Consider the following 56758-nt stretch of genomic DNA (forward strand, 5'->3'; position numbering starts at 1 on the left):
TATTATAATCTGTAATTGGTAAACTCAAAATACAGCTCTAAGGTTAAGTGTTTTATATCTATCGAAGTGACTGTGGTTATATCTAACTGTTTGGACAACAAGTTGTATACCAATAGACATGAAAGAATTAAGAAAAACAGGGGATAGATCAGGAAACAAACAATATTTTTTAGAACGGAAGCCTATGCTTGTGGAAAGAATTTTAAAATCAAACTTCTAATCTGTTGCAAAATGAGGCTGTTATTACGTTTGTGATACTTTTAGATGGCTTCCCCTAAGAGGCGCTATCAGAACGTAAAAAATATTAGAAACACTCCGTAAAGTATGCCCTTTGTAGAGGCATATTGCAAAATCTTATTTCCGAATCTTTATTTACGCATCCCGTACCTTGGAAGAATACGATAATTCGATAATTTATTTATACTATAAAGTTGAATGGTGGGCGTGACAGGGATTGAACCTGTGACCCCTACGATGTCAACGTAGTGCTCTCCCGCTGAGCTACACGCCCATTCATTGATGTTGCATACACCATATAGAATGCCAAACGTCAATGCCTAATTTCATTTTCTCTTTCAACAGATGCAAATAACTTTAAAAAATACTTTTTAAGCAGCAATAAGGATTTTTTCAACCTCATTGACGAGTTCACGTAAGTGAAATGGCTTAGAGAGAACCTTTGCATCAGGAGGGGTATCACTATTTGAATTGAGTGCTACTGCTGCAAAACCCGTAATGAACATTACTCGTAAATCAGGGTCAATCTCAGTAGCACGTCGTGCGAGTTCGATTCCGTCCATCTCTGGCATCACAATATCAGTCAGGAGAAGGGAAAATGGCTCTTCTTGTAAACGTTCATATGCGCTAATACCATTATCGAAATCGGCGACTTCGTAGCCTGCACGTTCTAGGGCTTTTACGAGAAAGCGACGCATATCGTTATCATCTTCTGCGAGCAGGATTCGTTTCATGATTATGTTCCAATGGCTCCATTTGTCAGAGTTTTGCCGCATCAATTATACAATATAGAGTATTTAGAAAAAAGATGGTAAAATGCTCATAATTGAAATGAATGGCAAAATGGTTAATTCTTACATTCTTATTCAGAATACAGCATATTCGTTGTGAGTTGGTTAAATTCGAAATATATGTGATTTTGAAAAAAGAAGGGGGGCTCTAAAACTTCTAAGATGATTCATTGCTATCTTTTCTTTTAAATTTGCTGATTATTATCAGAATTCCATTAAAAAACTTATGAAAACCATTATTGTAGGGACTTCCTATATCGAGAAATTAAAAGAATATTATGTTAATTTATTGTTTTTAAAAAGTTCTCCTAAGAAATAGAAATTTTATAGTTATTTGTTTTTATAGAGATTTGTAATAAATATTATAAATGCGCTTTATTTCCAGTTTTTTTCCTTAAATAGATGAAAAATATTGTTTTCCTAGATATAATATTAAATTATCACTTAATAACAGATCAAAAATAGTATTTTGATGCTTTATTTATAAATATGTATCATGTTATATTAAGATAGATTTATTATTTTTATTTATATAAATAGTTTTTTATTAAGTTATTTTTTATGATGTAAAATAATATTGTTTAATGTAATGATATACTTTGTATATTAGTTTTTTTATTAGAATGCATGGTGAATATTTAGGTCATGGCTTGTCTGTAGAGGCTAGAAAACGAATCATATGAGTGGTTGGAAAGAAAAATCTATTATATTTAAAAGTTTTTGTAGATCCAATGCTCGTAGAAAAATTCTTTTTTGATGGGGCGGAGCGGAAATTAAGGTTTAGTGCTATTTTACAGATACATTATCGGGAATAAATGCATCGAATGCAGCCCAAAATTGCTTTTTATAATCTTCGTTAACCATAATTGTATCCAGTTTAGCGCCTGTAATAGTAATACTTTCTGTTAGACGTGTGTGTTGGCATAATTGCCGCACTTCAATGTTGTTTGCAATATTGTTTTGATTGGCAAGAATAAAGAGTGTTGGGATTCGTAAATCTCCATGAAGTACATTTCTCTTCATAGAATCAATCGCATTAAATACTGAAGCCATCCATTGGGATGTTGGGGGCTTAATGGAAGGGAGCGGCACTTTATCTATGTATCCCAATTGTATATTTTTTTGTTTTGTCTTGTTTAATTTTTTCCCATCTTTCACTGGTATAAAGCCAAGACCTATATCAGAAAGAAATTGTGTTAATTTATGTTGAAAACTATTCGTTTTATTGCCGAATGGAGCAAAAAGGGGAGAAACACAGAGCAATCTATTAAACTGATGATTAATGAGATCTAATCCGCTAAGTGCTATCAATCCACCTATGCCATAGGCGAGCATAGAATAAGGCGGCGGACAATTAGGATAAACAATACTTTTAAGAAATTTATATAAGTCATTAATATCATTATTTATATCAAAACAATGATGTCGGCTTTGTTTTCTTATCTTGAAGGATGTTTTTTCTTGATCAAAGCAGTCAAATATTGCTGTATGAAAACCGCGTTTAGAAATTTCATTTATTAATAAAAAATATTTTTCTAAAGTATTTGCGTAGCTTTTGAGAATAACAATTGTTCCCTTAGATTTTTCCACCTCAGGATATGTTATAGCAAAACGAATTTCGTGATCTATTGCTATTTTAAGAGTATCATGATGGATATTAAGAAAAGTGGAACCCCAGTCTATGGGATAAAGAGGTGTTTCCAATTGAAATCCTTTACAGTGTATTTGCCGCTTAGTGCTTTGACATTTATGTAATGAAGAAAGAGGATTAAAAAAGGGGTATATTGCTTTTTAGATAGTTTTTATCAATTTAGGTCCCAAAGAGTTGAAATAAAGAAAAACGATTACTAGATAATATAATGCGGTTGCCATGATGGGGCCGCAGGTTCACAAGTAAGTTTGCCATATGGGAACTTTGTGAATTAATTATAAATTATAGTCGCTCTAGAGGAGGGCAATATTATGCGTCAAGTAGATTTTTCACCATTTTATCGTTCCACAGTAGGTTTTGATCATCTTTTTAACTGGTTTGATTCTAGAACACAACCAGACGAAGTTTCTTCTTATCCCCCTTATAATATCGAGCGTTTAACTGAAGATTCTTATAGAATTTCTATGGCGGTTGCTGGTTTTTCTCAAGATGAAATTGATATTGAAACGCATTGTAACCAGCTGATCGTTAAGGGAGACAGAAAGTCTAAAAATGATGATGAAGAGCGAGAATTCCTTTATCGAGGCATTGCTTCGCGTGCTTTTGAACGGCGTTTTCATTTGGCTGATCATGTTAAGGTTATTGGGGCAGAACTTGGAGATGGGCTTCTTCATATTCAGCTTAAAAGGGAAATGCCAGCTGAATTAAAACCCAAAAAGATAACCGTACAGATGTCACCATCCATTACAAAAAATGATAACAGCGACGTTATCGTGTAAAGAAAATTTAGAAAATATGAGATCGGATAATTATAAATTTTTCTGAAAAATAAAAAACGCGAGGCAAAAGGTCTCGCGTTTCGTATGTGTTTTCCTAAGAACGAAGCGCATTTTAATAAAAAAGCTTATCTCGAATTTATGATAAAATATCATTGCACATTATTCTACGTTGAAGAAAAAGTTCATGTGTGTGCAATTGAAATGCATAATGATTCACTTTTTAAGTAAGCTTATTTATAGCATTTTAAAAATGGTCGGAGCGGCGGGATTTGAACCCACGACCCCTTGACCCCCAGTCAAGTGCGCTACCAAGCTGCGCTACGCTCCGAGTTCGTGTAAAACGATTAAATGACTGTTTCTTTAAAGGCAAGAGAAAAAATAAACAGAATAAAATCTAAAATGCTCTTGCACTTAGAGCTTTTGAAAGTAAAAATTTTGGACATCAATATTTTGTTGTTAATTCAAGATAAATAACGAATTTGTAAAATTCTTTGTGATCATTAAATTTTTAGCTCTATAGTTAATAGATGTATGCATTTAATTACTTTTGAGATTGTGAGGAGGGGGTAAGATTGGTGTAGAGGTATGAATTGGAGCAAATGAGTGCTGAAGGTATATTTTTTTCTTACCTAATCGTTACTTTTCTAAAAAGATAAAGATTTTCAAAAGAAGAGGAGTGAATGTATGGTTTTGAAAAGTTTTCGTTTTTTAGAGTTTTATAGACGAGGTATTTTCATTTTATATGGATAAAAAATTGTAAGTTCTGGATTGTATAATCACAAATCTCATTTTACGGGTATGTATTTTTATCCAAATAAACAAGATCAGAATGCTTTAATTTATGTTTTGTTGTTTTTTTTCTAAAATATCAGATAAAATATTATAGAGGAAAAACTTTCAAAGTGTCTATTGAACTAAGAAAAGAGTAAAGGATGAGCCGTTTTTCGGTAATAAACTTGACGCAAGCAGCAGTGGATCGTGTTAAAGCGATTATGGATGCAAAAGATGCACAGGGTATTCTTGTTGGTATCAAAAAAGGTGGTTGTGCAGGGATGGAGTATACAATTACTCTTGTCAAAGAAAAGGGGATAGATGCGGATGTTGTTGAAGTGAATGGTGCCCGTGTTTTTGTAGCACATGATGCGGTATTATTTTTATTAGGGACGCAGATGGATTATGAAGTGACAACGCTTCAGTCTGGTTTTGTCTTTAAAAACCCTAATCAAGTTTCAGCATGCGGGTGTGGCGAATCGGTGGAACTTCGTCCTGCTACGCAGGATCAATATAAAACAAATTGAGCTGAGCTAAATTATAATTTAGTAATTTTAGAGGGGCTTGTTCTTTTAGGTAGAAGAAATCTACTATTTTTTATCGTTCATTTTTAGCTTGCTTCCAAAGTGCTTCCATTTCATTCAAGGATGCGTCAGTGAGTGTTTTAGATTGAGTGGATAGCTTTTCTTCAATATAGGCGAAACGATTTCGAAATTTTATATTCGTTTTTTTTAATGCTTTTTGTGAATCAATCGCTAAGTGGCGCGCGAGATTAAGAAGTATAAAGTAGAGATCTCCAAACTCTGCTTCTATCTCTGAGTTTTGTTTATTTTTGATGGCTTCTTTGAGCTCTTCCAGTTCTTCTTCTATTTTTTCAAAAACTTTATCACTTTTTTGCCAATCAAAACCTACTTTAGCTGCTGTTTCTTGTAAAGCAAGTGCCTCTTGGTTTGCTGGCTGGATTTGTTTTACTGTTGCGAGTATGCTTATGGAGGAATTGTTGTTTTTTTCTTCGCACATTCTTTTTTGTTCAACCTGTTCTCTTTTTTTTATATATTCCCACTCCTCTTTTATAAATCCTCGTTTTTTTTGCTCGGCATTTCCAAAAACATGAGGATGGCGTCGAATCATTTTTTCCGTGATTGCATAAACAACATCTTCAAAAGTAAAGCTGCCTTCTTCTTGTGCTATGGTAGCATGATAGACAACTTGTAAAAGAAGATCCCCAAGTTCTTCACAGAGATCCTTTCGATTCTTTCGTTCAATGGCATCGATGACTTCGTAAACTTCTTCGAGCATATAGGGTATGAGGGATTCAAAAGTTTGTTTTTTATGCCAGATACAACCATTATCAGAGTTTCGTAATGCAGTGATAATTGCAGTGAGATCTTTGATATCTTTTGAGGCTAACATTTTGCACTTCCTTTGTAAGCAATAGAGCTTATGTTAGATGTCCCAACGTCTATGTAACCACATCCATTGTCCAGGATATTCACGGACCCAAGATTCAACAATATCATTTAATTTTTGCGTAGAAGCAGCTATATCGATATCATTTTTTTCATCACGTGGAAGTTCTACATGTTCATATAACTCTAAACGATGACGTCCACTAGGCAAACGAATACAACGTGCTGGATAAATATCACAGTCATATTGTCGAGCAAGTTTTATAATTAAGGGGTTTGTTTTAAGAGGTCTGTTAAAAAATGTTCCCATGATACCGCGGCGAAATTTTTGATCAACGAGCATACCAACATTTTCACCTTCTTCTAATTTGGCTGCTAATGCCCATGCTGCTCCGGCCTTGGAGGGAACAAGGTGTCCCATAGAAGTTAGTCGTGCTTTAAGGATTCGTTTGGCAACATAGGGATTATTGGGTGGTCTAAATAATACCGTAACATTAAGATTAAAACTTTGTGCACAAATAGGCAGAAGTTCAAAATTGCCAGTATGTGCGGTGAAAAAAATATGTGGTTTTTTTTCATTTTTTAATCGCTCAAATATTTCAATGCCTTTAACCTCAATGAAACCTGGCTCGTCTGCATGAGGATCAAAATCAAAAATTTTATCAAGAAAAATATATTCAGCTAGGAAACGTCCTATATTTTCCCACATTTCTATTGCAATCGCACGGAGTTCTTGCTCTGTTTTTTCTGGATATGCACTCCTAAGGTTTGCAAGTGTGATTTGATGACGATGTACAAGGGGACCAATTTTTTTTGCTAACCAAGCAAAAAAAGAAATTCCCATTTTGGCTGGAAAACATTTTAGAATAAATAAAGAACCAAAGAGTAGATATGCCCATAACAAGTAGGATATTTTTTTAGCTATAATTTTAATACGATATATGAGATTTTTAAGAGAAAGCTTCATCATGATTTAATCGATTTTAAGGATAATTTTACCAAAAACATCACGACTCTCCATTCGTTTTAAAGCTGTATCAATTTCATCCAGCCCAACAATTGTATCAATGACAGGGTGTACGGCTTTTTGTGCCATTTTTTGCATGGCATTTTTCATATTTTCCATACGGCAGCCAAATGAACCGAATATCTTGAGCTGTTGCTGGAATAATTGCATGAGATTTATTGGTGCTGAAACACCAGAGGTAGAACCGCAAGTCACTAAGCGTGCTCCTTTTTTCATACATAACAGAGAACCGTTCCATGTATCGACACCAACATGCTCAAAAACAACATCAACACCTTTTTTTTGGGTTAATTTACGCACTACACCTTCAAAACGATCTTTACGATAATTAATCACATGATCTGCCCCAAGAGAGTGCGCTTTTGCAATTTTTTCATCTGAACCTACAGTTGTGATAACTGTACAGCCCATGTGTTTTGCAAGTTGAATGGCTGCAGAACCAATACCTGAGCCACCAGCCTGTACCAGGATTGTTTCTCCTGCTTGTAGTTTTGCGTTATCGAAAAGCATATGTTCTACGGTACCAAAAGTAATTGGAGCAACTGCTGCTTGCAATTCATCACATTGGGGAGGTGATGGAACTAATAAACGTGCTGGCAAATTGACAAGCTCACACGCAAATCCATCAAGGTGAAAACCATAGACTCCCTTTACATTACTGCAAAGATTATCCCGTCCTTCATGACAAGCTTGGCATACTCCGCAGGTTTGTGCACCATAAATTGAGACAATCTGTCCAAGTTGGAGATGTTCAACGCCATCTCCTATTTGTATAACCTCACCAGAGGCTTCTGCACCAATGATGAGTGGCATTTTTCTTTTCGCAAAAGCCATGCCACGCCATCCCCATACATCAATATGATTAAGAGCAACGGCTTTTATCCGCACAGTTACTTCACCTATACTAGGTGAAGATGGCGGGGAAATATTGGTGATTTCAAGCCGACGATCATCGAAGAGTTTCAGTGCACGCATTATCATCCCCCTTAAATATATTATTGGTTAGCGTTATAAAATTTTATTATTAAAGGATTATCCTTTATATGCAGTGATAACAAGACTCATATTTTGACCACCAAATCCAAATGAGTTTGACAAAACCGCATTGACACAGGACTTACGGCTATGATGAGGAACAACATCTAAAGGGATAGTAGGGTCAGGATTATCATAATTTATTGTCGGTGGAAGTATTCCCGATTGAATGGTTAAAAGCGAAAAAACCGCTTCTATTGCACCAGCAGCAGTTAATGTATGCCCAATCATTGATTTATTAGAAGAGACAGGAATATGCTCTAAAAGATCACCGAATACTGTTGATAATGCAAGATATTCCATTTTCTCATTTTCAGGTGTTGAAGTTCCGTGGGCATTAATATAGTCAATTTCATTGATGGTTATTTTTGCATCGTCTAAAGCTTTGCGAACGGATTCAATTGCTGGTGATGCATCGGGTTTTGAACGTGTACGGTGAAAGTCATCGGCGGTTTCTCCACAGCCAGCTAAAATTCCTAAAACTGTAGCATTACGGTTTAATGCGCTTTGAAGAGATTCAAGAACAAGAGCGCCTGAGCCTTCTGCCATAACAAAACCATCTCGATCACGGCTAAAGGGTTTTGCTGCTTTTTCTGGAGGCTCATTCTGAGTTGAAAGAGCAGATAGTAGCGAAAAACGAATAAGAGATTCTGCTGAAACTGATCCATCTGTCGCAATTATGAGAGCTCTATTTGTCTCTCTCCGTCTAATAGACTCAACACCTAATTGAATTGCTGTTGCACCAGATGCACAGGCAGTGGAAAGTGTAACAGGAAGTCCTTTTGTGCCAAATGTTTTTTGAAGTTTTTCTGCAATTGCACCAAATTGTGTGGATTCAAAAAGCGTCTCATGGAGTTTATCCTTACAGACTTTAAGAAGATGTGCATAAGAAGGCTCATTATTGAATTCTTCCTCTTGATCAAGACTAAAACGTGCTTTCCATTCAAGTTCAACAGGAGGAGCAGCTAGAAAGAGTGGTCCATTAAATTTTTTTTTATCAATAGTAGCTTGTTCTAAAGCTTCTTCAGCAGAAAGATGTGCAAGCTTCTCAGAGAGAGCTGAAGCACCAAGTGTACTTTCTTTAAGAAAATCAATTGTTCCAGCAATATATGTATTTAATCCCTCAACGGGAAAACGTGTTATTTTGTGGATACCACTTACACCGCTAGTTAATTTTTGCCAATTTTCATGTTTCCCTTGTCCCAGTGATGTGACAATGCCTGCACCAGTTATTGCTACAAGTGGACGCCCAAAATGATCATGATATTTCACTATAGAAATTCCCCTTCAAACAGCAGTAAGACGCACAATACCTTCAGCTCTTTTTATACCAATCGTTGTAACAAATATTTCACGTACTTCTTTAGAAAAAGGTTTTTCATGAGGACTTAACACTGGAAAACCGCGTTTTTTTTCAATTGAAAGTGCTGCAAGAGCTAGAGCTAGAGGAAATTGTGCTTCCCGCATATAACCAAATAATGTTGTAATGCCACGGTAAAATAGATCAGCATTATCAAGAGCATTTTGTTCTGCTTTTGTTGCTTCGTGAGCTCCTGAGGCTGCTGAAATGGCTAAGGCAGATTTAGCGCCCGCAGTTTTTAACATTGTTGCAATTGAATCTCTAAGTGGAATTTTGGTTCTATCTGTTTGGTCTGTAATAATTTGGCTAATTTCAGCATAAGCACGTGCGTTGCGTTTTTTGGCATGTTCTCCACTTTCAATAACTAGGAAGATCCCACCAGAACCTGCTATGACACCGCCGCCTGGATAGATTCCACGATCCCACACTGGGCTCCATCCATTATGGGTTAAAAGACCACCAAGCTCATGCGCCAACAACATATCATAACTTTGTGCATTATAGGAACTTCCTACAAGAGCATGGGTACTTTGACCTGATTTAATACGAGCTACAGCAATTTGAAGTGCAGAAAGACCACTGCCTTCTTCTCCCATAAATGTACGAGATGATCCAGTGACTTTATGAACAATTGAAATGTTTCCTGCCAAAAGGTTTGAAAGTTGTGCCAAAAATAATGTTGGACGAAGTTCAGTTGAAAGAGCAACATTTAACATAGAAGCATGATCGGCAACTGCGCGCGCTTTAGAAAGAATCTGTGTATCAACAGTAATATCACGTTCTCCCCCACTTGCCGCTACGATCATATCCATTGTTGAAGTGAGTTGTTCATTATTTTTCATGCCAGCATCATCAAGAGCAAGACCAGCCGCATAGGTACCAAGACGCTGCCATGTTCCCATTTGCCGTTGATCACTTTTTTTAGGAATTTGTAAACTCCAATCAATTTCGGGCAATTTATGAACCGTGTAAGGTGAAAAAGTTGTATAATCTAGGTTTGGTGTACGGATTGGATCATTTAAGAGATTCCAATGTTGATCAGTTCCTTCCCCCAGAGAGCTTATGAGACCTATACCAGTGATGAATACAGATTGATCATGCATGGCGAAAAAACTACTCCGCCTGTTTTAAGGCAACGAGATCATCAATTTTTGCACAAAGGTTTTTAAGAACAAAGTATTCTTCTGTTGCAACGGTACCTTCGTTGACTTCTTGTGTCCATTGTTCTAGAGGGACTTTTATTCCAAAAGCTTTATCAATAGCGAAAACAATATCAAGAAAATCAAGACTGTCGATTCCTAAATCGTCAATTGTATGACTCTCAGGTGTAATTGTATTGCGATCAATTTCACTGATTTCTGCAATGATATCAGCAACTTTATCAAACGTGGAAGGCAATGTACGGATTCCTTATTATAGAGTTAGTAAATTCAAAATACATTTAATATTGTTCTTCTAGCCTTTTTTCTCTTTAAAAAAAAGACTTAATCCAGAATATAGCTGTCTTTATCTATAGAGAAAAGAGGTTTACAGTACATGAAATACTATATCTCAATATTTAAAAAACTTTGAAATTTTATTACGCATTTATTTTACGAGACTATTTTTTCTATTGGCAGCAAGGACAGCAAGGGCTGTTATATTAACAACTCCCCGGGAAGTTACTGAAGGTGTTAAGATATGGGCGGGACGTGCTGCCCCGATTAGAATAGGACCAACATGGAGTGCATTTGTGAGGCTTTTAACAGTGTTGAGCGTGATATTGGCTGAATCAAGTGTTGGAAAGACAAGCAAATTAGCTTCACTTTTAAGACGAGAATTAGGAAAAACACGATCACGAAAAACTTTGGAAAGGGCAGCATCAGCATGCATTTCACCATCTGCTTCTAAATCAGGGTGTAATTTGGCAAGAATTTCTGTTGCACGTCGCATTTTACGCGCACTTTCTGTGTTTTTAGAACCAAAGTTTGAGTGTGATAATAAGGCTGCTTTTGGTGTTATTCCAAATGCTTCAACTTCTTGAGCTGCCAACACAGTCATTTCAGCGATTTCTTCTGCAGAAGGATTTTCATTGACGTAAGTATCTGTAAGGAAAAGAGTACGTTGTTGAGAGATAAGCAAACTCATAGCAGAAAAACGGTGAACATGAGGATCAAGACCGATAATTTGTTCAATCAATTCAAGTTGACGTTCAAAGCGTCCTTCTAAGCCGCAAATCATTGCATCTGCTTCTTCACGCATAACGGCAAGGGCAGCAATAGCCGTTGTTGATGTTCTCACTACTGTTTTTGCCATTTCAGGCGTAACACCACGCCTTCCTGTATAATGAAAAAATAAATTAACATAATCACGAAAACGTGGATCATCTTCAGGGTTTGTTAATTCAAAATCTATACCGGGACGAATTCTTAAACCAAAGCGTTTTAATCTTGCTTCTACGACATGTGGACGGCCGATAAGGAGGGGCGTTGCTGTTTGTTCTTCAATGACAACTTGTGCCGCACGAAGGACGCGTTCATCTTCACCATTGGCATAGATGACGCGTTTACGTTTTGCTGTTTTTGCTGCAGCAAAAACAGGTTTCATTGTTAAACCAGAAAGAAAGACAAATCGATTGAGGATATCATAGTAGGCCTCCATATCTTCAATGGGACGAATGGCAACACCAGTTGTCATTGCTGCTTTAGCAACAGCGGGGGCAATACGCAGTATTAAACGCGGATCAAAAGGAGAGGGGATTAGATAGTCTGGTCCAAAATTGGGTGGTTCTTTTGAGTATGCACGTGCTACAACATCTGAAGTTTCTTCACGTGCAAGGGCAGCAATCGCATGAACAGCGGCCATTTTCATTTCTTCATTAATTGCACTAGCACCTACGTCTAATGCACCACGGAAGATATAGGGAAAACAAAGGACATTATTAACTTGATTGGGATAATCAGAGCGTCCTGTGCAGATCATTGCATCTGGTCGTATAGAGCGTGCTTCTTCAGGCATAATTTCTGGTACTGGATTAGCCAGTGCTAAAATGAGTGGATTTTGAGCCATTCTTTTAAGATATTCAGGCTTTAAAACACCACCTGCAGATAGGCCTAGAAAAATATCCGCATCATCAATAATATCAGATAAAGTTCGTGCGTCCGTTTTTTGTGCGTAATTGATTTTCCAACGATCCATAAGGGTCTTGCGACCTTCATAAACAACTCCCTCTAAGTCACTAAGCCAAATATTTTCAACTTTTGCCCCAAGACGAACCAAAAGATTAAGGCAAGCGAGGGCAGCAGCACCTGCACCTGAGGTAACTATTTTTGCATTTTCAATTTTTTTTCCTGAAAGATTTAAGGCATTTAATACAGCCGCAGAAACAATAATGGCAGTTCCATGTTGGTCATCATGAAAAACTGGAATTTTCATTTTAGCACGAAGCTTTTCTTCGATGTCAAAACATTCAGGAGCCTTAATGTCTTCAAGATTAATGCCACCAAATGTAGGTTCTAAAGTCGATACCGTTTGTACCATTTGTTCTATATCGGATGCATCAATTTCAATATCAAAGACATCAATATTCGCAAATTTTTTGAATAAAACGGCTTTACCTTCCATAACTGGCTTTGAAGCAAGAGGGCCAATATTTCCTAAACCAAGAACAGCAGTTCCATTGGATATAACAGCGACTAAATTAGAACGGGAGGTATATTGAGCAGCAAGATTAGGATCTTCATGAATTGCAAGACATGGTGCAGCAACACCTGGAGAATAAGCAAGAGCTAAATCACGTTGGTTATCAAGAGGTTTTGTTGCTTGTATTTCCAATTTTCCAGGTTTAGGGTACTGGTGATAAAAAAGTGCGGCACTGTCAAGTTCAGCTTTTGGTGAACTGAAATCACTATTTCGTTCTCTAGACATTTTTATGATATCCAAGTTAGCGTATGTGTATATGAGATGTTCCATCTACGATAAGGTTTTGTCCACTAATAGATCCTCATTTCTCTGAATATCAAAATGCATGAGTATGAGAAAACTCTTCTGGATCGTAAAACCAGTTTGATGATTCTTTTTGTTTGTGTGCATGAATAATTTCATTGATAGAAGCACGATTAGTTTTTTCTTTCCTTAATAAAACGCGTAAAAATTGATTAGTCTACAAACGAATAAAATATTACTAATAATTACATTACCAAGCCATTATTTTTTTTGCAATGCTTACAACTTAAGGAAAGAAAAGAAGAGTGTTTTCTATTAACTTCATCTTCTTTATTTAAATTTCTATAGGGAGGTAGAAGAAATTTTAAATAACAATTTGCAATTTATAAATTATTTTTGCAGCTATTTAAAAGGAAATTGGAACTTTAAAAATGGGAGTTGTTTTGTTTATTATTCAATTGAACTCTTAATAATGCAAACTTTATAATTTATAATGAATCATCTCGTATGTTGAATGAGAAATTTGAATACAATAAGATTCTTTTAGCTCAAACTCATCTAATATAATAAAAAATATTTACTTACATAATTCAAACGAGAGTAATATGTGGATAAAAAACATTAAAAAAAATAAATAGAAGTGTTTCTATGAGCTATTTTAATACAAAAGCATGAATTTTTTTCACAATTAATAAAAATAATTATTACCGATTTTGTACCTTTATGAAACTATGAAAAATAAAGGAGTTAAGAAAAAGATAAGGAAATAGAAAACATGCTTTATCATTCTTAGAATGATACGTTGTTTGATAAGCCATTACGCTTCTTTAGGGTTATTGCTTAGGATATCAAAGAAAACCGCATGCCAATTATCCCAACCTTTGAAGTACAAAGCTACAGTTGAAAAAAAAGCATTCTATGATGAGCCATTAAAACAACTGGAGAGAGAAAGTGGAAAAAATATCTTTTTCCACTTTCTTATTTGTTATTGGATTCGACCACTTGCATGAGCAAGCATAGTATAAACTTTTCCGGTATCTGATATCAAGTACTTGCGAACTGAGTTGGAAGAGCCAGAACTGCGCGATATATCACGTAAGAGCTTTTCGAAATCTGTAACATATTGATTCACTGAACGTTTAAACCCAAAATCGCTCATATATTTTTTCTTAATCATTTCAAATATTTTTTGTCCATTTAAGGTATAAAGGCGTTCTGTTACGATGTTTTTTTGTCCACGTTGATAATGATCCCATAGCTCAACAATGGCATTGTGATTAATAGCTTGCACTATACCAGAAGCTAATGAATTAAGAGAGCAGTTTGCAGGAGATGGTTTTGTTTGCACTGATGTTAAAACATCATCACTAGGGGGAGCATCATAAAATGTTTCTTCACGTGAAGCTCTTTCTAAGAGATTTGATACCCATTTATTTGGTCTTTTTTTGCTTTGATCTTGTTGCAAAATAGGCTTAGGTGGCACAATCTTTTTAACAGACTCAGTGGAACTGTCACTTTTTTGATTAAACATTGATGATGTAGGAAATGCTGACATTAGCTGTTTTTGTGCGCTCTTTTGATCATTTTGTATAACACTGACTAAATCTTGTAACGCTGTAATCTGTTCATTCAAAGCTGTGCGAATTGTTTGCGTTGTTTCTTTTGTTTTTTCTGGAAGTTTTTTTACATTTTCATTGATATCATTATTAATCTTTGAAAGCTCTAAACGAACTTCATCAGCGGAGCGACGTATATCTTCTGCTGCTTCTGAAAAACGCGTTGATGCTTCACTAACAAGCTTATTAAGTGATTGTTGGAATGAATTTGTGGAGTTACGCGCATTCTTATCAGAGCGTTCAAGTGCTAAGTTGAAGATTTTTTCATAATGCCCAATCATTTGATTAATTTCATGAGACTTTGAAACAAGAGCATCGCTTAATACAGAAAGCGTATTATGTTTTTCTTCAAGTGTTGCACTAAGTGAATTTTCAGACTGTTCAAGAACATGAATAGTTTGGGAAAGTGTCTTTGCATGTTCACCAAAACTGCTCGTTATATGATTAATTTGTTCAAAGGTACTCTTTGAAAGTCCTTGCAGAATTTCAACATTAGTATTGAGCGCTTGATTTGAAGCTGACAAACGCTCTGCTACTTGGTCCGTGTTGCGGAAAAAATTATTCGTACTCTCATTAAACTGCCCATCAATATTTTGAACAGCCGATAATAAAACATTACTATTTTCGTGAAAATTGTAAATTGATTGATTCAACTGTGTTAAGATGGATGAGACATTATTAACAAGCTCTTCCTTCATAATCGTTATTGTTTGAAGTGTTTCAGAGTTAGCTTTGGTTAAGCTATTCACTAAAGATTCATTATGTGCATAAATTCTTTGTTCAGCATCTTGTGTGGAAAGAGAGAGTTGTTCACCGATATGCTGTGTTAAAGAATCAATTGATTCTGTCGTATTTTGCGCTGCTTGATTTAAGTGATTTGTAAGCTCTGTTATTTTTCCAACATGTTGTGAAATTTGTGTTGTTGTTTGATTTCCAGCATCTTCCAGACGGCTCGTTACATCAGAGAGCTGATATCCTAAATTATTTTTAAGATTTTGCATAGAGTGATGAAGAACATCACAGCGTTCATTAAGAACTTGTTCTATTGCTGTTGTTGATGTGTGAATAGTTTCATTCAATAATGCTTGTGCATTATGGCTGGCTGTTGCGAAAGCTTCGACAGTATGCGCTGTTTGTTCAGACAGAACTGACAGAACTTTTTCACTGGTATCATAAACAGTTTTTTTGACATTTGATACAATGCGATTGCCTGATTCTGAGAGAATATTTTCTGCTTGTGCAGTAACATTTGTAACAGATGAAAGAATTTGTTCACTCGTAGAAGAAAGAATATCAGAAGCTTTTATAATCTTATTATGCAGGTTATCTGTCACTGTATTAACAGAGTCTTCTAAGGTTACACGCATATTGTCAACACTGCTTTCCAGCGCTTGTTGAATTATCTGACTTTGCTCATTACTAATCATGAGAGACGTTTTTAATGTGTCAGAACGTTCCTCAATAACAGATGTTTGCATATCAATGGCTTCACAGATTTGGCTAAATTTTTCAGATAATGTTTCCTCTAGCGTTGTTGTCCGTTCAAAAATTTTGTGTGCACGATCTTCTAGATCTGTATCGAATGATTCCATACGTGTTTCAAGGGTTTCAAAGAAAACACCACTCGATTGAGAGAGAGTATTCTTTAAAATTTCGGCATGGCTTTCAAGGTTTTTGATATGATCTTGAACCGTTTCAGTAATGTTTTTATTATTGGCGACAATTGCACTCTCAACTAAATCTATTTGTTGTTTCAATGCAACATCGACACGTATATCACTTTTTGCAATGAGATTATGGATTGTTTCCATGCGTTGTTCAAGTGTGCGTGCTTGATCGGCAAGAACTTCATTGAGAGAAAAACTATTAATCGCTAAAGAATCGCGCAGAGCATCGGCACGGATATCAATATTTCTCGCTTGTGCTTCTAAAGCATCTTGGGTTGTATTACAACTTTGTACAATGACATCTTGTAACTTTTCAGTGCATTGAATGATGTTTGTAATATGATTTTCAGCTTGTTTATCAACGACTTGAACATTATCAGCCAAAACTTTTTCAATATGAGAAGTATTTTGGGACAAAACATCAATTTGATTTCTTAATGTATCCGCAATTTTATTTTTCTCGTTATCGAGCATGTCTGCCATAAGAGCTCGTTGATCAGAAAGTTGTACTTTAAAATCTTGTGAACGTTCTTGTATGATATCAACAATGGCATTGTCGACATATTGAATTTCTTCTCTCAGACTTTCCTTACTTTTATCAATTGCAGAAAGAATAGCTTCACGTCCATTTGTAAATGCATGGGTAATGTCTGCTGTTTTTTCTTGGAGGTTCTCATTTATTTTCAAGACATGAGCTTCCAAGAAGTTACCAAGTTTTTCAGCATTATCCTCTAAAGCCTGACTGCGTTCTATAAAGGAATCAATGATGGAATCACTATGTTCTTTAAGAGAAAGATCAACAGTTGCTAAACGTTGTTCAAAGGCTCCAATTGCTTGCGAGGTTACGTTATCAAATTTAGAAGAGAGTTTATGTGCTTGGTCGTCGAGCTTTAAGATCTTCTCATCAAAATTCTGTAGAGATTGATTATTACGATCAATAAGAGCTTTATCCAAGGCTTTAAACTTTTCATCAACAGCGTGCAAAGTTTGATCTGTTACTGCTTGTATATGTGTTGCAATTTTAGCAACATGTACTTCTGCTTTTTCAGCTGTTTCATTAAAAGTTTTTTCTATTTGTTTTTCATTATAATCAAATCGTTTTGCAAAACCATCAAAGTTTTTTCCTAATTCATGAAAAAATTCCGTGTTTTTCTGCTGAATTTGTGTTGTTGTTTTGTTAAATTTTTCAACAAGTTGATTTGTTACGCCATCACCGGCATAGGAAAGTTTTTCAACAAGGTCTTCACCTTGTTTTTGTAAAGTTTGAGAAAGGGTTTGTGCAAGCTTTTCAACATTGGTCACAATGTTAGAGGTAACCAAACCAAATTCATCACTCAGTTGTTCTTGGGTTCCTTTAATTGTTGATTGTACGCGATCTGCGTGATTCAAAATGGCTATGCGTTCATTACTCAATTCTTTGATTAATGTGTGAATGCGTGATTCATTCTCAGCATAGGCTTGTTCTAGATTGTGAACTTCACCTTGTATGATTGCTTCAAGTTCAACAGCACGTCCGAGGGTACGTTCAATACCTTCGTTCATTGCCGCTACTTCTTCACGAATGGTTTGCCCTATAGCAATAGCTTGTTTTTCAGATAGATGTTGTGGTTCACTAAGGCGCTGTGCAGCATTGGTCATAAGAAGCGCAATATTATGCAAGTCGTTTGAACGTTTTGTTAATTGAGCAACGCCCCAAGATATAAGGATAGGAATTGCTGTTCCGGCTGCTACAGCAAGTCCTGTTGGGGATGTAACAAAAGTGCTGATATTGGATAAGGAGCTGAGTCCGGTAGGTGCGAGTTTATGCGCAATAAAAGCTCCTCCCGTTGCCCATAAAGCACTAAGCGCTGTTGTATACCAGTAGACTCGAGAGGAAGAACGCTGCTTGAATGGTCCAAAATTTACAGGGGTTGTTATATCATCATTTGCAGGAAGAAGTTTTGTAGGCAATAATGTATTATGAACAGTTCCACCTGAAATATCAGGTGAAGGTTTTGGAGCAAAAAGCTGTTCAACAACGGATTTATCAACAACAGCTTCATCATGAATATTAGAAACAAAAGTTGACGTACCGTTTTCAGCAAAAAATTCTTCTTCTGCCATTGCAATTTTTTGAATCAGATCATCGACATTAACAACATTTTCAGAATTATTGGATGATATCGTTTCAAATCCTGTGTCATCGAAATCAAAGTTCATAGCTTTTGTGAGGGCTTCTTCAACTTCAACTTCAAATGTTTGCAATTTTGTTCTGCGTGCCATACTCGCCTCGTACTCTTACAGCCGGAAAAGGGATACGTTCTCTTCCACATAATTTCTACATACTAGCTGTTAATTATTTAGAAAGGAATATGCTTAGGGAAAAATTTTAAAAACTTATCAAGATAAAGTTAACGCGGTTTCTTGTACCCTGTTTAAAAATGTTATAAAATATAGTAAAAACAATTTATTATTTAAATCTAACTAAAACAAAAATACTGTTTACAACTTGTGTTTATAGAAAGCTTTATAAGCCGGCAGTCTTTGAAATAAGGACAATTTAATAGCGGTTATATATACAGTAAGGTGCGAATGTCTCTCTTTAATATCGACAATCGTTAATAAATGTTGTTGTCCGCTTACTTTTATTGATTCTAAACGAAGCAGATTTATCATCACATATAGTCTGTAATAGCTTAGGATGTATAAAAGTATGCCTTTGAATTGTAAGCTCATAAAAAAGTAAACGTGGAAAAATTTTTAATTTAATATAGCTTTTCGTAAGTTGTACTTTATTATTGTCTTAAAGAGCTGTTTTTTCTCTAATTTCAGTTGTTTGTTGCTGAATTTTTAAGCTTCTACGTTGACAATTGGATATTTTTCAGTCGATATGCATGCACGAATATTTTATGCAATCTAGATAAAGGTGTAAGAATAATGGCAGAGCGATCACAACACCTGCAAGATGTGTTTTTAAATACGGTGCGTAAGCAAAAAATTTCCCTTACAATTTTTCTTGTCAATGGCGTTAAACTCACGGGTATTGTAACTTCATTTGATAATTTTTGTGTTCTTTTGCGCCGAGATGGACACGCGCAATTGGTTTATAAGCATGCTATTTCTACGATTATGCCTGGACAGCCTGTACAGATGTTTGAGGGTGAAAGTCCTGAGTAAACATATCATTTTAAGATAGACCTCTTATCCCATTTAAAAGTACTTAGATTGCTATGATAAATGAAAATGAGAGATTAGGAGGGGTATTTTCGCAGAATACAGGACAGGTGCGCGCACTTGTTTTGATACCGATTTTTCAAGAAAATAGAAGTGAAAGCTCTTTGAGAGAGTGTTCTATATCTTCTCGTGTTAAAGAATCATTGGGGTTAGCACGTGCTATAAGGTTAGAAGTTGTTAATTATGAAACGATTAATATTGCAACGCCTCGCTCTGCGACTCTCTTTGGAAAAGGTAAAGTAGATGCGTTAACCTGTTATATAGATGAATATTCTATTGAGCTTGCGATTGTAGATCACTTTTTAACGCCAGTACAGCAGCGTAATTTAGAAAAATTGTGGAATTGCAAAGTTATCGATAGAACGGCTTTGATTCTTGAAATTTTTGGGGACCGTGCACGAACAAAAGAAGGAGTTTTGCAAGTAGAGTTAGCGCACTTGTCCTATCAAAAAGGGAGGCTTGTGCGGAGTTGGACGCACTTGGAAAGGCAACGGGGGGGGCGTGGCTTCCTAGGTGGACCTGGTGAGACGCAAATTGAAGCAGATAGGCGTCTTTTACAAGAAAAAATTATTCGTATTCGCCGCGAATTGCAAACGGTTATTAAAACACGTGCACTTCATAGAGCAAAAAGGAAAAAAACATCTTATCCTGTTGTGGCACTGGTAGGATATACGAATACAGGAAAGTCAACTCTCTTTAACCGTTTAAGCGGTGCAGATGTTTTAGCAAAGAATATGTTATTTGCAACGCTTGACCCGACTTTGCGCAAAGTTGTGCTTCCCCATGGAAAAACTGTTCTTTTGTCTGATACTGTAGGGTTTATTTCTAACTTGCCAACGAATTTGATTGCAGCTTTTAGAGCAACCCTTGAAGAAGTGGTTGAAGCGGATCTCATTCTTCATATAAGAGATATGTCAGATCTTGATCATCGAGCACATGCCCAAGATGTTTTAGAAGTGCTTTCAAGTCTTGATATCGATATTGATGATATGGAGCATATCATAGAAGTTTGGAATAAGATTGATATGTTAGATGAGCAAGCATTGAATGTTTTACAAACAAGCGCAAAGACGCGATTAAATCCTGCTCTCATGGTATCAGCACTTAAGGGGGATGGACTCGATCAATTATTAAGAGCCATTGAAAAGCGAATTTTTGGAGAGGTGCAAAGCATTGAATATCTTTTACAACCTCATGAAATGTCGCTTATTGATTGGTTTTATGAAAACTCTGCGGAAATAGTGCAAGAAGGGCATGATGATGGGTCTATTACCATTAGAGCGGTTGTTACTTCTGAAGCAAAAAAACAACTAGAGAGCCTCAAAAAAAATATGAATTAAGTTCTTTAAAGCTATTTTTGAACATTTGTTCTTAAATTTTATATTTTTATTATCTCAAAATAATATGACAGCAAGTTAAGAGGATAGTTACTACTTTCTCTTAATAAAACAATATGAAGAAGTATTTTGCTGGTTAAAATAAAGATGAGTCTTACATGTAATAAAAGACTATTCGTACGTACCGTATGGCGAAGCATTTTGATTGTTTTGCTATTACAAATGCTATGTGTATCTTTGATTTGGTTGTATTATTTTGTCCAGCCTCGTGGTTACCAAGCAACTTTAACATTTTCATTATCTGATTCTGTAGGAAAGCCATTACCAATTAAAAAGAAAGACAATGTTATCGCCTTTTTGTTTTCACAGCCTATGTTCTTCAATGATTCGAATTTTTCTTTAAGTGCTTCTTATAAGAAAAAAAATCATGAAAATATCCGTTTATCGCGTCATGGTGATTTTATCGATCTTACTTTTGAAGCCGAGACACTTGAAGCAGCTCAACGTGGGTTGGAAACTTGGTTTTCCGCATTTTCACAAGCAATCATAAAACAGAAACAATTCTTGTTAAATGATAAATTAGAAGACAAACAATATGATAATATTGCAATCCTTAATATCGTGCAGGAATTTCGTAAATCTATTGATTCTTTTATTCAGCGTGGTGTAAAACAAACAGAGCTTCATGATCTTTCGATGCAATTAACGCAAGCAACTTTAAAGCGTATTCATTTAACAAGTTTGAATTCAACGATTAACATGATGCGTGAAAATGGGCAGTCTTTACTGTCTTTATCGTTTATTGCAGGCAATTCAGCAATTGCTGCTCTGGAATCTAAACGTGATCTCTTGGAAACACAAAGAGCACATATGGCTGTGCAATTAGGGTGGACACATCCTCAAATTAAAGCGATGACTGCAGAATTAGAGACAGTTTCTCATCAATTAAAAAATAAAATTTTACAAATCGTTTATCAAGTTCATTCAGATGAGGTTATTGCAACGGAATTAGAAAAACAGCTCAAAAAAAGAATGAACTTTTTTGTAAAAGATCAATCCCAATCTTTGAATGAAATATTTAACGAGTTTGAAAATAAAATAAAAGTAGCAGTCGATGCCCAAAATGAAGCGATGAGCAAGTCTGCTCAACGAAGAGAAAAAATTATTGATTCATATCGGAGATTGAGTGATGATCCTCTTCTCTTACAAAATACAAATATCCACGTGGTCACGCCAACAACGTTAGCACCAATTTCTTTTATGGCTCTTTATGGAAAAAATATTCTTGTGAGTGCATTGGTCAGTTTCCTTACTCTTTTGCTAGGAATATTGTTATTCTATCCGTGCTTTAAAAGGAAAAAAGACCAAATCTCAGAAGAGGATTTGAGATCAAAAGAAAATGATCTTAAGAAAAATGAGAGTATTTTAGTCTCTCAAGAAATGAAAAATTTTGAAGCTTTTATTACGATAGAGGGATTATCTGATGTTTTGAAATGGCGTGCTTCAACCATTATTTCAATCATTGGACCAGAAGCTGCACGGACAGCGGCAAAGCTTTCACTTCATCTCACAAAAGAGAACAAAACAATTTTGTTGGTCGATATTTCTGGTCAACAAATAGAGAAAGTCATAGGCCCACATCGCGGACTGAGTGATATTTTAACGGGCAATGCCAAGTTGCATGATGTTATTTACCGTGATTATGATACGGGGGTTGATATTCTTCCTCAGGGGTTAACAAGTGCTATTTCAGCACAAGATTTTTCAAATGATATTTTTCATATATTACAAGAATTTAAAAAAGAATATGATTTTATCATCCTAGAGATGGCAAGCGAACCCAAATATGGGTTTGAGCAATTTGCAGAGCTAACAGACTATTATATTTGTAATACTGTTCTTAATAAACAAGAATGGATGATGCGTATGGTAGACAGCTTTCCAAAGACTGTTTATCGCGTTGTAGCATCATAAGCTTCGTAAAAAAGAAATATGTATCGCATGTTATAGTGGTACGCTTGTTTTTTGCTAAAGTTGTAGTACATACTAAAATAGACAAAGAGTTAATGTTTAAATTTTAAAATGCATTTTAGTTGGAGAGAAGCGTGGGGCAATCAGAGATGGCAGTAAAGAGATTAAACAATAGCATTTTAACGCCTGTGCAAAAGGAAAATAGAAAACATATACAGGTGTGGCTTTACTCTATTTTATTGCTTTGTTTGGCAATTGTCTTAGTAGGTGGCGCTACTCGTTTGACGGGATCAGGATTATCTATAACGGAATGGAAGCCAATACACGGCGTTATTCCACCGATTGGTGAGGATCAATGGCAAGAGGAATTTTTAAAATATCAACAAATAGCACAATATAAGCTGCTTAATCCTGATATGACCTTAAGTGCTTTTAAGGTCATTTTTTGGTGGGAATGGGCGCATCGTGTTCTTGGGCGTCTTGTTGGTCTTGTCGCTTTATTGGGGCTCATTTGGTTTTGGGCGACTAAGCGTGTTGAAAAAAATATCTTACTCCCGCTTATTGTTGTACCTATTCTTATCGCCTTTCAAGGCTTTATTGGTTGGTGGATGGTTGCTTCAGGGATTGGGCAAAGTAATTTAACAAGTGTGAGCCAATATCGTTTGGCATTTCATCTTATAACAGCATGTTTTGTTATTGTTTTTGTTACTTATTTATCTCGAGGGCTTGCAGAATATTCAGAAAAACCAGCAAATAAAAAGGTGCAATATTTTGCGGCATGGCTTGTTATTCTCGTCTTGATAGAGATTTATTTCGGAGCTTTGGTTGCAGGGCTTCATGCTGGAAAAGTCTATAATACATGGCCCCTTATGGATGGGCAGATTATTCCTGATGGATTGTTGCAGCATCGTCCTGTTTGGCTCAATTTATTCGAAAATTCCTTAATGGTTCAATTTATTCATCGGTTTTTTGCTTATTTTTTATTGATTGCCTCGGCTATTCATGCTTTCTATGTACAAAAAAATGCTCCACATTCAACTCATTCTCGTCGTGCATTTCTTATCTGTGTTATGATTATTATCCAAGCAGTCTTGGGTATCTTAACACTGTTACATGAGGTTCCGATAAGTTTGGGGCTCATTCATCAAAGTATGGCATTAGTCGTGTTGTGTTTTGTTGTTGCACATTGGCGAGCAACAAAAGGGGCTTATCGCGTTGTTGAATAAAAGTTTGTGGGTAGGGAGGTTTAGTCGCTTGAAAGCATTAAATCGAGGTTTTGGATAGCTGCAGCTGATGCGCCTTTTCCTAAATTATCGAATATGGCGCTGAGATTAAAAATACCTTCACGATCATTTCCAAATACGAACAGTTTCATACCATCTTTATTGGCTAAACACTCTGGATTAAGTCTTTGAAGTGAAGCAGTTTCTTCTTGTGATGCAACTAAAATGGTATTTTGTCCATCGTAATGGTTTGCGAGAATTTCGCGCAAATCAGAACAGTTTGCTGATTTTGTGAATAAATGGCGATGCAGAGGAAGATTCACAATCATTCCTTGGGGAAAACGACCCACACTTGGTATAAAAACTGGGGGTTGATTGATTTGTCCATAGATTTTAATTTCTGGCACATGTTTGTGTTCAAGATTAAGACCATAGATAAAATAATTGTCCTGAATATTTTGTTGAGATTGATTTTCCATTTGTAAAATCAACTGTTTTCCACCACCGGTATAGCCGGAGATTGCATTAATCGAGATGGGATAATCGGCGTCTAGCAGTCCTGCTTCACGGAGTGGGCGAATCAAACTAATGGCACCGGTAGGATAGCATCCGGGATTGGTTATATAATGTGCTGCTTGGATGCGCTTTCTTTGTCCTGCTGTCATTTCAGGAAAACCGTAAACCCAGTCTGGTGCAACACGGTGGGCTGTCGAGCTATCAATAATCCTAATGTTTTTATTTTTTTGAAGCCAATGAACCGTTTCGCGTGCAGCATCATCTGGAAGACACAAAATAGCAATATCGGCTTGATTAAGATAGTCTTGTCGCAGATGAACATTATGGCGATCTTTATGAGCAAGAGAGAGTAGTTTTAAATCTGTACGCCTTTCTAAGCGTTTTTGTATTTGTAGTCCGGTTGTGCCATGTTCACCATCAATAAAAACTTTGGTTAGCATTTTTATTTGCCTTCGTATTAACTTTGCCTATTATATTCAGCTTTTCACATTATAAATTATTTTTAATCATTAAATTATTGAATTTCTTTAGATTATAGATATTTTTTGTAAAAGGTGTAAACAAATAAGAGTGTAAAAAAAGAAATGTAATCTCATTTTTTACTATTCTCGAGAGGAAAGTTTTTCGCTGTTTTTATAACAAAGAATAAGATAAATATTTGCCTCATTATTTTTGAGTGTAAGTAGTTTAAAATGTTTGGTTTGCATGGTTTGCTGTGTTATCGTTCCTTGACTTTATTTTTTTATGTTAGGAATGTGTTTTATGACTCAGCAAGAAAATGACGCACAAAAGCGCTTTTTTAATGATAATTTACAAACTGTTGATGGTGCAATTTTTGACGCAATTAGAGGGGAGTTTGAGCGTCAACAACATGAAATTGAGCTTATTGCTTCAGAGAATATTGTTTCAAGAGCGGTCCTTGAAGCGCAGGGGTCTGTTTTAACCAATAAGTATGCAGAAGGTTATCCAAGAAAGCGCTACTATGGTGGGTGTCAATTTGTTGATGTCGTTGAAGATTTAGCTATTGAAAGGGCAAAACTGCTTTTCGGTGCTGCGTTTGCGAATGTACAGCCTAATTCTGGTAGCCAAATGAATCAAGCTGTCTTTTTAGCTTTACTTCAGCCTGGTGACACATTTATGGGGTTGGATTTAAATGCTGGAGGTCACCTTACGCATGGTTCACCTGTTAATATGTCAGGAAAATGGTTTGATGTTGTTTCCTATGGTGTGCGTCAAGAAGATCAGATTATTGATATGGATGAGGTTGAGCAGCTTGCAAAAGAACGTAAGCCAAAACTTATTATAGCAGGGGGCTCATCTTATCCACGGCTATGGGATTGGGAAAGATTCCGTGAAATTGCAGATGAAATCGGTGCTCATTTACTCGTTGATATGTCTCATATTGCTGGTCTTGTTGCTGGTGGCGTGCATCCTTCACCTGTTCCACATGCGCATATTGTAACAACAACAACACATAAATCGCTTCGAGGTCCTCGGGGTGGTTTAATATTGACAAATGATGAGGCTTTATCCAGAAAAATTAATTCTGCAATTTTTCCTGGTCTTCAAGGTGGTCCTTTAATGCATGTGATTGCCGCAAAGGCTGTTGCGTTTGAGGAGGCTTTGCGTCCCTCTTTCAAGAGTTACAGTGCCAATGTTGTCGCTAATGCGAAAACTTTAGCAAAAACATTACAGGGTAATGGTTTTAATATTGTTTCTGGTGGTACAGATAATCATTTGTTGTTGGTTGATTTACGTTCCAAAAATCTAACAGGTAAATGTGCTGAATTGGCTTTGGGACGCGCTCATATTACCTGCAATAAAAATGGCATTCCTTTTGATTCTGAAACGCCATCTATAACATCGGGAATTCGTTTGGGATCACCTGCTGCCACGACGCGTGGTTTTTTAGAAAAAGAGTTTATTCAAGTTGGTCATCTGATTTCAGAAGTTCTTGATGGTCTTCGGAGTGCAAAAAGTGATGAAGATAATCATGCCGTTGAAATGGCTGTTGAGAAAAAGGTAAAAGATATAACGAATCAATTTCCTCTTTACTCTTATCTTACCACTCGTTAAGGATACAAAGGATGCGCTGTCCTTACTGCCAATATGAGGATACACAGGTCAAAGACTCTCGTCCAGCAGAAGAGGGGGCAGTGATTCGCCGCCGCCGTGTGTGTTCCGTTTGTGGTGGTCGTTTTACAACTTTTGAACGTGTTCAGTTGCGTGAGCTCTTGGTTGCTAAAAAAAGTGGACGATGTGAACCCTTCGATCGTGATAAGTTAATGCGATCAGTTGATGTGGCTGTACGTAAGCGCAATATTGATCCCGATCATATTGAACGAGCAATTTCTGGCATTGTACGCCAGCTTGAAAGTTTGGGAGAACCAGAGATTTCTTCAGAAAAAATTGGGCATCTTGTGATGGAAGCATTGAAAAGAATTGATGATATTGCTTATATTCGTTTTGCTTCTGTGTATCGAGATTTTCGTAATGCAAGCGATTTTCACGATGTTATAGATGAATTGTCAAAGGGTATCGCGGATACAGAATCTCGTTTTGATGAATAAAAAAGTGCAAGATGAACGGTTTATGGCTGCAGCTATTCGTTTAGCAGAACGTCATGTCGGTCTTACAGGTGAGAATCCTTCCGTTGGTACGTTAATTGTGCGAAACGATAATGGTGCTGTGGGGGCTTTTATTGTTGGCTATGGCGTAACAGCTATTCATGGGAGTCCTCATGCGGAAGTGCAAGCTTTACACATGGCAGGTTCTTTGGCTCAAGGAGCGACTGCTTATGTTACTTTAGAACCTTGTGCGCATTATGGAAAAACTTCGCCGTGTGTGAATGCGCTTATTGATTCAGGTGTTTCTCGAGTTGTTATTGCGCTGACTGATTGTGACAAGCGTGTTGATGGTCATGGTATTGCTCTTTTGCGAGCGGCGGGTATTGAAGTGGTTGAGGGCATTTTAGCTGAAGAGGCTTTTGAATCCTTATGGACGCATTGGTGCATAAGGAAGATACAACGCTGTGCGGTCACTTTTAAAATGGCAATTTCTGCCGATAATGGTGTTGGAAAAAGAGAGAAGGGCAGCGTAAAAATTAGTGGAACACTTTCTCATGCCCATACGCATATTCTACGTGCTCAAAATAATGCTATCCTCGTTGGTATTGGTACTATATTAGCAGATGATCCACAACTCAATTGCCGCTTGCCAGGGATGGAGATGCGCTCACCAATTCGTATTATTTTGGATGCAGATTTATCTATCCCCCTTGATGCAAAAGTTGTCCAAACAGCCATAAAAATTCCTACATGGGTTATTTGTGATGTGGATATTTCAAAGAAAAGCAAAAAAAATGCATTGGAGCAATATGGTGTGTCTGTTTATTCGGTCGAGATGAACAATGGTTGTGTAGAACCCTTTGCTCTTTTACAGATGCTTTATAAACATGGGATTAATAGTGTTTTATTGGAAGGGGGTGTCAAGACAGGGGAAAAATTTTTGAATGCTGGTTGTGTTGATCATTTGATATGTTTTCATACCCCCATTGTTTTAGGCAAAAATCGTATTGAAGCCCCTCATTTTGGAAATTATCTCTCGCAGTTTCATGAGATTGAGACAAGAATGTTTGGAAATGACCGTTTTTATAAGTGGAGACGTAAGACATTATGTTCACAGGAATTATAACGGATATTGGTTGTGTTGAAGATGTTCAACCTTTAAAGCAGGGGATGCGTTTAAAGATTTCTACCCGCTATGCTATAGAAAGCTTAGCAATTGGGGCGTCAATTGCTTGTTCAGGAATTTGTCTGACAATTGTAGAGCGAGGATTAAAGCAAGAAGATTCCAATTGGTTTGTTGTCGAGGCGTGGGAAGAAACATTACGTTTAACGAATCTTGCACAATGGATAAAAGGAACTTTTGTTAATTTGGAACGTTCGCTTCGATTGGGTGATGAAATGGGAGGACATTTAGTTTCTGGTCATATTGATGGTTTGGCTGAAATCATTGATCAAAAAAATGAAGGGGATGCAATTCGCTTTTATTTAAAAGTTTCAAGACAATTTATGCCTTTCATTGTTAATAAGGGATCTATTGCACTTAATGGGACATCTTTGACTGTTAATGGTGTTGAGGATTGTGTTTTTGATGTTCTTATTATTCGCCATACACTTGAAATGACAACGTGGGGACAAGCTAAAATTGGAGATCGGGTCAATTTGGAAATTGATCAACTTGCTCGTTATGCTGCAAAACTTTTTGCTTTAAAAAGAGAAGATGAATAAACCAACACTCTATTGATCGTTTTCAGAATTTTATACTTTATAACTTTGATTTTTTTGATTCGTTTTTTGTGGAATTCCATTATGATGAAAGAGATAGGTAAAAAGCCTCACGTATTGATTGTTGAGGCACGTTTTTATGAGGGGATTTCTGATGCACTTTTGAGAGGTGCAGTGAATACTTTGCAAAAAGCTGAAGCAAGTTATGATGTTGTAACGGTTCCTGGAGCATTAGAAATACCAAGTGCAATAGCTTTTGCTGAACAAAACAAGATATCGTATGATGGTTATGTTGCTCTTGGTTGTGTTATTCGGGGTGAAACATATCACTTTGAAATTGTTGCTAATGATTCTTGTCGTGCATTGATGGATTTAACTGTTCATCAGCACTTGGCTATTGGAAATGGTATTTTGACTGTTGAAAACGAAGAACAAGCATGGGTGCGTGCAAAACTAGATGATAAAAATAAAGGTGGTTTTGCGGCTGAAGCTGCTTTATGTATGATCGCTCTAAAAAAGAGATTTGGAGATAATCGTTAAATATGGCTGATATAAAAAGCAGACATTTTCCGCGTTCAGCCAATAAACGTGGAGCAGCAAGACTCGCTGCAGTTCAAGCACTCTATCAAATGGATATCGTGGGTTCGGGGGTGATGGAAACGGCAGCTGAGTATGAGGCTTATCGTTTGGGAAAAGATATTGATGGAGATCAATATCTTGAAGCTGATTTTCAATGGTTTTTGGCTATTATAACGGGTGTTGTAAAAGATCAAAAGCAGCTTGATCCGCTGCTTCATCAACAGCTTTCTGCAGAGTGGTCTCTTTCACGTCTTGATTCTATATTGCGAGCAATTTTACGAGCAGGTTTATGGGAGTTGATCAACCGTAAAGATGTTCCCGTTGCGGTTGTCATGAATGAGTATGTTGACATAGCAAAGGCGTTTTTTGAAGGTGATGAGCCAAAACTTGTTAATGCAGTTCTTGACAGTATGGCAAAAAAAGTTCGCCTCTAAGAGTTACAAATCCCCCTATTATAGATCTGATATTATCAGACCTATAATATTGAAACGGTATGCAGACTATATAATTTAGTTATGGGGTGGCAAATTCGCAGGGCCTTTTATAATTTGAATTAAGAAAGGATGTTCTTTCGTTACAGTTGGCGTTGTTTGTGTAATAAAATCAAATACTTGACCGTCTTGTAATCCGTAATTTGCAACTTTTGCAACCTGATTATTTTTATTGAAGTAAATGGCTAAAACTTTGCGATCAATAATCTTTGTTTTCATAAACTGCATCCCACGATAACGTGTCTGTGAGATGTAATAAAAAACTTCATTATCATATTTTGTTTTTAATGAAGGGGTCCCTAAAGTTAAAAGAACTTGCTCTTGACTTGAGCCAATAGAGATAGAACTTAGAGCATTTTTATCAAGAACATAGCCCTCTCTATAAATTTGGCTCGAACCTGAAGAATCAAGAAGGCTACACCCAGCAAGCATTCCTATGCTTGCTATTGATAGACCAATCAATAATTTACGTTTGATTAAGGCTATTATGTGAGGCATTTGAAACAATGGTATCTCCTTTTTATACTGAGATGTAGGACAAGAAGGCAACCTCAAGTTTTTTCTAATTTTAACTTAATCTACCGTAGCTTACACTGAGTTTCCCTGTTATAAAGCAAATTATGCCATATAGAATTTCTTTAGAAAAGAAAAAAATGCATAAATACTTGAGATAAATAAAAACATAGTGCTTTACGCGTTTTTATGTTTGGGAGTTGTCAATGAATGTTCAAAATGTTCCTCAAATGACATTTGCTTTGGCTTATCCAATATCTGTACGTTCTCTACCTGCTAAAGGTATAAGGGTTCATTTTTGTGCAAACAAAAAAGAATGTACACATTTAGCCCAGAACCATGATTTAATTGAAGTAAAATCTTGTGAGGGAAAATTCCATATTTTCCCGTGGAAAAAACGCGGAGTGCGTATAAAAGGTCTGTTGCAAGCGCGTATACTACAGTTATGTGTTGTTACATTGGAACCATTAGAAAATATCCTTTGTGAAAATATTGAGGTTGTTTTTGTTCCTGAAGATTCAAATTTGATGAAGCCCCAAATATCAGAGGATACAGGGGAATTGTTTTTAGATGTGGGGGGGCTTGATACTCCTGAAGTGTTTTATGATGATAAAATTGATATTGGCGCAATCATGGAAGAGTTTTTTGAGTTGTCTATTAATCATTATCCACGTAAAGAAGGGATAAAGATGAATATGGGTGAAAATTTAGAAGAAGCAGAGCGAAAATTCTCTCCATTTTCTGTTTTGAAAAATTGGAAGTGATTGTAGAAACATACAAAAAATATCTATTGTATGCTAAACGGTATTTTCTGCGGAGCGATTTTCGCAAGATGTGCTGTGTGAGTATTCAGGAGCCAAAAATCATAATATGTATTTAAAGATGTAAATGAAAAGATGTGGGATATGCAAGCGTGATTAGAATTTCTGTGGATGTCATGGGCGGTGATTACGGTCCAGAAGCAGCTATTGCAGGAGCAGCAATTGTACAAAAATATTTATCAAATATTTATTTTCTATTTTATGGAGTAGAGGAGGCTGTTCGTCCGGTTTTAAAAAAATATCCCTGTTTGGATTCTGTATCGCGCTTTTGCCCTACAGAAAGTTATACACGCATGGATGAAAAGCCAAGCCAAGCACTTCGTAATGGACGTGGTAAATCATCAATGTGGTACGCCATTGAAGCGGTAAAAAATGGTGAAGCTGATGCTTGCATTTCTGCTGGTAATACGGGTGCACTCATGGCCATGTCTTATTTTTGTTTGAAAATGCTTGCAGAGGCTGAACGTCCTGGTATTGCGGGTATCTGGCCAACACTGCGCAGTGAGAGTATTGTTTTAGATATTGGAGCAACAATTGGTGCCTCTGCTAGTCAGTTGGTTGATTTGGCGGTTATGGGAGCAGGTATGTTTCGCGCTTTATATCACACTGAAAGACCAAGTGTTGGGCTTTTAAATGTGGGGGTGGAAGAGGTTAAAGGACTTTATGAAATAAAAAAAGCAGGAATGATATTGCGTGAAGTGCAATTAGAAGGATTGGAATATAAAGGATTTGTTGAGGGCAATGACATTGGAAAAGGAACAGTCGATGTTGTTGTGACAGAGGGGTTTTCTGGTAATATTGCTTTAAAAACCGCAGAAGGAACCGCGCGACAGATAGGAGAGATTTTAAACTCTGCAATGCGCAGTTCTTTTTTAACATCTCTTGGTTATTTTTTATCACGGGGTGCTTTTCGTATACTGAAACATAAAATGGATCCTGATAGGGTGAATGGAGGAGTTCTTTTAGGTTTGAATGGTGTTGTTATAAAAAGTCATGGCAGTGCTAATGCTAATGGCTTTGCTTCTGCTATCCGCGTTGGTTATAAAATGGTTAATAATGGACTTTTACAAAAAATAACGGCTGATTTACGGCGATTTCATGAAAATAAAGCAACACTTTTTGACCAAGAAGATGAAGCGGTGATGAATGGAGAGTCCTTATGATAAGCTCTTATAATAGAAATAAAAAATTTGAAGAAAAGGTAAGAGCTGAATGATTCGGTCAATTATACGTGGTGTAGGAAGTGCTTTGCCGAAAAGAAGTTTATCAAATGATGAGATTGCAAAGTTTGTTGAAACGTCAGATTCATGGATTGTTCAGCGTACAGGAATACGCCAACGTTATATTGCCAGTGAAAATGAAACAACTGTTTCTTTAGGAGTTGAGGCTGCGCAAGCAGCACTTACAAATGCTGGTTTAACAATAAAAGACATCGATTGTATTATTTTAGCAACGTCCACCCCGAATCGTACTTTTCCTGCTTCTGCTGTTGAAATTCAGCATGCTTTGGGAATGAGCCATGGATTTGCTTTTGATATTCAAGCTGTTTGCTCTGGTTTTATTTTTGCTTTAACAACAGGAGATTCTTATTTACGGTGTGGAGGGGCTAAAAGAATTTTAGTTATTGGATCCGATACATTTTCTCGAATTTTAGATTGGGAAGATCGTACGACATGTGTTTTGTTTGGTGATGGTGCTGGTGCTGTTATTTTGGAAGCACTAGAAACTGAGGGTGATATTGCTTTTGAGCGTGGTATATTGTCTGCGAAATTGCGCTCTAATGGTGCTTATATAGATAAGCTATATGTTGATGGTGGACCTTCAACAACACAAACGACAGGCTATTTGCGTATGGAAGGACGAGAAGTTTTTAAATATGCTGTTGGTATGATAACGGATGTGGTTGATGATTGTTTTGCAGCTGCAGGTATGGATTCTTCACAACTAGATTGGTTTGTACCTCATCAGGCTAATAAGCGCATTATTGAAGCATCTGCTAAAAAGCTGGGAATTTCACTAGATAAAGTTGTGATTACCGTTGATCAACATGGTAATACGTCTGCTGCATCAGTTCCGTTGGCTTTAACAACAGCTGTTTGCGATGGAAAAATAAAAGAAGGAGATCTTATCATGTTAGAAGCCATGGGAGGTGGATTTACATGGGGAGCAATTCTTATTCGTTGGTAAATTATGGCTACTTGACCATATTTCAAGAAAACGTATAAGTCATTTTGTAATTTTTAATATTTTAATAGGTGGTTATAATGACAAGTAAGACAGTAACGCGTGCAGATTTAGCGAGCGTAGTTTGTAAAAGAGTGGGCTTGTCACATACTGAATCAGCAGCTTTAGTCGAATTGGTTTTGGATGAGATTTGCAACTCACTTGTAAGAGGTGAAGCGGTTAAATTATCTTCTTTTGCAACTTTTCAGGTTCGCAGTAAAAATGAACGTGTTGGACGCAATCCAAAAACAGGTGTTGAAGCACCGATTCCGCCGCGACGTGTTGTGACGTTTAAGGCTGCCAATGTCCTTAAACAGAGAATTTTAGATTCGCATCGTGCAAAACAGAAAAAATGATATCTCATAAATAAATGCCATGGTATGTTTGGTATTTGTTAAAGAAATGTATAAAATAAGGGTCTTTATTTTTTAGAAAAAGACTGGTGAGTAAGGTATCAATGATGGTCTTATTTTTGACTAATCTTGTTGAGAAATTGAGACAGAATGAGTCATTGTGAAGTAATTTATTTTGTTTTAAATAAGGTGTTACAAAATGGATAAAAGCTCTGATGCTTTTCGCACAATTAGCGAAGTAGCGGAGTTATTGGAGCTTCCGCAGCATGTCTTAAGATTTTGGGAAACACGTTTTAGGCAGATTAAACCAATGAAACGTGGGGGAGGAAGGCGCTATTATCGTCCGGTCGATGTTGATTTGCTCAATGGTATTAAGCAGTTACTATATGATCAGGGTTATACGATAAAAGGTGTGCAACGCCTTTTGAAAGAAAATGGTGTTGCTTTTGTGACTGCATTGGGTAATGGTGATCTTGATGCTATGAATGTGGTCATAGAGAAGAAACATGCAGGACAAACTTCTGAAAATGCTAGCAATAAGCCTAAGAAATCTTCTTTTGGGCTTTTGAGTTTCATGAGGAATGAGGGAGAAACATCTGTCGGTTCTGTGAATCTTTACAAAGATAAAACTGATAAAGCATTGTTACAAGAAATTCTGTTTGAACTCATTGAATGTAAGCGTGTTCTTGATAGAGCACGATAATAATATTTTTTTATTTTATATGTGTTTCGTAGATATTTAGATGTTTTATGGATGTGCACAGAATTTTATACGTTCAACGAGTAGTCATATATCGTATGTGTATATTTAACGAGTTTTTCATTTGGTAAAACATGAAGAAGAGAAAGAATAAACGCTGAGTTTTGCCATTTTTTTTGATTTGGCTTTATAAAAATTAAGGCAATATCTCATCAGTGTAGATTGCGGGATGTAGAATGCCATTAGCTTACCAATTCATGTGCTTGTTTTAAAGAGATGTTTCTTAAGGCTTCTTAATCTTATTTTACCATAATGCCTCGTGAATGATTAATGGTAAACTCGTTGAGTACCGTTATTTTTATACTTATGAAGGTTCAAGTCGGCATCATCATTATAATTATAGCCTGTTCTCAATGACTGCAACAATTCTTAGCACTTTAGGCGGTTCATTGTAGGCATTTTAAAAGTCCTTTCTCAATAATTTTTATCCACGCACTCATTCCGCTTGTTTCGTGCAAGCAAATGATTTTGATAGATTCAACATAAACATATTAAAAATAAGAGAAGCCTATGATATTCGAAACCTTATTTAATATGAATAACGATATATTATCATTATAAATCAATATCTTGTCCTTTTTATAAGGGCTTATCTTACGAATAAGAAATATCATTGTTCAGCTAATTTTACATATTTTTTATTAATAAATATAATCTTGTTTTCAGTTTTCTTGCTTGATGTTTCTATAATTATTGTAATGATCTATCCATGATAATAGCAGAATTTTTTCATTATAAAGGTAAAAGATTAATGTTATTATTAATATTCAATTGTCTATGATTTTTGCATTTAAACAGCTCATAGCTTATATTCAACTTTTTCACCAATCCACCTTGTAGAGAAAGAGCACGTTATTCTTTCTGGTGACAGGTCATTGTGCATGAAACAAAAACACACTACAATATCAAATTATTTCATTTTGTACAAAAACTGAAAATTTATAGTAAAAAATTAACGTATTACCATCTTCCGTGATATTATGCATTTATTACACGTTGCAAATCTGGAGGTGTTGCTTCATTTGAGAGTTGTTTAATCACATCTTCTACAGATAAAAGGGTTTGATTTGTACTTCCTAAGCGGCGCATATTTACGCTGTTTGTTTCAGCTTCACGTTTGCCACATACCAAAATTACGGGGACTTTTTGTAAAGAATGTTCTCGTATTTTATAGTTAATTTTTTCATTGCGGAGATCTATTGTTGCGGAAAGCCCAACAGCTTTAAGTTTTGCTGTTATTTTTTGGGCATATTCATTTGCTTCGGATGTAATTGTTGCAACAACAATTTGTTCAGGAGCAAGCCAAAGTGGCATATGTCCAGCAAAATTTTCAATTAATATACCAAGAAAACGCTCCATTGATCCAAAAATAGCACGGTGGATCATAACAGGCTGACGTTTTTCTGAATCTTTATCAATATAGAATGCACCAAAACGTTCAGGGAGATTAAAGTCTATTTGTGTTGTTCCACATTGCCATTCACGACCGATAGCATCCTTTAATGTATATTCAAATTTTGGACCATAAAATGCTCCTTCACCTGGAAGGATGCTTGTTTTGATTTGTCCTGCAAATTTTGTTTCAATCGTTTTAAGGACAGATTCCATGATACTTTCTGCATGATCCCATAATGCATCAGATCCAACTCGTTTTTCTGGACGGGTTGAAAGCTTAAGACTAATTTCTTTAAAACCAAAATCGGCATAAGTTGATAAAATAAGATCATTAATACTGAGACATTCATCGGCTAATTGTTCATCAGTACAAAAAATATGCGCATCATCTTGTGTAAAACCACGCACACGCATAAGACCATGTAAAGAGCCTGAAGGCTCATAACGATGAACAAGTCCAAATTCAGCAAGTCTAATAGGCAAATCACGATAAGATTTTAAACCATGTTTAAAAATTTGCACATGACCAGGGCAGTTCATTGGTTTAAGGGCATAAACATTCCCATGATCTGAATCTTCTTCTGCTGAAATTACTTTGAACATATTCTCCTTATACCAACCCCAATGGCCAGATATTTCCCAGAGTGACCTATCGAGAACTTGTGGTGCATTAACTTCAGCATATTGATGATCATCAAGGCGTCTACGCATATAGCTGATCAAATTTTGGAACATTTTCCAACCTTTTTTGTGCCAAAAAATCATTCCTGGCCCTTCTTCTTGAAAGTGAAATAAGTCCATTTCACGTCCCAAGCGGCGATGATCACGTTTTTCAGCTTCTTCTAGCATATGGAGGTAGGCTTTTAAGTCATTTTCATTTGCAAATGCTGTTCCATAAATTCTCGTGAGCATTGGATTATTGGCATCGCCACGCCAATAAGCTCCTGCAACTTTCATTAATTTGAAAGCATTCCCAATTTGCCCTGTAGATTGCATGTGCGGTCCGCGACAAAGATCAAACCACTCCCCTTGATAATAGATTTTTAAATCTTGATTTTCAGGAATGCTATCAATAAGTTCAACTTTATAAAATTCCTTTTTCTCAGAAAAAACTTTTCTTGCTTTTTCATGAGACCAAATTTCTTTTCTAAAAGGTTTATTGCGTTGGATAATTTCACGCATTTTCTTTTCAATGACGGTGAGATCATCTAATGTGAAAGGTTGTTGGCGTGCAAAATCATAATAGAATCCGTTCTCAATGACAGGACCTATTGTTACTTGCGTTTCAGGAAAGAGCTCTTGCACTGCTTCAGCAAGGACATGGGCGCAATCATGCCTTATGAGCTCAAGAGCGCGTGAATCTTCTCGGGTAATAATCTCTACTTGACCAGATTGTCCCAATGGATCCGATAAGTCTCGCGTGATACCATCAAGACTATAGGCGACTGCTTTTTTTGCAAGTGATTTAGAAATAGATTCTGCTAATTCCAAGCCTGTCATTTCAGCGGGGTAATTACGTTTTGAACCATCGGGAAAAAAAAGAGAAATAGAGCAAGACATAAAAACACCCTTTTAATCCAATTCCGCTAACGATTGCGGATGGTTTCGTGAAAATTGAGTAAAAAGCTTATAGACTAATTTTTTATCAATACATGTGAAAAAAGAAAAGGATTATTTGTTGTGTTTGTCAGAAATTTTCCAGTAACGCCAAGGTTTATAAAAACAGCAAGAATTTCCAAGCGATGGAGGGACTGGATCAAAGCCATCTGTTCCAAAGGGCCCACAACGCATGATACGAAAGAGTCCCATCCATGCACCAGCCCAAAGCCCATGGCGTGCAATCGCTTCATATGTATATTCTGAACAAGTCGGGGCATGGCGACATTGATTGCCTATAAGGCTCGAAAGTGTTATTTGATAGAACCGTATTAAGAAAATACCCAATAATCGTCCGGGTGTTTTTTGCCAAGTGCCTGTGTAATTCCGAGTCAACTTTTTTTGTCTAGATTGTGATTTGAACATTTATTTTTCTTCAATTTTTTGAATGCAGTCTATCGTTGCATCAAAGGGTAGTAGTGTTGCTGCATGGCGCACTTTATAGTCTTTAATGGGCTGTAAGCAAGAAAAATCCTCAAATGGAGCTTGAGGAGAAGGGCCATTTTGCGTTAGCATTTGGTAGATAACTTCACGCAATATTTTAAGATCTTGAGTTGTTTGTCCGATGATATGAGATGCTAAAAGTGAAGCTGAAGCTTGCCCTAGCACACATGCATGTATTTCGTGAGCAAAATCGGTAATAATACTATTTTCCACTTTTAAATCTACAGTGATTGTCGAACCACAAAGGTGTGCATGTTTTCTTGATGTTGCATCAGGATTATTAAGACGCCCAATTTTGCCTATATGTGCAGCATATTTAAGTATTTTATCATTATAGATAGTATCAATCATGCGCTATTGCCTGAAATTTTGAAAGTCGTGATTGTTTAAACTTTTAATTCGCTTATATAGAGATTATACAAAATGAGATAGGTATGGAGCAAATGCTTTGTATAGAGTAAGCTTGGAGTTTTTGAATGCGTAATGTTGTTAAAGAAGACGCAAATTTATCTGAAGAAAAGCGTCCGAGTATTGAAAAGGTGGAAGAAGCGATTCGTACATTACTCTTATGGATAGGGGAAAATCCAAATAGAGAAGGGCTTTTAGATACTCCAAAACGTATAGCCAAGGCATATCGCGAGCTTTTTAATGGTTATAGTCAATCGGTTAAAGAAACCTTAGGTACAGTTTTTGAAGAGGTTTCAGGATACAATGAAGCCGTAATCGTAAAGAATATACCTTTTTATTCACACTGTGAGCATCACATGATCCCAATTATTGGGAAAGCACATATAGCATATCTTCCTAATGCAAAAATTGTTGGTCTTTCAAAAATTGTACGTGTTGTAGATATTTTTTCTCGTCGTTTACAAACTCAAGAAGCTATGACAGCGCAAGTGGCTCACGCGTTAAAAACGTATCTGAAGCCTCATGGTGTAGCAGTATTGATTGAGGCTGAGCACATGTGTATGGCTATGAGAGGAATCCAAAAACAGGGCTCTACAACAATTACAAAAAACTTTCATGGTTATTATGAAAAAGATCAAGCGGCACAAGCACATTTTATGACGATGGTTCAAAGGTCATAGTAAAGCCCATATTTCTCGTAATCTTTATTAAGTTATAAAGCATCCGGATAAAATAAATTATGAGAAAAAGAAAATTGGCTTGTACCTTTCTTTATGATTTGTTAAAGGCTAAAAACCAAGATTTTTTCTTTCCACGTGCGGTCGTGGCGGAATTGGTAGACGCGCAGCGTTGAGGTCGCTGTGGGGCAACCCGTGGAAGTTCGAGTCTTCTCGACCGCACCAGTTAGCAGTGAGTCTCTCCATAATGAGATGAAGTTATGTTAGAGAGAGGGGATTTATAGGCATTATAGAAAAATCTTTTTTGTATGTTATTTGTTGGTGTGTTGCCAATAATGTTTCGTTTTTTATTACTTTATCTATGCATTTGAAATGTTATATTTTTATAAGGTGGGGTGAAGTTGCAGTGAGAAGTATAATGATTCTGAGATATTTAACACTTCTTATTTGTATTTCTTTATTATCAGCGTGTAGTGATTCACGTGCTGTACTTTGGCATGGGGTGCATGCAACACCTTCTATGACTGCCGTAGAAAGGGAAGTTGAAGGGAAACCAGTTTCTCCAAAAGCCGTCGTTCCAGTGTATGTTGCAACAAGTCGTATGATGCAAAATAATTACGCTCAACCTTATGGTGCAGAGCGATCAAATAAAGTTCATTATAATCGCGTTGACGTAGGAATTCCTCAGCAACATGTAAAGGGAGTTGTTGAAATAAATGCCTATAAACCTACGCATGATAAGTATTTTGCAGCAGTAGCATTGCAAAAATACGATAATAAAGAACAGTTTAAACAGCAATTAAATGCTGCTTTAGCAAAAAAGCCAAAAGGAAAAAGAGAAATTTTTCTTTTTATCCATGGGTATAATAATAATTTTGCAGATGGTACATTTCGTACAGCACAGTTTACACACGATTATTCTTTAAATGTTGTCGCTGTGCATTATTCTTGGCCTTCGGCCGGATCAGTTCCTCTTTATATTTATGATCGTGACAGTGCTAATTTTGCCCGTGACGGATTGATAGAGCTTTTAACACTTATTAGTGAAACCAATGCTGATCAAATTTCGGTTATTGCACATTCTATGGGCAATTTTGTTATAATGGAAGCATTTAGAACGTTAGCGTTACAGGGAAAATATAAGCCTATTCGTCGTATTACAAGTTTATTAATGGCTGCACCAGATATTGATGTTGATGTATTTGAGCGCCAACTTAATGATATAAAAAAACTTCCGCAGCCAACCGCTATTTTAGTATCCAGAGCGGATAAAGCTCTTGCGGTTTCAGGACGTCTTACGGGTGGACATCATCGTGTGGGCGATGGCTCAGATATTGAAATGTTGCGTAAAAATGGAATAGCTGTTCTTGATTTTTCTCATGTGGATGGGGGAGCACACAATGTCTTTGCATCTTCGCCAACGTTGATGGCTCTTTCTCGAGAAGGTTCTTTGGCTTCCACAATTATGCAAGGTACAGAATTGTCACCTAGTCAAGCCCTTCTTGCTGATGGTAGTAGTGTGTTGGAAAAAACAACACATCTTATCCTTTATACACCTGTACGTTTTCTCTCTCCACGGATTCCACGTTGATCGTGAAAAGAGAGAAGGGGCTCCATCGAATAATGTATTGGAGGTAATATTTTTTAGCACTTTCTTTAGAATGGTCTTGTAAAATGAAAAATAAATAGCGGGATGAATGTAAAAAACAGTCATTAGGTGAGTTTGTGATGATTGCACGGAAACGCTATGTTAATACGCCTACAGTTGTTGATTATTTGTCTCATTCCGCAATTAAGTTATTAGACATTCATGCTATGCTTGTGAAGGTGAGAAAAGGTGATATGGGGGAAAAACCAAATTTATTGCGTCAAATTGATTCTACAAAAAAACAGTTAGATGAGATAAGCCATGCTCTTATTTTAGAATATCGTAAACGCCAAGAAAATGAGCGTTTTTTAAAACAAATTCTGCTATCCATTTCTGATCAACTTTTTGCACTTAATAATGGTTTTAAGGAAACAGGACGTCTTTTTTTTCAAGAAGTTAGAATACTTCAATCTCAGATGCAATGTTTATATGAGGGAAAGGAGAGGCTGCATTTGTTGAATAGCCAAGAATCTTTTTGTTCTCCGTCAAAGATTGATGAAGTCATTAAACAGTTACAAAAAGCACGAGAAAAGCTTATTCTTGAAAGCCCACATCTCTTTGAAAAAAGCACAAAAGCTAAACAATAAAAGTTCTTTAGTTGAGCAGATAGATAATTTGAATTTTACAGCAAAAACGCTGTTAAATAGAAGGCTATAACCTTTTTAAAGCAAATTCTTTTCTTTAATAAATGAAACACATGCCTTATATCTTTGCTAAAGTTAAGGCTGATGAATTAGGTGGCTTTATTGAAAAAAATGTTTGTGGAAAGAATTTTACAAAAAACTTTCTGATTCTTTTAATAATAGTCCGCCGGATAATTTTACCAATGTTATGAAGTTGTTAGTATATTCATTAGAAACTTAAACTTTGGTAGAAATTAGCTGAATTTAAAGCATTAAAAAGAAGTTTGATAAAAATAACATGTTTTGTAAATTCACGTTCACCTCTACCTTCTCTTGAATTTAAAAACACTCGGAAAATGAATAAGCTACACGTAATTAAAAAAACATATGGTGCCCCCAGAGAGCGAATCAGGCTTTAGCAACAAGATTCAAAGTATATAAAGATGTGTAAGGGCGTATTGATGTCTATAGCTTTTTATGATTCAATAAAAAAAGTAAGTATTAAAGAAAAAATCTCAAATCAGAAATTAAAGGTGGTCTAAAAGGTGGACCCAAAAAGGTGGACGAGCAATGCTTGAAAAGGTGGACGAGAGGGGACGTTAAGTGAGGGCGATTCATCGGTTATCAGCATCATTCGTAAAGACGTCCTCGCAGGGTAAATATTGTGACGGGGCGGGGCTATGGTTGAATGTTCGAAAAGACAATAGCTCTTGGTTTTTTCGCTATACGCACTACAATAAGCGCCGTGAAATGGGACTTGGTCCTGTTACAAAACTCTCTTTAAAAGAAGCGCGTGAGCTTGCTAGGCATTATAGTGATATTCTTAAAGAAGGCAATGATCCTATTGTCTTTCGAGAACAGACTATTTTAAAACAGCAAAGCAATATGTTTCAAGAAATTGCAAAAGCGGCTTTTGAAAGCAAAAAAGCAGAGTTGAAAAATGAAGGTAAAAACGGCCGCTGGTTTTCTCCACTAGAGTTGCACGTTATTCCACACATAGGTAATTTACCTATAGAAAAATTAACAGCCAATATTATTCGCAATGTTCTCTCACCCCTTTGGCATGAAAAAGCAGACACAGCGCGAAAAGCGCTTAACCGTATCAATATTTGCTTGAAATATGCTGCTGCTCTTGGTTTAGATGTTGATCTACAGGCTTGTATGAAGGCACGCGCGCTTTTAGGAAAACCACGTGCGACATCAACAAATATTCCTGCTATGCCATGGCAAGAGGTTCCGGCATTTTATCAAAGCTTGGATGATAAGATCCTTTCAAATTTAGCACTGAAGCTCTTGATTTTGACTGGAGTACGGTCATATCCATTGCGCTATTTGCGTCTTGAACAAATAGATAAAGATATATGGACGATACCCAAAGAAAATATGAAGGGCATTGTAGGAAAGGTTTCAGATTTTCGAGTACCATTGAGTAATGAAGCTTTAAAAGTGATTGAAAAGTCTCTTCCCTTTGAAAAAAATGGTTTTCTCTTTTCTGGTCTTACAGGCAACCCCATTTCTGATGCCACCATGGCAAAGTATATGACAGTTTGTGGTTTGACTTATCGTCCCCATGGTTTTCGTTCAAGCTTACGGGATTGGATAGCAGAAACAACGTCAACACCTTTTGAGATTGCCGAAACTGTTCTTGCGCATTCAGTTGGGAGTTCAGTGACAAAAGCTTATATGCGGACAGATTTTTTAGAACAACGACATGCTCTCTTGGAGCAGTGGGCTGCATTTATAACGGGAGCGACTTGACAATATGTCAACATTGTATCTATTATCGAATTAGGTGCCTCAAAAACACCTTAAACCATAAGCGGATTGGTTACCGAAATAATCAGTCTTCTATACATTAAAGACTTTGACTCATTATATGCTACATGCGTATAATAATATTGTCGGGTGTGGTTACGCTATACAATACCCTTGCGGGAAAAGTGTAACGACGGACTTATGGCCGTGTTTTTGAGCACCCGGCACTCTTTTATTGAGTGTCAATCAAAAACGTCTAACCATAAGGAATTCATTATGAACACACTTATTAAAATTACGGAAAATGTTGCTAACGACGCAGCAGTTCAGACTATGTCTAGTCGTGAGATCGCTGAGTTGTGTGGTAAAAGACATGACCATGTCATGCGTGATATCAAGCAAATGCTAGGAGAATTAAACTCTGAAAGTACTGCCCCCAAATTTGGGGTGAGTGAATTTACAGGGTTATACAAAGATTCCACAGGTCGCACTCTTCCTTGCTATAACCTACCCAAGCGCGAATGTTTAATACTTGTATCTGATTACAGTACTGCTTTACGAGCAAAAATAATTGACCGCTGGCAAGAATTGGAAAAACAAGTAGCAACACCACAAGTTGACTACTCCAAACCCGAAGCATTACTTGGTGTTTTGAATCACCTACAAAGTCAAATTGAGCAGAAAGACCATGTTATTGCCGAATTGACTCCAAAAGCAGAGGCTTTAGAAGGTCTAAAACGCTCTGATGGATTGTTTGGTCTTATTGAAGCAGCAAAGATGTTAGAGGTACGACCAAAGGATTTAACCGATTACTTACGTAAACATGATTGGGTCTATCTGCGTGCTCCAAGGGCGCCACTGTTACCTTATCAGGACAAGATCAAGAAAGGATTTATGGATTGTCCTGCTATTACCATTCAAAGACCTGATGGTACAGAAAAAGTGCTCCCTTCAACAAAAATTACATCCAGAGGATTGGCATGTTTGAGAGAACAAATCCATGGAGGTGTACAATGAATACCAGTGTCGATTTTTATGTGATTTGTGGATAGCGTTGTCTCAGTTTGTCAATTGTGAATACGTAGATGACAAAAACTGTAGTGACTTGGTTGACATCATGGGGGTAGTAGAAAAAGCTTTGATTTTAAAACTTCAAGATGAAATTCCAAATATTACAAAGATTCTAGCAGTTTTAACGGATTTTGGAGATTCAGAGCTGCCCCATAGAATGGATTCTTTGTTGCGAGCTTATGATCCGAGTTTGCAGAAGTCTGTCACGAAAGCGGCTTAGTTTTAAACACGATTCATCTCCCCATTTCAAAAGTGGGGAGGGGATAAAGCTTTCAGTTTCTGGTTAGCCACTGTTTTAAATGTGCGAAGATATTGTCTATCGCATCTAAAAATTAAACCTTTAATCTAGAAATAAATGCTTCATTCCTTAATTTTGCATCCTGCAATAAATCATTCCATTCTATTATTTCAACGGATCCTCGAAAATCACCTTGTAGAAGATTAGTTCTCCCTCGCCCATTAGCTGTTTTCTGCCATGTCGACGTTTGCGTTTTAAGTTCACCTTCTATATCGGCAATAATATAACAATAAAAAACACACTGCTCTGAAATCTTTATTTTCTTATTATCAAATGTCTTTATACTTTTTCCTTTAAGTTTATTGAGGTATTTGTTTATTTGTTCCATGGGGGTGTAACCCGCTTTATATTTTTTCTGACCTAGTCTTTTAAACTCCACTAACATTAGCCTGTCCAAATCTGTATCAAGACGACCTTCAAGTCCTAGGGCATATAATTGATCATAACATAATAAATCAGTACGATCTTTTTCTGTACTATCCTTCACATTTTTTTTGATAGGCACGTCCGAAGCGAAGTATTTTGTAAATGTTAATCGCTCATCAATAATCCATAAATCATGCGTTAAATTTTTCTGAGATTCAGGATCATCGCCCCGAACACGCATTGGACAAATAAGTTCATGCAATGTTTTCTCTAGATGCGGGACTTCTTGACCATTAACATTTTTCTTAACCTCTATTATTAATTCTCCTAAAATATCAAGTATAACTTTACGACGTATAACATACTCTGCTAACTGTCTTGTTTCTTCATCTTTAACTTCTTTTGCAAGTTCAGACACTGTTTGGGAAAAGCTGTATGTGTTAGTATTCCCTTTAGTAATTTCATGGTATATGTTTTCAATTCTCTTATTTTGATTTTTTTCTCTTCGAAGCTTATGAATAGCCAGTATCTTAACAAAGTCTTCTGTATCCTTTGCAGATTTAGGAAGTTTTTCTAATAGTTTTTCATAACTATCAAAACAATAGGAAGGATGGGTTTTACAGAACTTTTTTAATTCATCTAAACGTGCTCTTTCATATTCCTCATTTTCTGGAGCAAGAACGCTATCTACAATATTGTTAGCAACGGAACGTAAAATATTGTTCAATATTTTATTTTTAAAAGAAAAATGCGTTCTTTCTTGATTAACTCTATCATCTAAATACTGACCACTTATGCAACCATGATACACTAGCCCTTGGTCTCCAAATTTTCCGAAACCAATAAGGTTATCGATGCTTTCAGTAGTCACAGTACGATCATGTGCGAAAAGATGTAGATAGTGGTTCTTCCCTTTAAAGTTAAGGTTAGCATCCGCCATACAAATAAAATTACGAATTTTTAATAAACCAAAATCTGCGGTTTCAAGTGTAATCTCTCCCCTATTTTCTACTAAATATTTTTTAACTTTCTGCGCTAAATTGACAGACATCTGATCATCACGAAAAGTTATTTGAGGAAGTTGTTCTAAAATTAAATCTGAAAAAAATGTGCCCCAATATGATCGATAATTTCTTCAGTTTCGCGTGGAAAATGTTTTTGGTACGCTACATCTCTTAAACCGGTAAAAATAATTTCTGTTCCGGTTACTTCTTGATTAATAAGAGGTATTTTTGAATGATCAAGAATCTGATTTTCCTCTTCCAAACAAAATGTAAAGCTTCTCTGGTAAAGCTGATCTTCTTCAAGGAATACACTTTTAACTCGTATTTTCTTAAAGGCATCCAACCATAGCAGCCGCCCAACTCCTTTTCCTCCTTTTTCTAATTTAAAATTAGTATCTACAGTGCAAAAAGCTTGAAAGTGCTCATCATCCAATCCTACACCATTATCTTTAACTATAATTTCAAGTGTTTCATTTTTATCTATATCTTTGATTTCTATATCTATGTTACCCGCGCTTTTGTAATCTTCTTGCTTAGAATCTTCAAGCGCGTGAATAGCGTTGCTTACCGCTTCAAAAACAGGCTGCAAAGCTTCCATTTCAGTGGACGGTTTAGGAAAACGACAAACTCTTCCAGCAAGATTCTCTTTCATAGAAAACTTTTCAGTTTTATTCTTTTCTTGTTTTTGAACTGCGACGTTTTCCATAATTATTCCCACCTTTTTAGCCGATAATATTACGAAATATACCTATTAAACGCACGTATATTAACAATTTGTTATTATTATAGAACAAATTTTTAATTCTTTGAAATCCACTGTTTTAAATGTGCAAAGATATTGTCTATCACCTCCATGAGACGAGCAAAATTAAGAAACCATTTGCTAAAGAATTTCGTGCGTCTCAGAGTATGTTTAGAGTCGGATATTTGGTTTTTGTGTAAAAATACTTACTAATGCATCCATAATACGTGAAAAATCAAGCGCTAGCAAGAGTATAATGAGTACAATCCATCTCGTATAACGTGACATCACTTTTATACTTTTGTAGGTCATGATAATTTCTTGAAGGATTTCTTTTTCTCCTTCTGTAAGCTCTGTATCGTCTTTTGTTTTTTTCTTAGCCATGTTTCCACCCACACACACGTTCGCCCTGCTTGTTATGCTTTAAGATATCTCTTGCTAAATTGGAACTGATGACGTTAACATCTTGCCTCTCTAAATAAATTGGCAACCAACCAACACAAGAGACATACTTATTTGTCCCGCAACCAACGAGAGAGAGCAGTACGCACATCAGTATCACTTTTCTGATTAACTTCATTTTCCACCTCCAGCCGTGTTGTTGCTGCTTTTAAGGTTTTTTCTGTTTGCTTTTGCTGTTCTGCCTTTTTTCCAAGGGTAAAAGCTTTTGCCAAAGCCATAAAAAAAGCGGCTAGAGCCGCGCCTATTAACAGCAGATTTCTTTTCATCCATAAGATCATAAACGGTGTTCCTGAAAACGTTTAGCAACAAAGAAAATGCCAGCACATGCGGCTAAAACCATAATGGTAGCAAATGCCCATTGCACTGGACCATTGCCTGCTAATAAGCCTCCAAGCCCTGAAAAAGAACCAATAACTGGTGCAAGAGCTTCAGCTTTAAAAAGTCCCGTTGGTGCTTGCGTTTCTACGGTTTGGTAGTTAGAGGAAACAAAAGCACCTTTCGCCCATAAGCCTGCTTCTGCTGCACGCCGGTGTGCGAGACCTTCAAGACGCTTACCGCCTGCTTTGGTCCATTTCTGTAGCTCGGCAGGGACAGCTTCATATTCACCTTGATTGAGCTTTTTTAACAGTGTCGAGTTACAAAAGGCTGTTGTTCCTACATTATAGCAAAAGGAGACTAAAGCCGCGAATTGTTCATCGGTTAAAGCAACTTGAACGGCTTGTTCAACGGCATTTTCAAATTGTCTTAAGTCTTGGCAAAGAAGTTCTTCTGCTTGTTTTTCGGTGATTGCCATACCTTTATGAACAAAAGGTTTTCCAGCATTGTTTGTATGTCCATAACCAATGGTCCACACTCCAATGGCATCTTTATAGGCATTGAGACGTAAACCTTCCCATTGTTTAATCAGTGCTAACCCTTCTGGTGATATTGTTCTCATGTATTGCTCCTATAAAAAAGCCCCACAAAAGGTGGGGCAGATTGATAGATTAAAATTGTAATTATTGCGTTTTATTAAAAGTGGTGTTTCATGTAACTTTTTTCTGTGTTATACGTTACATGAAACATAATGGAGATTTTGTTATGGCTACAATGCACGTTAATGAACGCGTTCAAAAACATCGCAACGCACAAAGAAAAGCAGGTTTGCGTTTAATGCAAATTTGGGTACCAGATACGCGTCAACCGAACTTTGCAGAAGAGTGCCGACGCCAATGTCGCTTAGTCGCAAAAATGGATAAAACAGATACATCTATGCAGTTGTTGATGGATCAATCTTTAATGGATGTTGATGGCTGGACAGAATGATGCGTGGATCTCTCGTCACAATAGCTATGCAAGGCGATTTTGGTAAACCAAGACCTGCGTTAATCATTCAAGCTAATCAATTCAGTGAGCATACAAGTGTAACGGTTTTACCCATTACTAGCACGCTTGTTGATGCGCCATTACTCCGCATTACGATTCAGCCAAACGCTAAAAATGGTTTGCAAAAACCTTCGCAAGTAATGATTGATAAGATTATGACGGTAAGATGTGACAAAATGAGTTCCATTTTTGGCTCTCTTCAAGCAAAGGAAATGCTGGAGATTGAACGTTGTTTGGCTGTATTTTTAGGAATAGTAAAATAAAAATAGTATTTCTTTTTATCATCATAAAATAGCTTTGTTTATCTATCTTCTTCATCCATATGGATGACGCCTTCACCTTCGTCATGTGAAGCGTTTGGTGGGGCGTTTGGATCAAGGGTATCATCCTTGTCTGGTGTTGTGTTTGCAACGTTTCCAGCCGCATCTTCTTGTGATGCATCAAAAAGTTCGCATTCTATTTTTGTGGTGTAACCACCCGTTTTATCAAGTTTGTGCTTAACACTTTTGATACGCCATTCTGCTGGAATATAGGGGCGGAAAGGGGGCTCTTGAACAAGTTTTGCTTCTGCTTGTACAAACGGATTACCTCCGATATCACATGAGAAAGAAGACTTACCGCGTGATGATTTATTGCGATAAGCAGCAATGGCTGCAACAGCCTCTGATTGGTTATGGTAGGTATATTTGAGTTCATGAAACGGTGCTTTGCCAACTTTGACTTCTTTTTTCTCAGATTCTTTTTCTGCTTTTTCCGATTCAGATGATGGTGCTCTGTCATTGTCATCCATATGGATAAAGTTTTCATCATCATCAATCTCTTCTGGTTCTCGTGCATCAGCCGCGGCTTTTTGGTCGTCTCCCACATCTGTTTCTAAGCCATTGGCTGCACCTGCTTCATCACGCGCACTGTATTTAAAATCCCAAGAGGTACAATGTTTCTCATGAATAACAATAACGGGGAGTGTTTCACCAGTGATAGCTTTGCCTTCCCCCCGTCTAGCCAAAACAAGCTTGCCATCAACGGGTTTTGCTACCGCATCATATTCTCCTGCGAGGCGTGCAGCAAAAGCCATATCACTTTCCGATGTTTGATCAATATGACGCATAACGATTTTTGCAAGAGAAGGATCAACCTTTGGTGTATAGCCATTACGCTCTGCTATCTCTTGAACAATACTGCCAAGGGTTTGCTGGTGATAGGATTGGCTTTTGGGTGTTCTATAAGACGTGTTCATAGAGGCGGCGCGCCCTGTCACGCTTAAGCTTTGTGGTGGGCTGCTTACAGAGATTTCGTCTATCAGATAGGCTCCCATATCGCGGTTTTTTCCGCCTTCATAGCCAAGTGTGACAGAAATGATTGTTCCGATAAGAGGAATATCAAGAAAGCCGTTATCACTGTCACGCGCACGGTCATCAAGCTCTATAGTGATACGATCACTTTTGTTTTCTGCTTCATCGGTAATTTCAATCGACAAAACATAATCCATAAGAGTTTTGGTGATGTCTTCTCCATTTGCCAGAACCGTGCAAAAAGGTTTCATGATTGACTGCCCCAAATTCTGATTACCGGTGTGGCTTTAGGATAGGGGAGGGTTGGCAAAACGATTGTGATTCCTGCTTTTAAAATGGGTCCATAGTCTGCAAGACCAAAATTTGCTGCATAAACGCGTTCAACAGCAAGGGCTTGTTGACCCTTTGCATAGTATCTCCAGCAAATGGCATCAACCATATCGCCTTCTTTTGTTACGTAAAGATCACTCATAGGTCTTCACCATATTCTCTCAATTTTATTGTAAATTCTTGTTTTTTTGGGGTGCCGTTATGATGAAAAACACTTTGCTTTTCCTCTACGGAAAGAATGACAAACTTACCTAAGATTTTGCCTTGACCGGTCACAAGAATGTGAGGTCCTTCATGTGCCATTTGCCGTAAATATTCGAGCTGTCTGTGACCACCTTTGAAATCTGGATAAATCACACCAGTTAAAGAAAATTCCGCATTTGCAACAGCAGGCAATTGAAGAGCAGTCTTTCGCCCCAATCGCCCTTGCTCTACCCATGGAACCCCATAAGACATATCAAGTGTTTGATAAGTTGCTGTTTCAATCGAAAAAATAAAACCACCCAAAGCTAACATCATGGTATTTAATCCGAAAGGCTAGAGGCTATGGCTAAACGTTGCTGTTTTGCATAGCGTTCAAGTGCTTGATTGACAGCGTCTCTGATTTCGTCCTTGAGACCATTTGGTACTGAAATATTGAGATTTGTAATGGTTACACGGGCGTCTACTTCAACGGGCTTATGAACCGTAATTGGCTTTGGAGCTTTAAAAGCACCTACTTTATTTGTTGCCTGCATTTGTCCTGTTTCAACGACACTTGTATTAAAACCACTCTTGCGTTTTTCAGGTGGGGTATTTGTAACCACTGCTGTATCCAGCATTCTTTTTGCCTGTGTATTGGTTTCTTCGGTAAAGGTTTTAATGGTCTGCGTTGAAGTCTTGTCTATTGAAACATTAAACCCTAACTTTTCTTTCACCCAATTAGGCATCCAACTGGTTAATTTCTTCATCATATTGCCAAAACCGTTATACAGATCATCCCATTTGCTTTTGATGCCCTCCCAAAACCCATTAATAAGATTGGAGCCTATTTCCATTAAATCGACACCAAACAGCCATTCAATGAGTTCATTGATTTTTTTCGAAATCCAAGTCAGTGGTGAAAAGTTTTTAAAGAACGTCAAGAGGTTATTGAAAACGTTACTACATAAGCTGTAAAAAGAATTCCACAAGTTGCTTATGAAGCTTACTACCGTACCCCAATTTTTGTAGAGCAAATATCCAGCTCCAACAAGGGCTGCAATACCGCCAATTATCCAGCCGATAGGAGTGGTCATGATTGCGATACCAAGCGATATAAAAGCAGAACTAACGGCAGTTATTGCTGGAATGAGTGAAGCTATAAGAACTGCCCCAACCGCGGCTAAAGATGCTGCTACCCAACCATTGAGTTTGTCCCAATATTGATAGAGGACAAAGAGCGCTGCAATGCCACCCATTAACCAACCGATAGGTGTCGTCATTATAGTATAGCCAAGTGTGACAAACGCTGCTCCCGCTGCGGCTAATGCGGCAATGAGTGGACCAAAAATGAATGAACCAAGAGCTACAAGCCCCACCTTGAAAAGGGTTATTTCACCAATCAGAGGTTCTAGCCATTGGAACCAGCCTTTAATCCTCTCTGTGAGATCACTGATGCCTTTTCTTAAATCAGAGGTAGGATTAAGCAAATCATTAAGGACTTTTTTTAAGGTTTTTGCCCAGCTCGCAACAGTTGTTTGAATGAGGTCGCGGTTTTCATCAATCAACTTTGAAAAACCGTCAATCATATCATTAATCACGGGCATGAAACGCGCGCCAATAAAGCTCGCGATACCGCCTATTTTTTTCTTAAAGGCACCAAGCTTGTCACTTAAATCTGCGGCATAGCGTGCAACATCGGCACCTATCAGCCACTTTCCTTTTCTCGCCTTTGCAAACAGCTCTTTAATGGGTGCCATGCCTTGTGCAAGCATGGTCGCCATTTCTTTACCATCGCCCCCAAACAGCAGAGCGGCAATATGCTGTCTTTGTGCTTGGCTTTTCATCTTACTCATCTTGTCGGTAATTTCTTCTAACAAGACAGAAGTGGATTTGAGTTTTCCAGAAGTGTTTTTGACAGAAATGCCAAGTGCTTCAAAGCCCATCATGCCTCTTTTTTGTCCGGCATATGCTTGTGCTGAACGCCTATTTAAAACCGCTAAGGATTGTTGAAAAAGTTCGGCAGAAGTGCCTGAATTATCGGCTGCATCACCCCATAATTGAAGTGATGCAACACTCATATTTAAATGGTGTGATGCGTGATAAAGACTATCTCCCAGATGCATGGTTTTCATGGTGAGGGCGGTTACACTTGCCACAAGACCACCACCAGCAAGCCCCAAGACACCAGTAAAGACTGAAGCACGACTTGCCGCTGTGCTAAGAGCACTTTGAACGCCATGAAGGCTTTTTGTCATGTTTTTGACAGCAGCAGAAAAGCGCGGAATACCCAAACTATGTGAGAGTGTTTTTGACAATGTATCGAATTTTTTTTGAAGATGTTTGAGAGGTGCGGTGAGTTTGTCTTCAAGAGACAATTTTACCTTTGCATCAGCAACTTTTTCACTCATTTTATCTTATACCTTTCTGCTGCTTGATTTCGCCAGAATATGAGTTCTTGCGGTTCCATTTCCATCATCTTTGAAAGGGACCAATGGAACACAATGGTAATATCGGCTATGAGTTTAGCGGCGGTTTCCCAGTCGAGGTATCCCGCCGCTTGATAAAAGACTCCAAAATCTCTCCAATGCTTGACAAGTCATTAATATCGAGTTCTCCAACCGCTTCATGTGCCCATCCAGAAAGACGTGCGATCATAGCGATTGTTTGCTCTATGCCTTCTTTTTTGTCGATTGCTTGCACATCTTTTGTTTTGGGGCGCTGTAAAGTAATTTCGGTGTGCTCTTTTCCTTCAAAAGTAACAGGTATCAATAATTTATGTGTAATGCTTGTTTGGACTGTCATTTTTATAATCCTATGTTGTCTCTATGGTCTGCGAGTTGATTGACGCCATTGAATTTTCTCACCAAGTTGAGGACATCTATCTCAACGATTTCAACGTCCTTCTGGACATATTTGAAATACTGCAATGTGAAGGTAGTTGTGGATGTTGCTTTGCTGCCCGGTTGCCATTCTGCCATTTCAAAGCCTTTGCATAGTCCTCTCATGGTAATGACAACACCTTCTGCTGGTGTGCCTTGCGCTTGCATTGAACTTCGTAATGAAATGTTGACATCGGTGCGCCCTAACAGTGCCATCAACTCTGGAGAGCAATCAGAAATGGTCATGCTAAGCGTGAGGGTTTCAAGACCAAGGTCAACTTCAATGGAGCTATCCATGCCACCGCCGCGATAACTTTCAACAACCAAACTCAAATTCGGTAGGGTGACACTTTCACATTTTGCCTGATAGGGAATGCCGTCGACAAAAATGTTAAAATATTTCAAAACTCTTGGTAAAACAGGTACGGTCATTAAAAGATCTCCTCTAAGTAATCATTCACAATGCGTGAACGGAACGTGATATGTTCTGCGGGTGTTGTGGGGGTGAATTCGACATTGAAATAGACTCTACCGCTTTCAATAGCGCTTGCTGTATTAAGCTCTAGATCAGGCGTACAGCGCCCACCAAGAATGGCGCCTTGTGCTTTCAAATCACGCAAATAGGCATTAACGCTTTCGCTTACGTCATGCATGTAGGTTTTTTTGATATTGCGGTCGACAGCCCATAGATGTCCGCGCAAAATGGCATCATTGATCATATCTGCGGTGCGTACTACGGATAAGAAAGCAAACTTTGTATCACTTGAAAGGGTGCGATTACCCCAAAGACGATAACCATTTTCGCGGATAATTGTTGTGATGTTTTGTTCGTTAAGAAGGTTAGCGCGGCTTGATCGATCACCAATGGAAAAATCAATGGGGCGTGCAATACCAACAATGCCATTGATCACTTTATTGGAAGGAGAATGCCAAAAACCGTGTGTAAAATCAGTTTTAGCAATGACACCTGCAACCGCTGTACTTGCTGGCTGTTCTATGATTTTTCCATCACGATTCACCTTTACAAACGGATCAATAAGAATGGCGCGTTTTGAATCAAAATCCTTTGCTGTGCTAAGAGCGGCTTCATCTGTTGTGTTGGGTGCATCAAGCACCACAATAGCACGCAGACGCTCTGCAATGCCAATGAGTTCTGCTGCGACGGGGTTGGCAGTCGCATCAGTTCCATTCTCTTCAATATTCACACTGGAAGGGCGCTGATGTGTAAAGCCTGGAGCAATCAGAATGCGTGGTGTTTGTCCTACAATGGATTGTGCTCCAATGAAAGCATGGACACCTTCATAAGCACCATTTGCGTTTACACCACCTAGAATATTGGTGAGTGTTGCATTTTCATTGTCACCCTCGTGCACGCGTACGACAACGACAATGGCGCCTACTTGTTTAAAAATAAGATCAAGGGCATTGGGTAGGGTGCCTTGACGCTTACCCGTTTTATCGAGTTTTGCGGCTTGTGAAAGAGAGCCTGCTACCAAAACGGGTGTGTTGAGAGGGAAGGCTTGTTCATCGGCATCGGGTGCTGTGCCAACAATCCCGATAACGGCAGACTGAACCGCGCGAAGGGGGCGGGTGCCGTCGTCAACCTCGACAACTTCAACACCGTGTAGAAAACCTGTTGCCATACTTTATGCTCCTTTAAAATATTGGCTAATGAAATGAATGGGAAAAAATAAGGGGATGATTGCTGTATTTGTTAGACTGGCATTATGATAAAAAATTATCGAAAGTTGCTTGACATTATTTCTACAATGTGTATTTTCGAATCAGGTGCTTGAAAAACACCTTAAATACCAAGCGGACAAGCTACCGAGATAGTTTATTTTCCGCACATTAAAGGCTTTGACTCATTGTATGTTACACGCATATAATGATATTGTCGGGTGTGGTTACGCTATACAATACTCTTTACGAGAAAAGCGTAACGACGGACTTGGTACCGTGTTTTTCAGCGCCCGGCACTTTGTTAAAAGTGTCAATGAAAAACGTCTATTACCAAGGAGTTCATTATGAACACACTTATAGAAATATCAGAACAGGTTATTGATCAGGAAACTGTTCAAACTGTTAATGCGCGTGAGTTGCACGCATTTTTGGAAATTACATCAAAGTTTGCAGACTGGATTAAAAATCGCATTAAAGAATGTAAATTTCTGGAAAATATAAACTTTATAACGCTTTCTAAAAATTTAGAAAACGGTGGAAAGGTAAAAGAATACCACATTACATTAGACATGGCTAAACATCTTTCGATGATAGAGCGTAATGACAAAGGACATGAAGCACGTCAATACTTTATCAAATGTGAACGGCTTTTGAAACAAGTAGCAACACCGCAAGTCGACTACTCCAAACCGGAAGCATTGCTTGGTGTTTTGAATCACTTACAAAGCCAAATCGAACAGAAAGATCATGTTATCGCTGAATTAGCACCAAAAGCAAAAGCTTTGGAAGGTTTAAAACGCTCTGATGGTTTGTTCGGTCTTATTGAAGCAGCAAAGATGTTAGAGGTGCGACCAAAGGACTTAACCGATTATTTGCGTAAACATGACTGGGTATATCGACGGGCTCCAGGGGCGCCTCTGTTACCTTATCAGGACAAAATAAAGAAAGGATTCATGGATTGTCCCGCTATTACCATTCAAAGACCGGACGGAACAGAAAAGGTGCTGCCTTCAACAAAAATCACATCCAGAGGATTAGCTTGTTTGAGAGAACAAATCCATGGAGGTGTACAATGAACACCAGTATCGACTTTTTATGTGATTTATGGATGGCTTTGTTTCAATTTTCTGATCGTGATGATGTCGAAGATAAGGCTTTTAATGCTCTGATTGAAACCATGGATGCAATAGAAAAAGCTTTGATTTTAAAACTTCAAGATGAATCACCAAATGCACTCAGAGTTCTGGCAATGATTACAAATTTTGGATCTTTAAAACCTCCTTCTATTATGGAGCCTTTGTTGAAAGCTTACGAGCCGAGTTTGAAAAATTCTGTTAAGAAAGCTGCTTAATTTAAAAACATGATTTATCTCCTCGTCTTTTAGGCGGGGAGGTGGTTAATACCGTAAAATATCTTTACATAATACATATTGTACGTATAATACGTATTATACATTAAAGATAGGATGTGCATATGAAAAAATATAGTTTTACAGATGTAAACCGCGGGGCAGGCGATATTTTAGACGAGGCTATGTCTACACCTGTAGCTTTGACAAAGCGAGGGCGTGAAAAAATCATTATGCTTCCTGTTGATTTATATCATGAATTAATAAAAGCGCGTTCTGGTGCACAATCTTTTGTTTATGCAGATGCACCTCAAAATATATTAGATGATTTAGATCGTGGTTTAGATGACATTTTGAATAGTGATGAACATGTTTAAAGCAGGGGATGTTGTTCAATATTATTATTTATCCAGTATTCCATAAAACATTATCCCTTGAGAGTGAGGAAGAGATCAAACAGCGTGAAGTGTTGGAACTTTGCTAACATTTGTTTCACGTTCAGCATGCCAAGCGTCATAATTAGCTTGCATACGTAACCATATAGCAGCTCCATCACCAAACATTTTGCCAAGA

The 56758-nt window shown here is 37.2% G+C and carries 57 protein-coding genes, 3 tRNA genes and 1 pseudogene (1 of these 61 running past the window's edge); 29 read left to right on the top strand and 32 right to left on the bottom strand.

Translation table 11 applies throughout. The annotated features are described in order from the left end of the window. Positions 1-436: 436 nt before the first annotated feature. The 3 genes from ACFIMK_RS00635 to ACFIMK_RS00645 all read right to left on the bottom strand — a co-directional run bounded on the left by ACFIMK_RS00635 (position 437) and on the right by ACFIMK_RS00645 (position 2732). Positions 437-511 (bottom strand) — tRNA-Val (locus tag ACFIMK_RS00635). A gap of 97 nt (positions 512-608) precedes the next feature. Continuing rightward, positions 609-971 carry a cell cycle two-component system response regulator CpdR gene (gene cpdR, locus ACFIMK_RS00640; protein WP_375613077.1) on the bottom strand — a complete coding sequence of 121 codons (363 nt, stop codon included), beginning with the start codon at positions 969-971 and terminating at the stop codon, positions 609-611. Positions 972-1814: 843 nt separating this feature from the next. Continuing rightward, positions 1815-2732: a serine aminopeptidase domain-containing protein gene (locus ACFIMK_RS00645; protein WP_375613076.1), complete on the bottom strand. Its 918-nt coding sequence runs from the start codon at positions 2730-2732 to the stop codon at positions 1815-1817. Between the two features lie 258 nt (positions 2733-2990). On the opposite strand from ACFIMK_RS00645, the gene ACFIMK_RS00650 reads away from it, so the two are divergent. Then, positions 2991-3458, top strand: coding sequence for an Hsp20 family protein (locus ACFIMK_RS00650; RefSeq protein ID WP_375613075.1), 468 nt, complete (start codon positions 2991-2993; stop codon positions 3456-3458). Positions 3459-3709: 251 nt separating this feature from the next. Here the strand turns inward: ACFIMK_RS00650 and ACFIMK_RS00655 are convergent. Then, positions 3710-3786, bottom strand: a tRNA-Pro gene (locus tag ACFIMK_RS00655). Between the two features lie 604 nt (positions 3787-4390). Here ACFIMK_RS00655 and ACFIMK_RS00660 point away from each other — a divergent pair. Further along, on the top strand, positions 4391-4756 hold the full coding sequence (locus ACFIMK_RS00660; protein WP_375613074.1) for an iron-sulfur cluster assembly accessory protein: 366 nt from the start codon (positions 4391-4393) through the stop codon (positions 4754-4756). Between the two features lie 70 nt (positions 4757-4826). On the opposite strand, the gene mazG is transcribed toward ACFIMK_RS00660, so the two are convergent. The 8 genes from mazG to ACFIMK_RS00700 all read right to left on the bottom strand — a co-directional run bounded on the left by mazG (position 4827) and on the right by ACFIMK_RS00700 (position 18529). Beyond that, positions 4827-5642, bottom strand: a complete 816-nt coding sequence (gene mazG / locus ACFIMK_RS00665; RefSeq protein ID WP_375613073.1) for a nucleoside triphosphate pyrophosphohydrolase — start codon at positions 5640-5642, stop codon at positions 4827-4829. 33 nt (positions 5643-5675) lie between these two features. After that, on the bottom strand, positions 5676-6605 hold the full coding sequence (locus tag ACFIMK_RS00670; protein ID WP_375683062.1) for a lipid A biosynthesis lauroyl acyltransferase: 930 nt from the start codon (positions 6603-6605) through the stop codon (positions 5676-5678). A 6-nt stretch (positions 6606-6611) separates the two neighbouring features. After that, positions 6612-7640: a zinc-binding dehydrogenase gene (locus tag ACFIMK_RS00675; RefSeq protein ID WP_375633158.1), complete on the bottom strand. Its 1029-nt coding sequence runs from the start codon at positions 7638-7640 to the stop codon at positions 6612-6614. 57 nt (positions 7641-7697) lie between these two features. After that, positions 7698-8972 (bottom strand): beta-ketoacyl-ACP synthase, encoded by a 1275-nt coding sequence (locus tag ACFIMK_RS00680; protein ID WP_375674471.1) that lies wholly within the window; start codon positions 8970-8972, stop codon positions 7698-7700. A 15-nt stretch (positions 8973-8987) separates the two neighbouring features. Further along, a complete protein-coding gene (locus ACFIMK_RS00685) occupies positions 8988-10163 on the bottom strand; it encodes a beta-ketoacyl-ACP synthase (protein WP_375674473.1) in 1176 nt (391 codons plus the stop codon). Between the two features lie 10 nt (positions 10164-10173). Next, positions 10174-10458 carry an acyl carrier protein gene (locus ACFIMK_RS00690; RefSeq protein ID WP_005773457.1) on the bottom strand — a complete coding sequence of 95 codons (285 nt, stop codon included), beginning with the start codon at positions 10456-10458 and terminating at the stop codon, positions 10174-10176. Between the two features lie 189 nt (positions 10459-10647). Next, entirely contained in the window at positions 10648-12966 is a 2319-nt protein-coding gene (locus ACFIMK_RS00695) for an NADP-dependent malic enzyme (protein WP_375611563.1), read from the bottom strand. 1003 nt (positions 12967-13969) lie between these two features. Next, complete coding sequence (locus ACFIMK_RS00700) at positions 13970-18529, bottom strand: hypothetical protein (RefSeq protein ID WP_375629398.1); 4560 nt, start codon at positions 18527-18529, stop codon at positions 13970-13972. A 654-nt stretch (positions 18530-19183) separates the two neighbouring features. Between ACFIMK_RS00700 and hfq the strand changes: the two genes are divergently transcribed. The 4 genes from hfq (at position 19184) to ACFIMK_RS00720 (ending at position 24014) form a co-directional block, all read left to right on the top strand. Continuing rightward, positions 19184-19423: an RNA chaperone Hfq gene (hfq, locus tag ACFIMK_RS00705; protein WP_005773461.1), complete on the top strand. Its 240-nt coding sequence runs from the start codon at positions 19184-19186 to the stop codon at positions 19421-19423. A 53-nt stretch (positions 19424-19476) separates the two neighbouring features. Next, positions 19477-20820, top strand: coding sequence for a GTPase HflX (hflX, locus tag ACFIMK_RS00710; protein ID WP_375629395.1), 1344 nt, complete (start codon positions 19477-19479; stop codon positions 20818-20820). A gap of 144 nt (positions 20821-20964) precedes the next feature. Further along, positions 20965-22791, top strand: coding sequence for a hypothetical protein (locus ACFIMK_RS00715; RefSeq protein WP_375638201.1), 1827 nt, complete (start codon positions 20965-20967; stop codon positions 22789-22791). Positions 22792-22937: 146 nt separating this feature from the next. Then, positions 22938-24014, top strand: coding sequence for a COX15/CtaA family protein (locus ACFIMK_RS00720; protein ID WP_375629412.1), 1077 nt, complete (start codon positions 22938-22940; stop codon positions 24012-24014). A 20-nt stretch (positions 24015-24034) separates the two neighbouring features. Here ACFIMK_RS00720 and argC read toward each other — a convergent pair whose 3' ends face one another. Further along, positions 24035-24967, bottom strand: a complete 933-nt coding sequence (argC, locus tag ACFIMK_RS00725; RefSeq protein WP_375613064.1) for an N-acetyl-gamma-glutamyl-phosphate reductase — start codon at positions 24965-24967, stop codon at positions 24035-24037. Between the two features lie 322 nt (positions 24968-25289). Between argC and glyA the strand changes: the two genes are divergently transcribed. The 6 genes from glyA (at position 25290) to nusB (ending at position 29829) form a co-directional block, all read left to right on the top strand. Further along, positions 25290-26603 (top strand): serine hydroxymethyltransferase, encoded by a 1314-nt coding sequence (glyA, locus tag ACFIMK_RS00730; RefSeq protein WP_375683057.1) that lies wholly within the window; start codon positions 25290-25292, stop codon positions 26601-26603. Positions 26604-26614: 11 nt separating this feature from the next. Continuing rightward, positions 26615-27097 carry a transcriptional regulator NrdR gene (nrdR, locus tag ACFIMK_RS00735; RefSeq protein ID WP_375611570.1) on the top strand — a complete coding sequence of 161 codons (483 nt, stop codon included), beginning with the start codon at positions 26615-26617 and terminating at the stop codon, positions 27095-27097. Continuing rightward, positions 27090-28220 (top strand): bifunctional diaminohydroxyphosphoribosylaminopyrimidine deaminase/5-amino-6-(5-phosphoribosylamino)uracil reductase RibD, encoded by a 1131-nt coding sequence (ribD, locus tag ACFIMK_RS00740; protein WP_375611590.1) that lies wholly within the window; start codon positions 27090-27092, stop codon positions 28218-28220. Before nrdR ends, ribD begins: the two co-directional genes overlap by 8 nt. Then, positions 28202-28819 carry a riboflavin synthase gene (locus ACFIMK_RS00745; RefSeq protein ID WP_375613061.1) on the top strand — a complete coding sequence of 206 codons (618 nt, stop codon included), beginning with the start codon at positions 28202-28204 and terminating at the stop codon, positions 28817-28819. Before ribD ends, ACFIMK_RS00745 begins: the two co-directional genes overlap by 19 nt. An 81-nt stretch (positions 28820-28900) precedes the next feature. Further along, positions 28901-29356, top strand: a complete 456-nt coding sequence (locus ACFIMK_RS00750; RefSeq protein ID WP_375611572.1) for a 6,7-dimethyl-8-ribityllumazine synthase — start codon at positions 28901-28903, stop codon at positions 29354-29356. A gap of 2 nt (positions 29357-29358) precedes the next feature. Then, positions 29359-29829, top strand: a complete 471-nt coding sequence (nusB, locus tag ACFIMK_RS00755; protein WP_015856452.1) for a transcription antitermination factor NusB — start codon at positions 29359-29361, stop codon at positions 29827-29829. 75 nt (positions 29830-29904) lie between these two features. Here nusB and ACFIMK_RS00760 read toward each other — a convergent pair whose 3' ends face one another. Beyond that, positions 29905-30384 (bottom strand): outer membrane protein assembly factor BamE, encoded by a 480-nt coding sequence (locus ACFIMK_RS00760; protein WP_375607172.1) that lies wholly within the window; start codon positions 30382-30384, stop codon positions 29905-29907. Between the two features lie 221 nt (positions 30385-30605). On the opposite strand from ACFIMK_RS00760, the gene ACFIMK_RS00765 reads away from it, so the two are divergent. The 5 genes from ACFIMK_RS00765 (at position 30606) to ACFIMK_RS00785 (ending at position 34499) form a co-directional block, all read left to right on the top strand. Continuing rightward, positions 30606-31163, top strand: coding sequence for a DUF177 domain-containing protein (locus ACFIMK_RS00765; protein WP_375613060.1), 558 nt, complete (start codon positions 30606-30608; stop codon positions 31161-31163). Between the two features lie 149 nt (positions 31164-31312). Continuing rightward, positions 31313-32383 carry a phosphate acyltransferase PlsX gene (plsX, locus tag ACFIMK_RS00770; RefSeq protein WP_375613059.1) on the top strand — a complete coding sequence of 357 codons (1071 nt, stop codon included), beginning with the start codon at positions 31313-31315 and terminating at the stop codon, positions 32381-32383. 49 nt (positions 32384-32432) lie between these two features. Next, positions 32433-33407: a beta-ketoacyl-ACP synthase III gene (locus ACFIMK_RS00775; protein ID WP_375629381.1), complete on the top strand. Its 975-nt coding sequence runs from the start codon at positions 32433-32435 to the stop codon at positions 33405-33407. 77 nt (positions 33408-33484) lie between these two features. After that, positions 33485-33799, top strand: a complete 315-nt coding sequence (locus ACFIMK_RS00780) for an integration host factor subunit alpha (protein WP_273791377.1) — start codon at positions 33485-33487, stop codon at positions 33797-33799. A gap of 196 nt (positions 33800-33995) precedes the next feature. Beyond that, a complete protein-coding gene (locus ACFIMK_RS00785; RefSeq protein WP_375607116.1) occupies positions 33996-34499 on the top strand; it encodes a MerR family transcriptional regulator in 504 nt (167 codons plus the stop codon). A gap of 1035 nt (positions 34500-35534) precedes the next feature. On the opposite strand, the gene thrS is transcribed toward ACFIMK_RS00785, so the two are convergent. From thrS to ACFIMK_RS00800, 3 genes are all read right to left on the bottom strand, one after another. Next, on the bottom strand, positions 35535-37511 hold the full coding sequence (gene thrS / locus ACFIMK_RS00790; RefSeq protein WP_375638198.1) for a threonine--tRNA ligase: 1977 nt from the start codon (positions 37509-37511) through the stop codon (positions 35535-35537). Between the two features lie 111 nt (positions 37512-37622). Continuing rightward, a complete protein-coding gene (yidD, locus tag ACFIMK_RS00795; RefSeq protein ID WP_375607118.1) occupies positions 37623-37973 on the bottom strand; it encodes a membrane protein insertion efficiency factor YidD in 351 nt (116 codons plus the stop codon). After that, entirely contained in the window at positions 37974-38402 is a 429-nt protein-coding gene (locus ACFIMK_RS00800) for an iron-sulfur cluster assembly scaffold protein (protein WP_375611578.1), read from the bottom strand. 125 nt (positions 38403-38527) lie between these two features. Here ACFIMK_RS00800 and folE point away from each other — a divergent pair, with 125 nt between their 5' ends. The 7 genes and pseudogenes from folE (at position 38528) to ACFIMK_RS00835 (ending at position 44453) form a co-directional block, all read left to right on the top strand. Beyond that, positions 38528-39139 carry a GTP cyclohydrolase I FolE gene (folE, locus tag ACFIMK_RS00805; protein ID WP_375683056.1) on the top strand — a complete coding sequence of 204 codons (612 nt, stop codon included), beginning with the start codon at positions 38528-38530 and terminating at the stop codon, positions 39137-39139. A 137-nt stretch (positions 39140-39276) separates the two neighbouring features. Beyond that, positions 39277-39361 (top strand) — tRNA-Leu (locus tag ACFIMK_RS00810). 193 nt (positions 39362-39554) lie between these two features. Continuing rightward, positions 39555-40727, top strand: a complete 1173-nt coding sequence (locus ACFIMK_RS00815; RefSeq protein WP_375611580.1) for an alpha/beta hydrolase — start codon at positions 39555-39557, stop codon at positions 40725-40727. A 137-nt stretch (positions 40728-40864) separates the two neighbouring features. After that, on the top strand, positions 40865-41371 hold the full coding sequence (locus tag ACFIMK_RS00820) for a hypothetical protein (protein WP_015856440.1): 507 nt from the start codon (positions 40865-40867) through the stop codon (positions 41369-41371). Between the two features lie 639 nt (positions 41372-42010). Beyond that, a complete protein-coding gene (locus ACFIMK_RS00825) occupies positions 42011-43165 on the top strand; it encodes a tyrosine-type recombinase/integrase (RefSeq protein WP_375683055.1) in 1155 nt (384 codons plus the stop codon). A 273-nt stretch (positions 43166-43438) separates the two neighbouring features. Then, positions 43439-44179 carry a Rha family transcriptional regulator gene (locus ACFIMK_RS00830; RefSeq protein ID WP_375638195.1) on the top strand — a complete coding sequence of 247 codons (741 nt, stop codon included), beginning with the start codon at positions 43439-43441 and terminating at the stop codon, positions 44177-44179. Continuing rightward, positions 44176-44453 (top strand): annotated as a pseudogene (locus ACFIMK_RS00835) (hypothetical protein). The gene ACFIMK_RS00830 and the pseudogene ACFIMK_RS00835 overlap by 4 nt, the downstream one beginning before the upstream one ends. 112 nt (positions 44454-44565) lie before the next feature. On the opposite strand, the gene ACFIMK_RS00840 reads toward ACFIMK_RS00835, so the two are convergent. The 6 genes from ACFIMK_RS00840 to ACFIMK_RS00865 form a co-directional block, all read right to left on the bottom strand. Next, positions 44566-45948, bottom strand: a complete 1383-nt coding sequence (locus tag ACFIMK_RS00840) for a hypothetical protein (RefSeq protein ID WP_375638194.1) — start codon at positions 45946-45948, stop codon at positions 44566-44568. Positions 45949-45989: 41 nt separating this feature from the next. Further along, a complete protein-coding gene (locus ACFIMK_RS00845; protein ID WP_375638193.1) occupies positions 45990-46607 on the bottom strand; it encodes an ATP-binding protein in 618 nt (205 codons plus the stop codon). Positions 46608-46814: 207 nt separating this feature from the next. Further along, the gene (locus ACFIMK_RS00850; RefSeq protein ID WP_375638192.1) at positions 46815-47027 is read right to left on the bottom strand and encodes a hypothetical protein; all 213 of its coding nucleotides are present in this window, start codon (positions 47025-47027) and stop codon (positions 46815-46817) included. Then, entirely contained in the window at positions 47020-47223 is a 204-nt protein-coding gene (locus ACFIMK_RS00855; protein ID WP_375630024.1) for a hypothetical protein, read from the bottom strand. The genes ACFIMK_RS00850 and ACFIMK_RS00855 overlap by 8 nt, the downstream gene beginning before the upstream one ends. Beyond that, positions 47156-47383, bottom strand: a complete 228-nt coding sequence (locus tag ACFIMK_RS00860; RefSeq protein WP_375630023.1) for a hypothetical protein — start codon at positions 47381-47383, stop codon at positions 47156-47158. Before ACFIMK_RS00860 ends, ACFIMK_RS00855 begins: the two co-directional genes overlap by 68 nt. Beyond that, complete coding sequence (locus tag ACFIMK_RS00865; protein ID WP_375638191.1) at positions 47380-48042, bottom strand: lysozyme; 663 nt, start codon at positions 48040-48042, stop codon at positions 47380-47382. The genes ACFIMK_RS00860 and ACFIMK_RS00865 overlap by 4 nt, the downstream gene beginning before the upstream one ends. 143 nt (positions 48043-48185) lie before the next feature. Between ACFIMK_RS00865 and ACFIMK_RS00870 the strand changes: the two genes are divergently transcribed. Both ACFIMK_RS00870 and ACFIMK_RS00875 read left to right on the top strand, forming a co-directional pair. Beyond that, entirely contained in the window at positions 48186-48410 is a 225-nt protein-coding gene (locus ACFIMK_RS00870; RefSeq protein ID WP_019224016.1) for an antitoxin MazE family protein, read from the top strand. Beyond that, a complete protein-coding gene (locus ACFIMK_RS00875; RefSeq protein WP_375618893.1) occupies positions 48410-48733 on the top strand; it encodes a type II toxin-antitoxin system PemK/MazF family toxin in 324 nt (107 codons plus the stop codon). Before ACFIMK_RS00870 ends, ACFIMK_RS00875 begins: the two co-directional genes overlap by 1 nt. A gap of 38 nt (positions 48734-48771) precedes the next feature. On the opposite strand, the gene ACFIMK_RS00880 is transcribed toward ACFIMK_RS00875, so the two are convergent. From ACFIMK_RS00880 to ACFIMK_RS00915, 8 genes are read right to left on the bottom strand one after another with little or no spacing between them, the layout of a single operon-like run. Then, positions 48772-50013, bottom strand: a complete 1242-nt coding sequence (locus tag ACFIMK_RS00880; protein ID WP_375638190.1) for a phage late control D family protein — start codon at positions 50011-50013, stop codon at positions 48772-48774. Further along, positions 50010-50234 (bottom strand): tail protein X, encoded by a 225-nt coding sequence (locus ACFIMK_RS00885; protein WP_039760481.1) that lies wholly within the window; start codon positions 50232-50234, stop codon positions 50010-50012. Before ACFIMK_RS00885 ends, ACFIMK_RS00880 begins: the two co-directional genes overlap by 4 nt. Further along, complete coding sequence (locus ACFIMK_RS00890) at positions 50231-50611, bottom strand: phage tail protein (protein WP_375638188.1); 381 nt, start codon at positions 50609-50611, stop codon at positions 50231-50233. Before ACFIMK_RS00890 ends, ACFIMK_RS00885 begins: the two co-directional genes overlap by 4 nt. A gap of 5 nt (positions 50612-50616) precedes the next feature. After that, the gene (locus tag ACFIMK_RS00895; RefSeq protein ID WP_375638187.1) at positions 50617-52683 is read right to left on the bottom strand and encodes a phage tail tape measure protein; all 2067 of its coding nucleotides are present in this window, start codon (positions 52681-52683) and stop codon (positions 50617-50619) included. After that, complete coding sequence (locus ACFIMK_RS00900; RefSeq protein WP_375612372.1) at positions 52680-52751, bottom strand: hypothetical protein; 72 nt, start codon at positions 52749-52751, stop codon at positions 52680-52682. The genes ACFIMK_RS00895 and ACFIMK_RS00900 overlap by 4 nt, the downstream gene beginning before the upstream one ends. A 38-nt stretch (positions 52752-52789) precedes the next feature. Beyond that, positions 52790-53077, bottom strand: coding sequence for a phage tail assembly protein (locus ACFIMK_RS00905; RefSeq protein ID WP_375612344.1), 288 nt, complete (start codon positions 53075-53077; stop codon positions 52790-52792). Positions 53078-53079: 2 nt separating this feature from the next. Further along, on the bottom strand, positions 53080-53586 hold the full coding sequence (locus tag ACFIMK_RS00910; protein WP_375638186.1) for a phage major tail tube protein: 507 nt from the start codon (positions 53584-53586) through the stop codon (positions 53080-53082). Beyond that, entirely contained in the window at positions 53586-54797 is a 1212-nt protein-coding gene (locus ACFIMK_RS00915; RefSeq protein WP_375638185.1) for a phage tail sheath subtilisin-like domain-containing protein, read from the bottom strand. The genes ACFIMK_RS00910 and ACFIMK_RS00915 overlap by 1 nt, the downstream gene beginning before the upstream one ends. Positions 54798-55181: 384 nt before the next feature. Between ACFIMK_RS00915 and ACFIMK_RS00920 the strand changes: the two genes are divergently transcribed. From ACFIMK_RS00920 to ACFIMK_RS00930, 3 genes are all read left to right on the top strand, one after another. Further along, the gene (locus ACFIMK_RS00920) at positions 55182-55913 is read left to right on the top strand and encodes an antA/AntB antirepressor family protein (protein WP_375638184.1); all 732 of its coding nucleotides are present in this window, start codon (positions 55182-55184) and stop codon (positions 55911-55913) included. Next, positions 55910-56188: a hypothetical protein gene (locus ACFIMK_RS00925; protein WP_375638183.1), complete on the top strand. Its 279-nt coding sequence runs from the start codon at positions 55910-55912 to the stop codon at positions 56186-56188. Before ACFIMK_RS00920 ends, ACFIMK_RS00925 begins: the two co-directional genes overlap by 4 nt. A gap of 122 nt (positions 56189-56310) precedes the next feature. Continuing rightward, positions 56311-56562 (top strand): type II toxin-antitoxin system prevent-host-death family antitoxin, encoded by a 252-nt coding sequence (locus tag ACFIMK_RS00930; RefSeq protein ID WP_375628617.1) that lies wholly within the window; start codon positions 56311-56313, stop codon positions 56560-56562. A gap of 75 nt (positions 56563-56637) precedes the next feature. On the opposite strand, the gene ACFIMK_RS00935 is transcribed toward ACFIMK_RS00930, so the two are convergent. Next, positions 56638-56758 carry the 3' end of a HigA family addiction module antitoxin gene (locus ACFIMK_RS00935; RefSeq protein WP_375638182.1) on the bottom strand. The gene runs 188 nt beyond the window's last position, so only the last 121 of its 309 coding nucleotides appear in the window; the start codon falls outside the window, past its right edge — the gene reads right to left on this strand; it ends in the stop codon at positions 56638-56640.

The sequence above is a fragment of the Bartonella sp. AP280QHHD genome (assembly GCF_042196125.1).
GTDB lineage: Bacteria > Pseudomonadota > Alphaproteobacteria > Rhizobiales > Rhizobiaceae > Bartonella.

What these genes read in the sequence shown, in the direction of transcription:
- ACFIMK_RS00700 (WP_375629398.1), bottom strand. Translation starts at nt 18,529, where the DNA reads ATGGCACGCAGAACAAAATTGCAAACATTTGAAGTTGAAGTTGAAGAA.
- ACFIMK_RS00780 (WP_273791377.1), top strand. Translation starts at nt 33,485, where the DNA reads ATGACAAGTAAGACAGTAACGCGTGCAGATTTAGCGAGCGTAGTTTGT.
- ACFIMK_RS00760 (WP_375607172.1), bottom strand. Translation starts at nt 30,384, where the DNA reads ATGCCTCACATAATAGCCTTAATCAAACGTAAATTATTGATTGGTCTA.
- ACFIMK_RS00865 (WP_375638191.1), bottom strand. Translation starts at nt 48,042, where the DNA reads ATGAGAACAATATCACCAGAAGGGTTAGCACTGATTAAACAATGGGAA.
- ACFIMK_RS00720 (WP_375629412.1), top strand. Translation starts at nt 22,938, where the DNA reads ATGGCAGTAAAGAGATTAAACAATAGCATTTTAACGCCTGTGCAAAAG.
- ACFIMK_RS00670 (WP_375683062.1), bottom strand. Translation starts at nt 6,605, where the DNA reads ATGAAGCTTTCTCTTAAAAATCTCATATATCGTATTAAAATTATAGCT.
- ACFIMK_RS00800 (WP_375611578.1), bottom strand. Translation starts at nt 38,402, where the DNA reads ATGATTGATACTATCTATAATGATAAAATACTTAAATATGCTGCACAT.
- ACFIMK_RS00920 (WP_375638184.1), top strand. Translation starts at nt 55,182, where the DNA reads ATGAACACACTTATAGAAATATCAGAACAGGTTATTGATCAGGAAACT.
- ACFIMK_RS00840 (WP_375638194.1), bottom strand. Translation starts at nt 45,948, where the DNA reads ATGTCTGTCAATTTAGCGCAGAAAGTTAAAAAATATTTAGTAGAAAAT.
- ACFIMK_RS00695 (WP_375611563.1), bottom strand. Translation starts at nt 12,966, where the DNA reads ATGTCTAGAGAACGAAATAGTGATTTCAGTTCACCAAAAGCTGAACTT.
- ACFIMK_RS00890 (WP_375638188.1), bottom strand. Translation starts at nt 50,611, where the DNA reads ATGATGTTAGCTTTGGGTGGTTTTATTTTTTCGATTGAAACAGCAACT.
- ACFIMK_RS00750 (WP_375611572.1), top strand. Translation starts at nt 28,901, where the DNA reads ATGATGAAAGAGATAGGTAAAAAGCCTCACGTATTGATTGTTGAGGCA.
- ribD (WP_375611590.1), top strand. Translation starts at nt 27,090, where the DNA reads ATGAATAAAAAAGTGCAAGATGAACGGTTTATGGCTGCAGCTATTCGT.
- ACFIMK_RS00870 (WP_019224016.1), top strand. Translation starts at nt 48,186, where the DNA reads ATGGCTACAATGCACGTTAATGAACGCGTTCAAAAACATCGCAACGCA.
- ACFIMK_RS00910 (WP_375638186.1), bottom strand. Translation starts at nt 53,586, where the DNA reads ATGACCGTACCTGTTTTACCAAGAGTTTTGAAATATTTTAACATTTTT.
- ACFIMK_RS00855 (WP_375630024.1), bottom strand. Translation starts at nt 47,223, where the DNA reads ATGAAGTTAATCAGAAAAGTGATACTGATGTGCGTACTGCTCTCTCTC.
- ACFIMK_RS00785 (WP_375607116.1), top strand. Translation starts at nt 33,996, where the DNA reads ATGGATAAAAGCTCTGATGCTTTTCGCACAATTAGCGAAGTAGCGGAG.
- mazG (WP_375613073.1), bottom strand. Translation starts at nt 5,642, where the DNA reads ATGTTAGCCTCAAAAGATATCAAAGATCTCACTGCAATTATCACTGCA.
- ACFIMK_RS00845 (WP_375638193.1), bottom strand. Translation starts at nt 46,607, where the DNA reads ATGGAAAACGTCGCAGTTCAAAAACAAGAAAAGAATAAAACTGAAAAG.
- thrS (WP_375638198.1), bottom strand. Translation starts at nt 37,511, where the DNA reads ATGTCTTGCTCTATTTCTCTTTTTTTTCCCGATGGTTCAAAACGTAAT.
- ACFIMK_RS00815 (WP_375611580.1), top strand. Translation starts at nt 39,555, where the DNA reads ATGATTCTGAGATATTTAACACTTCTTATTTGTATTTCTTTATTATCA.
- ACFIMK_RS00715 (WP_375638201.1), top strand. Translation starts at nt 20,965, where the DNA reads ATGAGTCTTACATGTAATAAAAGACTATTCGTACGTACCGTATGGCGA.
- hfq (WP_005773461.1), top strand. Translation starts at nt 19,184, where the DNA reads ATGGCAGAGCGATCACAACACCTGCAAGATGTGTTTTTAAATACGGTG.
- ACFIMK_RS00895 (WP_375638187.1), bottom strand. Translation starts at nt 52,683, where the DNA reads ATGAGTGAAAAAGTTGCTGATGCAAAGGTAAAATTGTCTCTTGAAGAC.
- ACFIMK_RS00885 (WP_039760481.1), bottom strand. Translation starts at nt 50,234, where the DNA reads ATGAGTGATCTTTACGTAACAAAAGAAGGCGATATGGTTGATGCCATT.
- ACFIMK_RS00685 (WP_375674473.1), bottom strand. Translation starts at nt 10,163, where the DNA reads ATGCATGATCAATCTGTATTCATCACTGGTATAGGTCTCATAAGCTCT.
- nusB (WP_015856452.1), top strand. Translation starts at nt 29,359, where the DNA reads ATGGCTGATATAAAAAGCAGACATTTTCCGCGTTCAGCCAATAAACGT.
- ACFIMK_RS00930 (WP_375628617.1), top strand. Translation starts at nt 56,311, where the DNA reads ATGAAAAAATATAGTTTTACAGATGTAAACCGCGGGGCAGGCGATATT.
- ACFIMK_RS00650 (WP_375613075.1), top strand. Translation starts at nt 2,991, where the DNA reads ATGCGTCAAGTAGATTTTTCACCATTTTATCGTTCCACAGTAGGTTTT.
- glyA (WP_375683057.1), top strand. Translation starts at nt 25,290, where the DNA reads ATGACTCAGCAAGAAAATGACGCACAAAAGCGCTTTTTTAATGATAAT.
- ACFIMK_RS00820 (WP_015856440.1), top strand. Translation starts at nt 40,865, where the DNA reads ATGATTGCACGGAAACGCTATGTTAATACGCCTACAGTTGTTGATTAT.
- ACFIMK_RS00775 (WP_375629381.1), top strand. Translation starts at nt 32,433, where the DNA reads ATGATTCGGTCAATTATACGTGGTGTAGGAAGTGCTTTGCCGAAAAGA.
- ACFIMK_RS00905 (WP_375612344.1), bottom strand. Translation starts at nt 53,077, where the DNA reads ATGACAGTCCAAACAAGCATTACACATAAATTATTGATACCTGTTACT.
- ACFIMK_RS00915 (WP_375638185.1), bottom strand. Translation starts at nt 54,797, where the DNA reads ATGGCAACAGGTTTTCTACACGGTGTTGAAGTTGTCGAGGTTGACGAC.
- nrdR (WP_375611570.1), top strand. Translation starts at nt 26,615, where the DNA reads ATGCGCTGTCCTTACTGCCAATATGAGGATACACAGGTCAAAGACTCT.
- ACFIMK_RS00660 (WP_375613074.1), top strand. Translation starts at nt 4,391, where the DNA reads ATGAGCCGTTTTTCGGTAATAAACTTGACGCAAGCAGCAGTGGATCGT.
- folE (WP_375683056.1), top strand. Translation starts at nt 38,528, where the DNA reads ATGCGTAATGTTGTTAAAGAAGACGCAAATTTATCTGAAGAAAAGCGT.
- ACFIMK_RS00830 (WP_375638195.1), top strand. Translation starts at nt 43,439, where the DNA reads ATGAACACACTTATTAAAATTACGGAAAATGTTGCTAACGACGCAGCA.
- ACFIMK_RS00745 (WP_375613061.1), top strand. Translation starts at nt 28,202, where the DNA reads ATGTTCACAGGAATTATAACGGATATTGGTTGTGTTGAAGATGTTCAA.
- ACFIMK_RS00675 (WP_375633158.1), bottom strand. Translation starts at nt 7,640, where the DNA reads ATGCGTGCACTGAAACTCTTCGATGATCGTCGGCTTGAAATCACCAAT.
- ACFIMK_RS00875 (WP_375618893.1), top strand. Translation starts at nt 48,410, where the DNA reads ATGCGTGGATCTCTCGTCACAATAGCTATGCAAGGCGATTTTGGTAAA.
- cpdR (WP_375613077.1), bottom strand. Translation starts at nt 971, where the DNA reads ATGAAACGAATCCTGCTCGCAGAAGATGATAACGATATGCGTCGCTTT.
- yidD (WP_375607118.1), bottom strand. Translation starts at nt 37,973, where the DNA reads ATGTTCAAATCACAATCTAGACAAAAAAAGTTGACTCGGAATTACACA.
- ACFIMK_RS00850 (WP_375638192.1), bottom strand. Translation starts at nt 47,027, where the DNA reads ATGGCTAAGAAAAAAACAAAAGACGATACAGAGCTTACAGAAGGAGAA.
- hflX (WP_375629395.1), top strand. Translation starts at nt 19,477, where the DNA reads ATGATAAATGAAAATGAGAGATTAGGAGGGGTATTTTCGCAGAATACA.
- ACFIMK_RS00860 (WP_375630023.1), bottom strand. Translation starts at nt 47,383, where the DNA reads ATGATCTTATGGATGAAAAGAAATCTGCTGTTAATAGGCGCGGCTCTA.
- ACFIMK_RS00925 (WP_375638183.1), top strand. Translation starts at nt 55,910, where the DNA reads ATGAACACCAGTATCGACTTTTTATGTGATTTATGGATGGCTTTGTTT.
- ACFIMK_RS00880 (WP_375638190.1), bottom strand. Translation starts at nt 50,013, where the DNA reads ATGAAACCTTTTTGCACGGTTCTGGCAAATGGAGAAGACATCACCAAA.
- argC (WP_375613064.1), bottom strand. Translation starts at nt 24,967, where the DNA reads ATGCTAACCAAAGTTTTTATTGATGGTGAACATGGCACAACCGGACTA.
- ACFIMK_RS00765 (WP_375613060.1), top strand. Translation starts at nt 30,606, where the DNA reads ATGAATGTTCAAAATGTTCCTCAAATGACATTTGCTTTGGCTTATCCA.